This window comes from Nonomuraea sp. NPDC001636, assembly GCF_040298265.1.
Taxonomy (GTDB): domain Bacteria; phylum Actinomycetota; class Actinomycetes; order Streptosporangiales; family Streptosporangiaceae; genus Nonomuraea.
In genome coordinates, this window is the sequence record NZ_JBEOZT010000016.1 from 168227 (window position 1) to 224368 (window position 56142).

General features: G+C 72.2%; 56 protein-coding genes (2 of these 56 only partly in view). 22 read left to right on the top strand and 34 right to left on the bottom strand.

Annotated elements, in window-relative coordinates; translation table 11 throughout:
* Positions 1-156: the 3' portion of a glycoside hydrolase family 35 protein gene (locus ABT158_RS28170; protein ID WP_352358347.1), read on the top strand. 1572 nt of this gene lie to the left of the window's left edge; only the last 156 of its 1728 coding nucleotides appear in the window; its start codon lies beyond the left edge, outside the window; its stop codon occupies positions 154-156.
* Positions 157-235: 79 nt separating this feature from the next.
* Here the strand turns inward: ABT158_RS28170 and trpA are convergent, their stop codons facing one another.
* The 9 genes from trpA to ABT158_RS28215 form a co-directional block, all read right to left on the bottom strand.
* Positions 236-1030: a tryptophan synthase subunit alpha gene (gene trpA, locus ABT158_RS28175; RefSeq protein WP_352331346.1), complete on the bottom strand. Its 795-nt coding sequence runs from the start codon at positions 1028-1030 to the stop codon at positions 236-238.
* A gap of 85 nt (positions 1031-1115) precedes the next feature.
* Entirely contained in the window at positions 1116-2339 is a 1224-nt protein-coding gene (gene trpB, locus ABT158_RS28180) for a tryptophan synthase subunit beta (protein WP_502911575.1), read from the bottom strand.
* Between the two features lie 20 nt (positions 2340-2359).
* Entirely contained in the window at positions 2360-3199 is an 840-nt protein-coding gene (trpC, locus tag ABT158_RS28185; RefSeq protein WP_125630391.1) for an indole-3-glycerol phosphate synthase TrpC, read from the bottom strand.
* Positions 3200-3318: 119 nt separating this feature from the next.
* A complete protein-coding gene (locus tag ABT158_RS28190; protein ID WP_352358350.1) occupies positions 3319-3750 on the bottom strand; it encodes a DUF2752 domain-containing protein in 432 nt (143 codons plus the stop codon).
* 20 nt (positions 3751-3770) lie between these two features.
* Positions 3771-4343, bottom strand: coding sequence for a CD225/dispanin family protein (locus ABT158_RS28195; RefSeq protein WP_352358351.1), 573 nt, complete (start codon positions 4341-4343; stop codon positions 3771-3773).
* Between the two features lie 144 nt (positions 4344-4487).
* Positions 4488-5159, bottom strand: coding sequence for a DUF4190 domain-containing protein (locus tag ABT158_RS28200; protein ID WP_352358352.1), 672 nt, complete (start codon positions 5157-5159; stop codon positions 4488-4490).
* Between the two features lie 107 nt (positions 5160-5266).
* Positions 5267-5917: a Trp biosynthesis-associated membrane protein gene (locus ABT158_RS28205; RefSeq protein ID WP_352358353.1), complete on the bottom strand. Its 651-nt coding sequence runs from the start codon at positions 5915-5917 to the stop codon at positions 5267-5269.
* Positions 5918-5928: 11 nt separating this feature from the next.
* Positions 5929-6264 (bottom strand): phosphoribosyl-AMP cyclohydrolase, encoded by a 336-nt coding sequence (gene hisI / locus ABT158_RS28210; RefSeq protein WP_352358355.1) that lies wholly within the window; start codon positions 6262-6264, stop codon positions 5929-5931.
* Positions 6265-6272: 8 nt separating this feature from the next.
* Positions 6273-6656, bottom strand: coding sequence for an STAS domain-containing protein (locus ABT158_RS28215; RefSeq protein WP_352358357.1), 384 nt, complete (start codon positions 6654-6656; stop codon positions 6273-6275).
* Between the two features lie 133 nt (positions 6657-6789).
* Here ABT158_RS28215 and ABT158_RS28220 point away from each other — a divergent pair, with 133 nt between their 5' ends.
* Complete coding sequence (locus ABT158_RS28220) at positions 6790-7626, top strand: MEDS and STAS domain-containing protein (protein ID WP_352358359.1); 837 nt, start codon at positions 6790-6792, stop codon at positions 7624-7626.
* Positions 7619-8008 carry an ATP-binding protein gene (locus tag ABT158_RS28225; protein WP_352358361.1) on the top strand — a complete coding sequence of 130 codons (390 nt, stop codon included), beginning with the start codon at positions 7619-7621 and terminating at the stop codon, positions 8006-8008. Before ABT158_RS28220 ends, ABT158_RS28225 begins: the two co-directional genes overlap by 8 nt.
* A 10-nt stretch (positions 8009-8018) precedes the next feature.
* Here ABT158_RS28225 and ABT158_RS28230 read toward each other — a convergent pair whose 3' ends face one another.
* Entirely contained in the window at positions 8019-9797 is a 1779-nt protein-coding gene (locus ABT158_RS28230) for an ABC transporter ATP-binding protein (RefSeq protein WP_352358363.1), read from the bottom strand.
* A complete protein-coding gene (locus tag ABT158_RS28235) occupies positions 9794-11596 on the bottom strand; it encodes an ABC transporter ATP-binding protein (protein ID WP_352358459.1) in 1803 nt (600 codons plus the stop codon). The genes ABT158_RS28230 and ABT158_RS28235 overlap by 4 nt, the downstream gene beginning before the upstream one ends.
* A gap of 117 nt (positions 11597-11713) precedes the next feature.
* On the opposite strand from ABT158_RS28235, the gene ABT158_RS28240 reads away from it, so the two are divergent.
* The 3 genes from ABT158_RS28240 (at position 11714) to ABT158_RS28250 (ending at position 14119) form a co-directional block, all read left to right on the top strand.
* The gene (locus ABT158_RS28240) at positions 11714-12370 is read left to right on the top strand and encodes a TIGR03085 family metal-binding protein (protein WP_352358365.1); all 657 of its coding nucleotides are present in this window, start codon (positions 11714-11716) and stop codon (positions 12368-12370) included.
* A gap of 163 nt (positions 12371-12533) precedes the next feature.
* On the top strand, positions 12534-12695 hold the full coding sequence (locus ABT158_RS28245) for a hypothetical protein (RefSeq protein ID WP_185844438.1): 162 nt from the start codon (positions 12534-12536) through the stop codon (positions 12693-12695).
* A gap of 62 nt (positions 12696-12757) precedes the next feature.
* Positions 12758-14119: a glutamine synthetase family protein gene (locus ABT158_RS28250; protein WP_352358367.1), complete on the top strand. Its 1362-nt coding sequence runs from the start codon at positions 12758-12760 to the stop codon at positions 14117-14119.
* Positions 14120-14224: 105 nt separating this feature from the next.
* On the opposite strand, the gene hisF is transcribed toward ABT158_RS28250, so the two are convergent.
* The 9 genes from hisF to hisD are packed head-to-tail and all read right to left on the bottom strand — an operon-like array spanning position 14225 to position 20226.
* Complete coding sequence (hisF, locus tag ABT158_RS28255; protein ID WP_352358369.1) at positions 14225-14986, bottom strand: imidazole glycerol phosphate synthase subunit HisF; 762 nt, start codon at positions 14984-14986, stop codon at positions 14225-14227.
* A complete protein-coding gene (locus ABT158_RS28260) occupies positions 14983-15372 on the bottom strand; it encodes a Rid family hydrolase (RefSeq protein ID WP_352326354.1) in 390 nt (129 codons plus the stop codon). The genes hisF and ABT158_RS28260 overlap by 4 nt, the downstream gene beginning before the upstream one ends.
* A gap of 32 nt (positions 15373-15404) precedes the next feature.
* A complete protein-coding gene (priA, locus tag ABT158_RS28265; RefSeq protein WP_352358372.1) occupies positions 15405-16127 on the bottom strand; it encodes a bifunctional 1-(5-phosphoribosyl)-5-((5-phosphoribosylamino)methylideneamino)imidazole-4-carboxamide isomerase/phosphoribosylanthranilate isomerase PriA in 723 nt (240 codons plus the stop codon).
* Positions 16128-16457 carry a hypothetical protein gene (locus ABT158_RS28270; RefSeq protein ID WP_352358374.1) on the bottom strand — a complete coding sequence of 110 codons (330 nt, stop codon included), beginning with the start codon at positions 16455-16457 and terminating at the stop codon, positions 16128-16130. It lies immediately after the preceding gene.
* Positions 16454-17089 (bottom strand): imidazole glycerol phosphate synthase subunit HisH, encoded by a 636-nt coding sequence (gene hisH, locus ABT158_RS28275; RefSeq protein ID WP_352358376.1) that lies wholly within the window; start codon positions 17087-17089, stop codon positions 16454-16456. The genes ABT158_RS28270 and hisH overlap by 4 nt, the downstream gene beginning before the upstream one ends.
* A complete protein-coding gene (locus tag ABT158_RS28280; protein ID WP_352358378.1) occupies positions 17086-17241 on the bottom strand; it encodes a CG2302 family histidine operon protein in 156 nt (51 codons plus the stop codon). The genes hisH and ABT158_RS28280 overlap by 4 nt, the downstream gene beginning before the upstream one ends.
* A complete protein-coding gene (hisB, locus tag ABT158_RS28285; RefSeq protein ID WP_352358380.1) occupies positions 17238-17831 on the bottom strand; it encodes an imidazoleglycerol-phosphate dehydratase HisB in 594 nt (197 codons plus the stop codon). Before hisB ends, ABT158_RS28280 begins: the two co-directional genes overlap by 4 nt.
* Positions 17828-18913 (bottom strand): histidinol-phosphate transaminase, encoded by a 1086-nt coding sequence (locus tag ABT158_RS28290; protein ID WP_352358382.1) that lies wholly within the window; start codon positions 18911-18913, stop codon positions 17828-17830. The genes hisB and ABT158_RS28290 overlap by 4 nt, the downstream gene beginning before the upstream one ends.
* On the bottom strand, positions 18910-20226 hold the full coding sequence (hisD, locus tag ABT158_RS28295) for a histidinol dehydrogenase (protein ID WP_352358384.1): 1317 nt from the start codon (positions 20224-20226) through the stop codon (positions 18910-18912). Before hisD ends, ABT158_RS28290 begins: the two co-directional genes overlap by 4 nt.
* Before the next feature lie 368 nt (positions 20227-20594).
* On the opposite strand from hisD, the gene ABT158_RS28300 reads away from it, so the two are divergent.
* The 4 genes from ABT158_RS28300 to ybaK all read left to right on the top strand — a co-directional run bounded on the left by ABT158_RS28300 (position 20595) and on the right by ybaK (position 24259).
* Positions 20595-20789 carry a hypothetical protein gene (locus ABT158_RS28300; protein WP_352358385.1) on the top strand — a complete coding sequence of 65 codons (195 nt, stop codon included), beginning with the start codon at positions 20595-20597 and terminating at the stop codon, positions 20787-20789.
* A 48-nt stretch (positions 20790-20837) separates the two neighbouring features.
* Positions 20838-21839 carry a non-homologous end-joining DNA ligase gene (gene ligD, locus ABT158_RS28305; protein WP_352358387.1) on the top strand — a complete coding sequence of 334 codons (1002 nt, stop codon included), beginning with the start codon at positions 20838-20840 and terminating at the stop codon, positions 21837-21839.
* A gap of 114 nt (positions 21840-21953) precedes the next feature.
* Complete coding sequence (locus ABT158_RS28310) at positions 21954-23576, top strand: trypsin-like peptidase domain-containing protein (RefSeq protein ID WP_352358389.1); 1623 nt, start codon at positions 21954-21956, stop codon at positions 23574-23576.
* A 227-nt stretch (positions 23577-23803) separates the two neighbouring features.
* On the top strand, positions 23804-24259 hold the full coding sequence (gene ybaK, locus ABT158_RS28315; protein WP_352358461.1) for a Cys-tRNA(Pro) deacylase: 456 nt from the start codon (positions 23804-23806) through the stop codon (positions 24257-24259).
* 16 nt (positions 24260-24275) lie between these two features.
* On the opposite strand, the gene ABT158_RS28320 is transcribed toward ybaK, so the two are convergent.
* On the bottom strand, positions 24276-26528 hold the full coding sequence (locus ABT158_RS28320; RefSeq protein ID WP_352358391.1) for a transglycosylase domain-containing protein: 2253 nt from the start codon (positions 26526-26528) through the stop codon (positions 24276-24278).
* 25 nt (positions 26529-26553) lie between these two features.
* Positions 26554-27864, bottom strand: coding sequence for a UDP-N-acetylglucosamine 1-carboxyvinyltransferase (murA, locus tag ABT158_RS28325; protein ID WP_352358393.1), 1311 nt, complete (start codon positions 27862-27864; stop codon positions 26554-26556).
* Positions 27865-27927: 63 nt separating this feature from the next.
* On the opposite strand from murA, the gene ABT158_RS28330 reads away from it, so the two are divergent.
* Positions 27928-28440 (top strand): hypothetical protein, encoded by a 513-nt coding sequence (locus ABT158_RS28330; RefSeq protein ID WP_352358395.1) that lies wholly within the window; start codon positions 27928-27930, stop codon positions 28438-28440.
* On the opposite strand, the gene ABT158_RS28335 is transcribed toward ABT158_RS28330, so the two are convergent.
* The gene (locus ABT158_RS28335) at positions 28437-29807 is read right to left on the bottom strand and encodes an amidase (protein ID WP_352358397.1); all 1371 of its coding nucleotides are present in this window, start codon (positions 29805-29807) and stop codon (positions 28437-28439) included. The two genes, ABT158_RS28330 and ABT158_RS28335, sit on opposite strands and share 4 nt — an antisense overlap.
* A gap of 130 nt (positions 29808-29937) precedes the next feature.
* Entirely contained in the window at positions 29938-33465 is a 3528-nt protein-coding gene (gene dnaE, locus ABT158_RS28340; RefSeq protein ID WP_352358399.1) for a DNA polymerase III subunit alpha, read from the bottom strand.
* A 169-nt stretch (positions 33466-33634) separates the two neighbouring features.
* Between dnaE and ABT158_RS28345 the strand changes: the two genes are divergently transcribed.
* Together ABT158_RS28345 and ABT158_RS28350 are read left to right on the top strand one after the other, a co-directional pair.
* Entirely contained in the window at positions 33635-34999 is a 1365-nt protein-coding gene (locus ABT158_RS28345) for an amino acid permease (protein ID WP_352358401.1), read from the top strand.
* A 285-nt stretch (positions 35000-35284) separates the two neighbouring features.
* Positions 35285-36397: an SGNH/GDSL hydrolase family protein gene (locus ABT158_RS28350; RefSeq protein ID WP_352358403.1), complete on the top strand. Its 1113-nt coding sequence runs from the start codon at positions 35285-35287 to the stop codon at positions 36395-36397.
* Positions 36398-36441: 44 nt separating this feature from the next.
* Here ABT158_RS28350 and ABT158_RS28355 read toward each other — a convergent pair whose 3' ends face one another.
* Complete coding sequence (locus ABT158_RS28355) at positions 36442-37350, bottom strand: chorismate mutase (protein ID WP_352358405.1); 909 nt, start codon at positions 37348-37350, stop codon at positions 36442-36444.
* Between the two features lie 286 nt (positions 37351-37636).
* Between ABT158_RS28355 and ABT158_RS28360 the strand changes: the two genes are divergently transcribed.
* The 6 genes from ABT158_RS28360 to ABT158_RS28385 are packed head-to-tail and all read left to right on the top strand — an operon-like array spanning position 37637 to position 44401.
* Complete coding sequence (locus ABT158_RS28360; protein WP_352358408.1) at positions 37637-39469, top strand: serine/threonine-protein kinase; 1833 nt, start codon at positions 37637-37639, stop codon at positions 39467-39469.
* Between the two features lie 10 nt (positions 39470-39479).
* On the top strand, positions 39480-41246 hold the full coding sequence (locus ABT158_RS28365; protein ID WP_352358409.1) for a serine/threonine-protein kinase: 1767 nt from the start codon (positions 39480-39482) through the stop codon (positions 41244-41246).
* A complete protein-coding gene (locus ABT158_RS28370) occupies positions 41243-42106 on the top strand; it encodes an AraC family transcriptional regulator (RefSeq protein WP_352358411.1) in 864 nt (287 codons plus the stop codon). Before ABT158_RS28365 ends, ABT158_RS28370 begins: the two co-directional genes overlap by 4 nt.
* Before the next feature lie 10 nt (positions 42107-42116).
* A complete protein-coding gene (locus ABT158_RS28375) occupies positions 42117-42779 on the top strand; it encodes an AzlC family ABC transporter permease (protein WP_352358413.1) in 663 nt (220 codons plus the stop codon).
* Complete coding sequence (locus tag ABT158_RS28380; RefSeq protein WP_352358415.1) at positions 42776-43087, top strand: AzlD domain-containing protein; 312 nt, start codon at positions 42776-42778, stop codon at positions 43085-43087. The genes ABT158_RS28375 and ABT158_RS28380 overlap by 4 nt, the downstream gene beginning before the upstream one ends.
* A gap of 9 nt (positions 43088-43096) precedes the next feature.
* A complete protein-coding gene (locus ABT158_RS28385; RefSeq protein ID WP_352358417.1) occupies positions 43097-44401 on the top strand; it encodes a protein kinase domain-containing protein in 1305 nt (434 codons plus the stop codon).
* A 23-nt stretch (positions 44402-44424) separates the two neighbouring features.
* On the opposite strand, the gene ABT158_RS28390 is transcribed toward ABT158_RS28385, so the two are convergent.
* From ABT158_RS28390 to ABT158_RS28400, 3 genes are read right to left on the bottom strand one after another with little or no spacing between them, the layout of a single operon-like run.
* Positions 44425-45354, bottom strand: coding sequence for an RluA family pseudouridine synthase (locus ABT158_RS28390; RefSeq protein WP_352358419.1), 930 nt, complete (start codon positions 45352-45354; stop codon positions 44425-44427).
* Positions 45347-45991 carry a signal peptidase II gene (gene lspA, locus ABT158_RS28395; RefSeq protein WP_502911574.1) on the bottom strand — a complete coding sequence of 215 codons (645 nt, stop codon included), beginning with the start codon at positions 45989-45991 and terminating at the stop codon, positions 45347-45349. The genes ABT158_RS28390 and lspA overlap by 8 nt, the downstream gene beginning before the upstream one ends.
* Positions 45955-46344, bottom strand: coding sequence for a TraR/DksA family transcriptional regulator (locus ABT158_RS28400; protein WP_357705396.1), 390 nt, complete (start codon positions 46342-46344; stop codon positions 45955-45957). The genes lspA and ABT158_RS28400 overlap by 37 nt, the downstream gene beginning before the upstream one ends.
* 439 nt (positions 46345-46783) lie before the next feature.
* Here ABT158_RS28400 and ileS point away from each other — a divergent pair, with 439 nt between their 5' ends.
* From ileS to ABT158_RS28415, 3 genes are all read left to right on the top strand, one after another.
* The gene (gene ileS, locus ABT158_RS28405; protein WP_352358421.1) at positions 46784-49924 is read left to right on the top strand and encodes an isoleucine--tRNA ligase; all 3141 of its coding nucleotides are present in this window, start codon (positions 46784-46786) and stop codon (positions 49922-49924) included.
* A 97-nt stretch (positions 49925-50021) separates the two neighbouring features.
* Positions 50022-50528 (top strand): hypothetical protein, encoded by a 507-nt coding sequence (locus ABT158_RS28410; protein WP_352358423.1) that lies wholly within the window; start codon positions 50022-50024, stop codon positions 50526-50528.
* 73 nt (positions 50529-50601) lie between these two features.
* Positions 50602-51006 carry a hypothetical protein gene (locus ABT158_RS28415; protein WP_352358425.1) on the top strand — a complete coding sequence of 135 codons (405 nt, stop codon included), beginning with the start codon at positions 50602-50604 and terminating at the stop codon, positions 51004-51006.
* 69 nt (positions 51007-51075) lie between these two features.
* Here the strand turns inward: ABT158_RS28415 and ABT158_RS28420 are convergent, their stop codons facing one another.
* The 6 genes from ABT158_RS28420 to ftsZ all read right to left on the bottom strand — a co-directional run.
* Positions 51076-52848, bottom strand: coding sequence for a hypothetical protein (locus ABT158_RS28420; RefSeq protein WP_352358427.1), 1773 nt, complete (start codon positions 52846-52848; stop codon positions 51076-51078).
* Between the two features lie 41 nt (positions 52849-52889).
* Positions 52890-53765: a DivIVA domain-containing protein gene (locus ABT158_RS28425; RefSeq protein ID WP_352358428.1), complete on the bottom strand. Its 876-nt coding sequence runs from the start codon at positions 53763-53765 to the stop codon at positions 52890-52892.
* 108 nt (positions 53766-53873) lie between these two features.
* On the bottom strand, positions 53874-54167 hold the full coding sequence (locus ABT158_RS28430) for a YggT family protein (RefSeq protein WP_125630468.1): 294 nt from the start codon (positions 54165-54167) through the stop codon (positions 53874-53876).
* A gap of 80 nt (positions 54168-54247) precedes the next feature.
* Complete coding sequence (locus tag ABT158_RS28435) at positions 54248-54748, bottom strand: cell division protein SepF (RefSeq protein ID WP_125630470.1); 501 nt, start codon at positions 54746-54748, stop codon at positions 54248-54250.
* Between the two features lie 138 nt (positions 54749-54886).
* Positions 54887-55579: a YggS family pyridoxal phosphate-dependent enzyme gene (locus ABT158_RS28440; RefSeq protein ID WP_352358431.1), complete on the bottom strand. Its 693-nt coding sequence runs from the start codon at positions 55577-55579 to the stop codon at positions 54887-54889.
* A gap of 151 nt (positions 55580-55730) precedes the next feature.
* Positions 55731-56142, bottom strand: partial view of a cell division protein FtsZ gene (gene ftsZ, locus ABT158_RS28445; RefSeq protein ID WP_352358433.1) — the end only. Its footprint extends 1094 nt past the window's final position; only the last 412 of its 1506 coding nucleotides appear in the window; the start codon falls outside the window, past its right edge — the gene reads right to left on this strand; the stop codon is at positions 55731-55733.

The following is a 56142-nucleotide window of genomic DNA, read 5'->3' on the forward strand; positions in this document are numbered from 1 at the left end:
GGCTTCTGCCTGGGCCGCTACTGGGACCGCGGCCCGCAGCGCACCCTCTACGTCCCGGCCCCGCTGCTGCGCGCCGGGACGAACGAGATCGTCGTCCTGGAGCTCGACCAGGTGGGCCAGGCCCTGGAACTGCGCGCGGAACCCGACCTGGGCTGACCGCGGCGGCACGACATGACGAAGGCGCGCCCCAACCGGGGACGCGCCTTCGTGACGATCGAGACAGCCCGCAGAGGGCTCAGCGGCGCACGCCGCGGGCCATGTCGCCGGCCAGCGCCATGATCGACTCGCGCCCCGCAGCCTCGTCGGGCGCGTCGAGGATGCGGCGGATGAACGCCGACCCCACGATCACGCCGTCGGCGTAGCGGGCCACCTCGGCCGCCTGCGCGCCCGTGCCGACGCCCAGACCCACGCAGACGGGCAGGTCGGTGTGCGCGCGGGTGCGCTTGACCAGGCCCTCGGCCGCCGAGTTCACGCTCTCCCTGGCGCCTGTGACGCCCATCAGCGAGGCGGCGTAGACGAAGCCGGTGCAGCAGTCGACCACGGCCTTGATGCGCTCCTCCGTGGAGCTGGGCGCCACCAGGAACACCGTGTCGATGCCCGCCTCGGCAGAGGCGGTGCGCCACGGCTCGGACTCCTCCGGCGTCAGGTCGGGCGTGATCGTGCCCACGCCGCCCGCGTTGGCCAGGTCACGGGCGAACCGGTCGGCGCCGTAGCGGTCGATCGGGTTCCAGTACGTCATGACGAGCGTGGCGGCCCCCGTGGCGGCGACCCCCTCGACGGTGCGCATCACGTCGGCGATGCGGGTGCCGTTGACCAGCGAGCGGTGCACCGCGTCCTGGATCGTCGGCCCGTCCATGAGCGGGTCGGAGTAGGGCAGGCCGATCTCGATGACGTCGCAGCCCGCCTCGACCAGGGCCGCGGCGGCGGCGATCGCGCCGTCCTTGGACGGGAAGCCGGCAGGCAGGTAGCCGACGAGCGCGGCCCGGTTGTCCGCCTTCGCCTTGGCGAAGACCGTCTGAAGAGTCGTCATGTCTGTCCGTTTCGAAGGTCGAGTCCCACCATGATGCCCTGCCGCAGGCCGTCTTCCGGTCGCCCGCGCCGCGCTGCCGGGGGCGTCAGAGGTTGAAGTACTTCATGGCGGTGCCCATGTCCTTGTCGCCGCGCCCGGACAGGTTGACCAGGATCGTCGACTCGGGGCCGAGCTCGCGGCCCAGCTTCAGCGCGCCCGCCAGCGCGTGGGAGGACTCGATGGCCGGGATGATGCCCTCGGTCCTGGCCAGCAGCGAGAACGCCGCCATGGCCTCGTCGTCGGTGACGCCGTGGTAGGTGGCGCGGCCGGAGTCCTTCAGCCAGGCGTGCTCGGGGCCGACGCCCGGGTAGTCGAGCCCGGCGGAGATCGAGTGGGACTCGATCGTCTGGCCCTCGTCGTCCTGGAGCACGTACGTGCGCGAGCCGTGGAGCACGCCCACCGAGCCGGCGGTGAGGGTGAGCGCGTGCTCGCCGCTCTCCAGGCCGTGGCCGGCCGCCTCGTAGCCGTGCAGGGCCACGCCCTCGTCGCCGATGAAGGCGTGGAAGATGCCGATGGCGTTGCTGCCGCCGCCGACCGCCGCGCACACGGCGTCGGGCAGCCCGCCGGTCAGCTCCAGCATCTGGCGGCGGGCCTCGACGCCGATGATGCGGGCGAAGTCGCGCACGATCTCGGGGAACGGGTGGGGCCCGGCGACGGTGCCGAACAGGTAGTGGGTGGTGTCGACGTTGGTCACCCAGTCGCGGAACGCCTCGTTGATGGCGTCCTTCAGCGTCTTGGAGCCGTTGTGGACGGGCACCACGGTGGCGCCGAGCAGCTTCATCCGGGCCACGTTGAGCGCCTGGCGCTCGCAGTCGACCGCGCCCATGTAGATGACGCACTCCAGGCCGAGCAGGGCGGCCGCGGTGGCCGTGGCCACGCCGTGCTGGCCGGCGCCGGTCTCGGCGATCACCCGCTTCTTGCCCAGGCGCCTGGTCAGCAGCGCCTGGCCGAGCACGTTGTTGATCTTGTGGGCGCCGGTGTGGGTGAGGTCTTCCCGCTTGAGCACGATGCGCGCGCCGCCGGCCTCCTGGCTGAAGCGCTCGACGTCGGTCAGCGTGGTCGGCCGGCCGGCGTAGGTGCGCAGCAGGTGGTCGAACTCGCGCAGGAACTCGGGGTCGGTCTTGGCCTTGTCGTAGACGGCGGCCACCTCGTCGAGCGCGGGGATCAGCGCCTCGGGCACGTAGCGGCCGCCGAAGATGCCGAACTTGCCGTGCAGGTCGGGGTCGTTGCCGTACGCCGCGCCGCCGGCCAGGTCGGCGGCGCTGAGGATGGAGCCTTCGTTAGCCACTGCTATCCCTCTGCTGAGTGGTCGGGGCGCGTCGACGGGTGAGCGCCGGCGGTCACCAGCGCCTCCACGGCCTTGCGCGGATCCTTGCCGGTGACCAGGCTCTCCCCCACCAGGACGGCGTCGGCGCCACCCCTGGCGTAGGCGAGCAGGTCGTGCGGGCCGCGCACGCCCGACTCGGCGATCTTGATCACATTATCCGGGATCTTCGGCGCCAGCTTCGCGAAGACGTCGCGGTCGACCTCAAGAGTCTTCAAATTACGCGCGTTGACCCCGATGACCCGCGCCCCGGCGGCGACCGCCCGCTCCAGCTCCTCCTCGGTGTGCACCTCGACCAGCGGGGTGAGCCCGATGGACTCGGCCCGCTCGATCAGCGACACCAGCGCCTCCTGCTCCAGGCAGACGACCATCAGCAGCGCCAGGTCGGCGCCGTGGGCCCGGGCCTCCCAGAGCTGGTAGGAGGTGAGGATGAAATCTTTACGCAGGATGGGGATGTCGACGCGGGCGCGGACGGCCGCCAGGTCCTCCAGGCTGCCCCCGAACTTGCGCCGCTCGGTCAGCACGCTGATCACGTGGGCGCCGCCGGCCTCGTAGTCGGCCGCGAGCGCGGCGGGATCGGCGATGGCGGCGAGCGCGCCCTTGGACGGGCTCGACCGCTTGACCTCGGCGATCACCGAGATCCTGTCACCCCCGAGGGCGGCCATCGCGTCTCTGGGCCCCTGGGCCCGCTCGGCTCGCCGCTTGAGCTCGTCGATCGACACGGCCTGCTGACGTGCGGCGAGATCGGCGCGCACCCCTTCGAGGATGTCGTCGAGGACACTCGGTCCTTCCGTCCGCTCACTCACGCGCTTGGGGTCCCTCCGGTTGACAGTGGGGGTGGCAGAGAGTTCGCCTCGCGTCCGCTCTCGGCCTTGTCCTGCGATGGTATCGGCCCCACCGGGGTCACCTCGCCACAGGGCCCGTACTACGGCGCGAGGAACGCCCCGAAGGGGAGGTTTCGGACGACCCAGTAGACCATCACGACCGCCAGGAAGGCCCACAGCCACGCCGGATGGGCCAAAGTGGTGCGCCGCGGCCTGCCCTGCCACGCCCGTACGACCCACCGGCCCCACCAGAACAGCAGGAACGGGATCATGACGACGGCCAGCGGATTGAGCCCGAGGGCGGCCAGCGGGTCGAGGTGGGCCAGCGCGTGGATGGTGCGCAGCGTGCCGCAGCCCGGGCAGTAGAGGCCGGTGACCCACAGGAACGGGCAGGTCGGGTAGTGGCCGGGCTGGTTGGGGTCGACCACGCCCACCACGCCGAACACGGCCCCCGTCGCGGCCGCAACACCGAGCGGCGCGAGCAGGCCCTTCAGCCGCCCCGTCCCCCGCCGCCCGGTTGTTGCGATGTCCATGCCCTCAGTATCCCAGTCCGTCAGTACGAGCCGTAGCTGCTCGTCGAGGCGGCGAGCAGCACGAACACCACCACGTAGAAGATGATGAGCAGGACGATGGCGATGGCGCCGAAGATCAGGCTGCGCTTCCACCAGGTCTTGGCCTCCTCGGCGGCCTGAATGGCGCCCTGGACGTCGCCGACCTGCCACTTGGAGTTGACCTGCGACGACTTCACGATCGCCACGATGCCGAGGGGCAGGCAGCAGAACAGGGTGGTGAGGATCGCCGGGACCAGCTGGTTGTCCGGCGGGGTGCCGCCACCGCCGGGGCCGTAACCGCCACCGGGGTAGCCACCGGGCGGCTGCCCGTAACCGCCGCCAGGGGGCTGGCCGTAGCCGCCACCGCTCGGGGGCTGCTGGCCGTAGCCGCCACCGGGGGGCTGCTCACCATAGCCGCCGCCACTCGGGGGCTGCTGGCCGTAGCCGCCGCCGTAACCGCCGCCGCTGGGCGGCTGCTGCCCGTAACCGCCACCACCGCTCGGCGGCTGCTGCCCGTAACCGCCGCCGGGCGGCTGGGCGCCGTAACCGCCGTCGCCCTGGTTTCCGTAACTCATGCTCGTGACTCCTCATGTCGTCAGCGTGAAGCGAGTTGCGCGCGGCAGCCTAGCGATAAAGCATCCCCTACGTGGATTAACGCCCACGTTGCGGACAATTCGTAATCACACCGCAAGCGGGGCGTCACGCTGCGCCCCACTTGTTCACGAGTAGTCGCTGACGGAGGCCGCCGAGCCGAGGCCGATCAGGGTCAGCCAGAACCCGCCGAAGAAGATCCAGAAGAGCACGAACAGCACGACCATGATGTAGGAGGTCACCAGGCCGCCCATCGCCATGCCCTGGCCCTCCTCCCCCGTGCGCTTGATGCGGTTGAGCGCGATGTGGCCGAGGACGACGCCGACGATGCTGGTCGCGCCGCAGGTGACCAGGCCGACGATGCCCAGGATGAGCGAGGCCACCGCCATGCCGTTGGTGGAGCGGGGCTGCTGGGGGGTGCCGTACTGGCCGTAGCCGGGCTGGCCGTAGCCCTGCTGCCCGTAATTCTGCTGGCCGTAGCCCGGCTGGGCGTAGCCGCCGCTCGGCGGCTGGGGCTGCTGGCCGTAGCCCAAAGGCTCCTGGGGGTAGCTCGGCGGCTGCTGGTTGTAGCCGTAACCGCCGCCGCTGGGCGGCTGCTGGTGGTAACCGCCGCCGGTGGGCGGCTGCTGGCCGTAACCCCCGCCGTTGTGGGGCTGCTGGCCGTAGCCGCCGCTCTGGGGCTGCTGGCCGTAAGCCGGGCCCTGGCCGTAGCCGCCGCCGGTGGGCGGCTGCTGGCCGTAGCCGCCGCCGGGGGGCTGCGCGCCGTGGCCCCCGCTGCCGCCCTGGTCCCCGTAGCTCATGAGCTGGCTCCTCTTGTCTTTTGACGAGTTGCAACGGCAGCTTATTGAGAAAACGTTTGCCAAGCAGACAGAGGTTCAGAACCGTGGAGATTTCGTAACTACCGACCTCAGCGGGGTTCCGGGGACTCCGTCGGGTCGTCGCCGCGGTCGAGCGCGTCCCACAGCTCGCGGTCCTCGTGGCCCCTGCGGGCCGTGGCCGCGACCGCGCCCGGCCTGCCGCCGGCCGCGTCGCCGGCCCGCTCGCCCGCCGCGTCAGCCGCCCTGTCGTAACGCGACGACATGCCCGCCCACCTGCCGCCGCGCACCGCGGCCAGCACGCCGCCGGCCAGCAGCAGGAACGCGCCGAGCCCGGCCACGACCGGCCAGCCCGGCACCGGCTCCCAGGGCAGGCCGGCCACCGCGCGGACCGCGTTGTGCTCGCGCAGCCAGCCGGTCACGGTGGCCGAGGCCAGCCCCGCCCACGTGCCCGCCGCCGCGCCCGCGCCGCAGAGCGCCACCAGCACGCCGACGACCCGGCGCCCGGCGCCCTTGGTCGCCAGCACGGCCACCACGCCCGCCAGCCCCGCCAGCGCCAGCGGCGAGAGCACGGGGCTCAGATCGCCGCCGGTCGGCGCGGCCGCGTCGGCGGCCTGCGCGCCGAGCACCCGCACCCAGACCTGACCGGCCGCCAGCAGCACCAGGCAGCTGCCCAGGACGGTCAGCGCCAGCCACGCCCACAACTCGCGCCGCCCGTTCCCGGAGCCCTCACCAGACGTCATGCCACGAGCCGCTAACCGAGCAGACCGGCGTCGAAGCAGGTGCGGTCGCCGGTGTGGCACGCGACGCCGACCTGGTCGACCTTGAGCAGGATGGTGTCGCCGTCGCAGTCGAGGGCCACGCTCTTGACGTGCTGGACGTGCCCGGAGGTGTCGCCCTTGACCCACAGCTTGTCGCGGCTGCGCGACCAGTAGGTGGCCCGGCCGGTGGTGAGCGTGAGGTGCAGCGCCTCGTCGTTCATCCAGGCCATCATGAGCACTTCGCCGGTGTCGTGCTGCTGGGCGATGGCGGGCACGAGGCCGTCCGCGTTGCGCTTCAGCCGTACGGCGATCTCGGGGTCGAGGGACATGGTGCCATTCAACCAGCCCTCCCCCGTGCTCCCGCCTCCGGCTGGGCCAGCGCCTGCGACAAGGTGTCATGGATGGGGAACAGGGCCGCCAGGTTCGTCCTGCGCAGCCGCCGCAGCACCTGGCCGTCGGAGGCCACCAGCGCCATCGTGCCGTCCCTGTCGCGCAACGCGGCGAGCTGGCGCACCAGGACCCCGAGCCCCGTGGTGTCGATGAAGGTCAGCCCGGTCAGGTCGACCACCAGCCGCGTGCCGTCGGCCGCCATCGCCTCGTCGAGACACCTCCTGACCCGGGCGACGTTGTCAACGTCGACCTCGCCCGCGAGGGCGACCACCACGATGTCCCCGTGCCTGCTGTGCGTCGTCTCCAGTACGTCCACGCCCATGCCTTTCATGACCCTTCCTGGGCGGCCCCGCCGAAAACGTACACCGGCGGGCACGGGTGACGGTGTGTTTTGCCGAGAACGCGCTACGTGATCGCGGGCATCACGGTAATTTCTAGGCGACGCGTGCTAGGGAGGACACATCGTGGTGCACGTCGCGGGCTCGGTCCTCGACCCGGATCTGGGGGACCACGTCTGCCTGCCGTTCGAGGGCGAGCGGGAGCGCATGACGACGACCAGGCAGTTCACACTCAACGGGCTGCGCCGCCGGACCAAGGTGGTGATCATCACCCATGCGGAGACCCCTGAGCGCACCCGGGGCCGGCTGGCGCCGCTCGTCCCGGGGTTCGACGACGCCGAGGCGGCCGGGCAGGTGGAGATCCTGTCCTGCGCCGACACGCACTTCACCGACGGCCGCCTCGACCCCGACCGCCTGCTGCACGCCCTGGCCGACGCCCACCACCGGGCGCGCAGGCACGGCCAGCACGGCGTCTACGCCCTGATCGACGCCTCCTGGGGAGCGCGCGACGCGCAGGCCCAGGCGGCGTTCGAGGCCACCGCCAACGAGCTGTTCGGCGAGCGCTGGCTGGCCGCGGTGTGCCAGTACGACCGCGAGCTGTTCCCCCTCGACGCCATCGAGCGGGCCACCGCGGTGCACCCCATCGCGCCCGAGCAGGCGCTGCTGCGCTTCGCCAGCACCTCCTCGCCGCCGGGGCTGCGGGTGTGGGGCGACGTCGACCTGACCAACAGGCCGGCGTTCGGCTCGGTGTTGTCGCCGCTGCGGAAGGAGCCGGGGCAGGTCGTGATCGACGCCTCCCACCTCGACTTCATCGACGCCGGCTCGGCCCGGCTGCTGACCGTCACGGCCGCGGCCAGGCCCCACGGCTCGACCGTGGTCGTCTGCGCCGAGCGGGTGGCCCGGGTGCTGCGGCTGGTCAGGGCCGACACGCACGTCGTCGTCCGCCGGGTGGGCGATGGGTAGGCAGGTGCTGCGCGCGACCTTCGCGCGCGGGCGCATCACGTTCCTGCGCAGGGCCGTGGCCGAGCAGGCCGCCTACGAGGGGCTGAGCGGCCGGCGGCTGGAGGACTTCGTGCTGGCGGTCAACGAGATCACCACCAACGCGGTCCTGCACGGCGGCGGCCAGGGGCGACTGCGGTTGTGGTCGGGCGAGGGACGGCTGTGGTGCGAGGTCACCGACCAGGGCCCGGGGCTGCCGCCCGGCTGGATGGGCGAGGCGCGCCCGCCCGCGGGGCTGGAGTTCCGCGGGCGGGGGCTGTGGCTGACCCGGATGTTGTGCGACCACATCACGATCGTGTCCGGCCCGGCGGGCACGAGCGTGACGTTCGCCGCCGCCCTCGACTAGGAACGCGCGATCAGGAGTGCGCCGCCGAGACCCAGGAGGCGTGCAGATCGGCGTAGACGCCGGGCTGGGTGACCAGCTCGGCGTGCGGGCCGCGCTGCACCAGGCGGCCGGCGTCGAACACCAGCACCTCGTCGGCGTTCTCCGCCGTCGAGAGCCGGTGGGCGATCGAGACGGCCGTGCGGCCCCTGGTGACGCCCTCCAGCGCGCGGGCCAGGCGCACCTCGGTGGCCGGGTCGACGGCCGAGGTGGCCTCGTCCAGCAGCAGCAGGTCGGGGTCGGCGAGGTAGGCGCGGGCCAGGGCGACGAGCTGACGCTCGCCCGCCGACAGCGACTCCCCGCGCTGGCCGACGGGCGTGTCCAGGCCCGCGGGCAGGCCCTCGACCCAGTCGGCCAGGCCCAGTTCGGTCATCGCGAGCTGGATCTCCGCGCGGGTCGCCGGCGGCCTGCCGTACCGGACGTTGTCCTCCAGGGTGCCGTCGAACAGGAAGCCGTCCTGGGGGACCATGACGATGCGTTCGCGCAGGGAGGAGAAGCGCACGTCGCGCAGGTCGTGGCCGTCCACCGTGACGCGGCCGCCGACCGGGTCCATGAGCCGGGTCAGCAGCTTGGCGAACGTGGTCTTGCCCGACCCGGTCTCGCCGACGACGGCGACGCGCGAGCGCGGCGGGATCTCCAGCGAGACCTCGCGCAGCACCGGCGGGCCGCCCGGGTAGGAGAAGTGCACGTTCTCGAAGGCGACCGAGATCGGCCCCCTGGGCAGCCGCACGCCCTTCTCGCCGGGGTCGGCGACGTCCGGCGGGGTGTCCAGGACGCCCAGGATGCGGCGGTACCCGGCCACCGCGTTCTGGGCCTCGTTCAGCACCTCGGTGGCGGTCTGCAGCGGCGAGACGAACAGCGTGACCAGGAAGAGGAAGGCCACCAGCTTGCCCGCGGTGATGTCGCCGGACACGCCGAGCCGCACCCCGAGCAGCACGATCCCGGCGATGGCCAGCGCGGCGACGATCTCGGTCAGCGGGAAGACGAAGCCGACGATGGTCTGCGCCTTGATCTGCGCGGTCCTGTTGGCGTCCACGGCCTTGTCGATGCGGTCCGCGGTACGCCGCTCGGAGGCGTAGGCCCTGATGACGGCGGCGCCGACGACGGACTCGCTGACCGCGGCGAGCATGTCGCCGGTCCGCTCGCGCACGGTCGTGTACGCCCGCGACAACAGCCGCTGGAACCGCGGCAGCGCGATCATCAGCGGCACGAAGCACACCCACACCAGCAGCGTGAGCTGCCAGGAGTAGACCAGCATGAGCACGCTGGCCACGAAGAGCTGGCCGAACGCCACGATGATCATCAGCCCGCCCCACTGCATGAACGTGCTGATCTGGTCGATGTCGTTGGTGACCCGCGAGACCAGCGCGCCGCGCCGCTCGCTGTTCTGGGTGAGCACCGACAGGTCGTGCACGTGCCGGAACCCGCGCACGCGCAGGCTGGCCAGCGAGGACTCGGTGGCCTTGTACAGGCGCACGTTCATGATGTAACCGGCCAGCGCGGTCAGCAGCACGGCCGCGGCGCACACCAGGACGGCCCGGGTGATGTACGGCAGGTCCGGCGTGCCGCTCTTGATGCCGGTGTCGATCGTCTGCTGCACCGCGATCGGCACGATGATCTTGCCGATGGTCGCCACGACGGCCAGCCCGAGCGTGCCGGCCAGTCCCTTGCGGAACTCGGGGGTGAGCGACAGGCCGTGCCAGATGGTGGCCAGCGCCGACCGCTCGACGTTGCCCTGGAGCGCCTCGCTCATGCGCTGACCTCTTCCTCTTCCTCTTCGGCGTCCGGGGCCGGCGACAGGTCGATGGCGGCCCGTTCGGCCTCCTCGCGCTCGTAGGCGGTCACCAGGTTGCGGTATCCGGGGCAGCGCACGAGCAGCTCCTCGTGGGTCCCGCGGTCCTCGACCCGGCCGTGGTCGAGGTAGACCACCTCGTCGGCCAGGGCGATGGTGGCCATCCGGTAGGCGACGACCACGACGGTGGAGGCCTCCGCGCTGTCCCGCAGCCCGTGCAGGATCTTGGCCTCGACCTGGGGGTCCACGCTGGAGGTGGCGTCGTCCAGGATGAGCAGGCGCGGGCGGCGGACCACCGCGCGGGCCAGCGCGATGCGCTGGCGCTGGCCGCCGGACAACGACGCGCCGCGCTCGCCGACGCGGGTGTCGAGCCCGTCGCCCAGGCGGCCGACGAAGCCGTCGGCCTGGGCCAGGCGCAGCGCCGCCCACACGTCCTCGTCGCCGGTGTCCAGGCCGAGCGCGACGTTGCCGCGTACGGTGTCGTCGAACAGGAACGTCTGCTGCGGCACCAGCGCGGCCGAGCCGGCGATGGCGCCGTAGGGCAGGTCGCGCACGTCGACGCCGTCGAGCAGCACCTGCCCGGAGCCGGGGTCGACGAGCCGGACCAGGAGCTGGACCAGCGTCGACTTGCCCGACCCGGTCGGCCCCACCAGGGCCACGGTACGGCCGGGCGGCACGTCGAAGGTGACGTCGTGCAGCACCTCGGCCTGGTCGTAGGCGTAGGACACGCCGGCCACCTTCAGCTCGGCGGGCCCGGACGAGGCCACGGACGTGTCGCCGTAGTCCATGGAGCCCTCGGCGTCGAGCACGGCCTGCACCCGCTGCCAGCCGACGACGCTGCGCGGCAGCTCGGCCAGCACCCAGCCCAGCGCCCTGATCGGGAAGGCCAGCAGCGTGAACAGGTAGGCGACCTGCACCAGGTCGCCGGAGTCGATCGCGCCGGTGGACAGGCGCAGCGCGCCGACCGCCAGCACGGCGAGCACGCCGATCGTGGGCAGCGCCTCCAGCATGGGGTCGAACAGCCCGCGCACCCGGCCGACGGCGATGTTGGCGTCGCGCAGCTCGTGGGCGCGGCGGCGGAACCGGTCGGTCTCCAGCTCCTCGCGGCCGAGGGTCTTGATGACCAGCGCGCCGTCGAAGCTCTCGTGCGCGATCTCGCTCACCTCGGCGCGCAGCTGCTGGGCGCGCGTGGCCAGGGGGCTGAGCCGACGCTGGTAGACCAGGTTCAGCACGGCGATGGCCGGGAAGATCAGGAAGCCCACCAGCGCGAGCACGAGGTCGGTGAACAGCATGGCGACGGCCGCGGTGAACAGCATGACCAGCACGCCGACGGCCATCGGCAGCGGCGCGAGCGGCGCCCAGGCGGCCTCGGCGTCGGCGCTGGCGTTGGACAGCAGTTGCCCGGTCGGGTGCCGGTGGTGCCAGGACAGCGGCAGCCGCAGGTACTGCTTGGTCACGTCCCTGCGTGACCTGGCCTGCATGCGGTACTGCACGACGCCGGCCAGGATGCGCCGCCCCGCCACGCCGATCGCCTTGAGCAGCGCGGTGCCGATGATCAGCAGTGCGCCGGTCCACATGGCGCCGGCGGAGGTCCGGCCCTGGTCGAAGGCGGGCAGCACCACGTTCTGTGTCGCCCAGCCCAGTGCCCAGGCCGAGGCGACGGTCATGCCGCCGTAGACCGCGCTGGCCAGCGCGGCCATCGCGAACACGGCTCTCTCCGTGCGAATGGCCACCCCAAGGACCCGCAGTCCTTGACGCATGACGGCCGAGGTGACCTTGCTCGCCACTCGGTATTTTTCCCTTCAAACGTCGATATTTCTATCTATGTCCCTATCACGGCCGGTCGTCTCCTTATTCCCACAGGTAGGCTTGATCAGGTGACTCACGCTCGTGGCGAACGCACCGCGCTCTGCGACCTGTTCGACCGGCTCGGCCCCGACGCGCCCACGTTGTGCGAGGGGTGGACCACCTACGACCTGGCCGCCCACCTCGTGCTGCGCGAGCGCCGGCCGGACGCCATGGGCGGCATCGGGATCAGCGCGCTGGCGGGCTACACCGCCTCGGTCCAGAATGGCCTGAAGGCCAGACACCCCTACCCCGAGCTGGTGGGCATCGTCCGGCGGCCGGGCGGCGTCTACGGGCTGCTGCCCTTCCTGGACAAGGCGGTCAACACGCTGGAGTTCTTCGTCCACCACGAGGACGTGCGCCGCGCCCAGCCCGGATGGGAGCCGCGCGAGCTGCCGGCCGACCTCGACGAGCTCATCTGGAAGCGGGTGTCGGCGGGCGCCCGGATCATGCTGCGCCGCTCGCCGGTGCGCCTGGTGCTGCGCCGCACCGGCGGCGGGGCGGCAGGCGGCGGGGCGGCAGGCGGGGTGGCGCTCGGCGGGGCTCGGGAGGGCGCCAAGGTCCAGGTCACCGGCACGGCCCAGGAGCTGCTGCTGTTCTGCTTCGGCCGGCAGGAGCACGCCAGGGTGGAGCTGACCGGCGACGACGCGGCGGTGAGCCGGGCAACCGAAGCCCGGCTCGGATTCTGACCGAAACCCTCGGCCCAGAAACCCCTCGTCTTAAACCTCCAGCCCGTACGATGGCACAGGAAAGAAGCCCCCCGGTTAGGATCTTGGACATCTTCACAGAAGATGACCGTGATCGCCCAGATCCGGGTATATACGGCTGGGAATGGACTGCAGGAGGCCCCCCATGCAGGTCAAGAAGGTGGCTACGTACGTTCTGGTGGCGTTCGTGGTCTTCTACCTGTTCACCCGGCCGGCCCAGGCGGCGGCCGCGGTCAACGGCGTGTTTGACGGAATTGTCCAAGGAGCCAACCAATTGGCGGTCTTCTTTACGAATGTTCTGACCTGATGTTCGCGTTCTGTCCGCGCTAGGTGCTTCCACGCGCTGACAGATCGTGTTACGCAGGCAGGATGAGAGATCGCCCCAGCGGCAACAAGATCAATCAGCTCGATCCGCAGGCCCGGCGCGTCCTCGAACGGGCAGAGCTTGAGGGCATCGAGCTGATCCGTTTCCTGTACGCCGACCACGGTGGCGTGGTCCGTGGCAAGGCGGCGTCCCGGTCCCGGTTGGCCGAACGGCTCCACTCGGGCATCGGGCACACGGTGGCCATGATGGCGATGAACATGCTCGACCAGCTTCAGGAGGTCGAGCACCTGGGTCCGGTGGGCGAGGTTCGCATTGTCCCCGACCCGGCCACGTTCGTCCCGTTGCCCCATGCACCGGGCGCCGCCGCGATGCTGTCGGACCTGCGGCGGCCCGACGGCTCACCGTGGGAAGCCTGCGCCCGCACGTTCCTCAAGGACGCCGTGGCGGAGCTGGCCGCCGACGGCTACCGGATCGAGGCGGCCTTCGAGCCCGAGTTCACGCTCGGCCGCCGCCTGCCCGACCCCAATGGCGGCCCCGACCGGCTGGTGCCGCTCGACGACTCTCTCTGCTACGCCGGCACCGGCTTCGACACCGCGCACGACTACACGATCAAGCTCATGCGCGCGCTGGAGACCCAGGGCCTGCGCGTCGAGCACTACCATCCCGAGCTCGGCCCCGGCCAGCAGGAGCTGTCGGTGCACCACGCGCCCCCGCTGCGCGCCGCCGACAACCACGTGCTCTACCGGGAGACCGTGCGCGGCGTGGCGATGCGCATGTCGATGTGGGCCTCGCTGGCCCCCAAGCCCCTGGCCGACCAGGCCGGCAACGGCGCCCACCTGCACCTGTCACTGTGGCGCGACAACCGGAACCTGTTCGCCGAGGACGGCGCGGAACGCGCGCACTTCATCGGCGGCCTGATCGCCCACCTGCCCGCCCTGACCGCCCTGACCTGCGGCAGCGTCAACAGCTTCCGCCGCCTGTCACCCCGCATGTGGTCCAGCGCGTACGCGGTCTACGGCCCCGACAACCGGGAGGCGGCCGTGCGCGTGTGCTCGCCGCTGGGCGAGAGCGGCGAGCCGAACCTGGAGCTGAAGCCGTCGGACTCCTCGGCCAACCCGTACCTGTCGCTCGGCGCGGTCATCCACGCCGGGCTCGACGGCATCCGCCGCAAGCTCGACCCGGGCGAGGCCGTGGACGTCGATCCCGACACCGTGCCCGACCGCTATCCCCGCCTGCCCGGCTCCCTGGAGGAGGCGCTCGACGCGCTGGAGGCCGACGAGGTGCTCATGGAGGCGCTCGGGCCGTTGCGGCGCAGCGCGTACCTGGCGGTCAAGCGTTCGGAGGCGGCCGCGTTCGCCGCCAAGGACGCCTCCTACGAGCTCTTCCACCACCTGCGGGTGTTCTGACCGCCCCCGGGGCCCGCGCCGCCGGTCCCATGCCGCCGGCCCCGCGTGGGCGGGGCCGGCAGGCGGGCCTCTCCGGACCGGATGGACACAACGGACCGGGTGGCCTCAGCGGACCGGGTGGCCCGCCATCCGCAGTGTCTCCTTGACGTCGCCGATCTTGAGCGTGCCGAAGTGGAACACGCTGGCGGCCAGCACGGCGTCGGCCCCGGCCTCGATGGCCGGCGGGAAGTCCTCCAGCCGGCCGGCCCCGCCGCTGGCGATCACCGGCACCCGCACCGCCGCGCGCACCGCGTGCAGCAGCTCCAGGTCGTAGCCGTCGAGGGTGCCGTCGCCGTCCATGGAGTTGAGCAGGATCTCGCCGACGCCCAGCTCCTCGCCGCGCGCCGACCACTCCACCGCGTCGATGCCGGTGCCGCGCCGGCCGCCGTGGGTGGTCACCTCGAACCCGCTGGGCATGCCCGGCGCCCGGCGGGCGTCGACCGACAGCACCACGCACTGCGCGCCGAACCGCCGCGACGCCTCGGTCAGCAGCTCGGGCCTGGCGATGGCCGCGGTGTTCAGGGACACCTTGTCGGCCCCGGCCCGCAGCAGCCGGTTGACGTCGTCGACCGCGCGCACGCCGCCGCCCACGGTGAGCGGGATGAACACCTGCTCGGCGGTCCTGCGCACCACGTCGAGCATGGTCTCCCGCTCGCCCGACGAGGCGGTGATGTCGAGGAAGGTCAGCTCGTCGGCGCCCTCCTCGTCGTAGCGCCTGGCCAGCTCGACCGGATCTCCCGCGTCGCGCATGTTCTCGAAGTTGACGCCCTTGACGACCCGCCCGGCGTCGACGTCGAGACAGGGGATCACTCTTACCGCTACGGTCATGCTCGCAGTGCCTCGATTTCGATCTCGACCAGCATTCGAGGGTCGACCAGCCCGGCGACCCTCACTCCTGTGCAGGCGGGCCGCACGTGCCCGAAGACTTCGTAGATGGCCCGGCCGACGAGGTCGAAGTGGCGCTGCTCCACCACGTAGTAGCGGACCATGACGACGTCCTCGCGGGTCAGGCCGCCGACCTCGACGGCGTCGAGCGCGATGTCGATGGCGGTCAGGCTCTGCCGGTAGGCGTCGCCGACGTGGCGTACCTCGCCGTCGATCGTGGCCGTGCACCCGGAGACGATCACACGCTCGCCCACGACCACGGCGCGGGCGTAGCCGTACTTCTCCTCCCAGATGCCGCCCGAGAACACCCTCGGACCGGTGCTTTCCATGCTGACGCTCATTCCGCCCCCTCCCGGCGAAGCTAAACGCGTACCGCGGCCAGCGCGTCCTCCAGAGTGAACGCGTGAGCGTACAGGGCCCTGCCCACGATGGCTCCCTCCACTCCGTCCGGGACGAGAGAAGCCAGTGCCACCAGGTCGTCAAGACTGGACACGCCGCCACTGGCGATCACGGGCTTGTCGGTGTGTGCGCAGATCCGCCGGTAGAGGTCGAGATTGGGGCCCTGCAGCATGCCGTCCTTGGTCACGTCGGTGACGACGTAGCGGGGGCAGCCGTCGCCCTCCAGGCGGTCGAGCACCTCCCACAGGTCGCCGCCGTCCTTCGTCCAGCCGCGGGCGGCCAGCGTGGTGCCGCGCACGTCGAGGCCCACCGCGATCCGGTCGCCGTGCTCGGCGATGATCTTCCGGCACCACTCGGGGTTCTCCAGGGCGGCGGTGCCGATGTTGACCCGGCGGCAGCCGGTGGCCAGGGCGGCGGCCAGCGACTCGTCGTCGCGGATGCCGCCGGACAGCTCCACCTTGACGTCGAGCTTGCCGATCACCTCGCTGATCAGCTCCTTGTTGGAGCCCCTGCCGAACGCGGCGTCGAGGTCGACCAGATGGATCCACTCGGCGCCCGCCTCCTGCCAGGCCAGCGCCGCGGCGAGCGGCTCGCCGAAGCCGGTCTCGGTCCCGGCCTCACCCTGGACGAGGCGCACGGCCTGGCCATCGGCGACGTCCACGGCGGGAAGCAATACGAGCGACATTCAGGTCCTCCGGTCGAAAGCGAGGGTCACCACAACAGGTGCGAGCAGCAGGGAGAAGACGAACACGGCGAGGCTCACCGCGGGCGAGCCCCAGACCAGCCACACGATCGCCTGCACGATCAGGAAGCCGAGCGCCACCGCGACGTTCTGGGCGCGATGGCGGCGGGCGATCAGGCCGCCCTGCCGGGCGAACCGGACCGGGCGCGGGATCAGGCGGGCGGTCAGGGCGCGGCGCCGGGCGCGGCGCGCCTGCCGCTCCTCGTTGCGCCGGATCGCGCGCGCCCGCTCGGCCTCCCGCTCGGCCCGCCGGCGCGCCCGCTCCTTGCTCATACCGTCTCTAGCCAGTTCCTCAGCAGGGCGGCTCCGGCGTCGCCGGACTTCTCCGGATGGAACTGGGTGGCCATGAGCGGGCCGTTCTCGGCGGCGGCCACGAACGGCACGCCGTGCTCGGCCCAGGTCACCACGGGCGCGGCGAAACCGGGGTCGGCCGGCCGCAGCTCCCACTCGCGCACGCCGTAGGAGTGCACGAAGTAGAAGCGGGTGTCGGCGTCGAGCCCGGCGAACAGCACGCTGTCAGCGGGCGCCTTGACCGTGTTCCACCCCATGTGCGGCAGCACGGGCGCCTCCAGCCGCTCGACCGTGCCCGGCCACTCGCCGCAGCCCTCGGTCTCGACGCCGTGCTCGACGCCCCGCGCGAACAGGATCTGCATGCCGACGCAGATGCCCAGCACCGGACGCCCGCCGGCCAGGCGGCGGCCGATGACCCGGTCGCCGTGGACGCCCTTGAGCCCGGCCATGCAGGCCGCGAACGCGCCGACGCCCGGCACGACCAGCCCGTCGGCGTCGAGCGCCGCGTCGAAATCGGCGGTCACGGTGACGTCCGCGCCCACCCGGGCCAGGGCCCGCTCGGCCGAGCGCAGGTTGCCCGAGCCGTAGTCGAGCACCACGATGTTCTTGCTCACCACCACAACACCCCCGCCGTGATCGCCATCGCCGCGCCGAGCGCGCAGACCGTGGCGCCCACCTTGAGACCCTGCTTGGCCAGCGAGAACACGCCGCCGACGAGGAACAGCCCGAGGAACACCATGACGCCCGCGATGAGGTTGTCGGTCACAGCACACCCTTGGTGCTCGGCACGCCCGAGGCGCGCGGGTCGAGCTCGGACGCCTCGCGCATCGCCCTGGCCAGCGCCTTGAACTGGGCCTCGACGATGTGATGGGCGTTGCGCCCGTACGGCACGTGCACGTGCAGGCAGATGGCCGCCTGGGCGACCAGCGACTCCAGGATGTGCCGGGTCATCGTCGTGTCGTAGTCGGGGCCGATCATCGGGGCCATGCCCGCGGGCTCGGTGTGCACGAGGTACGGCCGCCCGGACAGGTCGACCGTGACCTGGGCCAGCGACTCGTCCAGCGGGCACGACGCGCTGCCGAACCGCCGGATGCCGGACTTGTCGCCCAGCGCCTGGCGGAAGGCCGCGCCCAGCGCCAGCGCGGTGTCCTCGATCGTGTGATGGGCGTCGATGTGCAGGTCGCCCTCGGTCTTGACGGTCAGGTCGAACAGACCGTGCTTGCCGAGCTGGGCCAGCATGTGGTCGAAGAAGCCCACCCCGGTCGAGACGTCGACCAGGCCGGTGCCGTCGAGGCCCACCTCGACCAGGACCGAGGTCTCCTTCGTTGCCCGCTCCACGCGCCCTACGCGACTCACAGAACCTCCTCCATCGCGGCGCGGAAGGCCGCCATCTCCTCGCCGGTGCCGATCGACACACGCAGCCATTCTGGCGGGCCCACCTCGCGGATGAGCACACCGCGGGCCAGCAGCCCCTCCCACACCTCGCGCCGGTCGGGGAACCGCCCGAACAGCACGAAGTTGGCGTCGGAGTCGGCCACCGACAGCCCCTTGCCGCGCAGCCAGGCGACCGTGGCGTCGCGCTCGGCGCGCAGCGCGTCGACCGTGCCGAGCAGTTCGGCGCGGTGGCGCAGCGCGACCCGCGCGGCCGTCTGGGTGAGCGTGGACAGGTGGTACGGCAGCCGCACCAGCAGCAGCGCCTGCACCACGGCCGGGTGCGCGGCCAGGTAGCCGAGGCGGGTGCCGGCCATGGCGAACGCCTTGGACATCGTGCGGGTGACGATCAGCCTCGGGTGCCGCGGCAGCAGCGTGAGCGCCGACGGAGTGCCCTGGCGGGCGAACTCGGCGTAGGCCTCGTCGATCACCACCACGCCCGGCGCGGCGGCCAGCACGGCCTCGATCGTCGACAGCGGCTGCGCGGTGCCGGTCGGGTTGTTGGGCGAGGCCAGGAAGACGATGTCGGGCCGGTGCTCCTCGATCGCCGCGACGGCCTTGCCGGGGTCGAGGGAGAAGTCGTCCTCACGGGCGGCGCCGATCCACTCGGTGCTGGTGCCGGTGGTGAGGATCGGGTGCATCGAGTACGACGGCTCGAACCCGATGGCGGTGCGCCCGTGGCCGCCGAAGGCCTGCAGGATCTGCTGGAGCACCTCGTTGGAGCCGTTGGCCGCCCACACCTGCTCGGGGCTCAGCCCGTGGCCCAGGTAGGCGGCCAGGTCGGCGCGCAGCCCGGTGGCGTCGCGGTCGGGGTAGCGGTTGAGCTCGCCCGCGCTCGCGGCGACGGCCTGCGCCAGGTCGGCGACCAGCGCGGGCGAGGGCGGATAGGGGTTCTCGTTGGTGTTGAGCCGGACCGGCACGTCGATCTGCGGCGCGCCGTAGGGCGAGCGGCCCTTCAGGTCGTCGCGGATCGGCAGGTCGTCGAGGGTCACGTCGGCGGGGTTCACTCTGACTCCGTGGGGACTCGCCAGTCGAAGCGGGCGCGGATCGCGGCGCCGTGCGCCGGCAGGTCTTCGGCGTCGGCCAGCACCGACACGTGGGCCGCCGCCTGGGCCAGGGCGTCGCGGGTGTAGTCGACGACGTGGATGCCGCGCAGGAACGACTGCACCGACAGGCCGCTGGAGTGGCAGGCGCAGCCGCCGGTGGGCAGCACGTGGTTGGACCCGGCGAGGTAGTCGCCGAGCGAGACCGGCGCGTAGGGGCCGACGAAGATCGCCCCGGCGTTGCGGATCCGGGCCGCGACCTCGGCCGCGCCGGCGGTGTGGATCTCCAGGTGCTCGGCCGCGTACGCGTCGACGACCTTGATGCCGTCGTCGATCGAGGAGACCAGCACGATGCCCGACTGCCGGCCGCCCAGCGCCTCGGTGATGCGCTCGGAGTGGCGGGTGGCCGAGACCTGGCCCGGCAGCTCCTTCTCGACCGCCTCGGCCAGCTCAAGGCTGGTGGTGACCAGGACGGCGGCGGCGATCGTGTCGTGCTCGGCCTGGCTGATCAGGTCGGCGGCGACGTGAACCGGGTCGGCGGTCTCGTCGGCCAGGATGGCGATCTCGGTGGGGCCGGCCTCGGAGTCGATGCCGATGCGGCCCTTGAGCAGGCGCTTGGCGGCGGCGACCCAGATGTTGCCGGGGCCGGTCACCATGGTCGCGGGCGGGCACTCCTCGGTGCCGTAGGCGAACATGGCCACGGCCTGCGCCCCGCCCACGGAGTAGACCTCGTCGACGCCGAGCAGCGCGCACGCGGCCAGGATGGTGGGGTGGGGCAGCCCGCCGAACTCCTTCTGGGCCGGGCTGGTGACGGCCAGCGAGGCGACGCCCGCCTCCTGGGCCGGGACGACGTTCATGACCACGCTGGAGGGATAGACGGCACGGCCGCCGGGCACGTAGAGGCCCACGCGGTCGACCGGCACCCAGCGCTCGGTCACCGTGCCGCCGGGCACGACCTGCGTGGTGACGTCGGAGCGGCGCTGGTCGCGGTGGACCAGCCGGGCCCGCCTGATCGACTCCTCCAGCGCGGCCCTGACCCGGGGGTCGAGCTCGTCGAGCGCCCGCCGGACGACGTCGGCGGGGACGCGGGCGGAGGCGATCTCGACACCGTCGAACCTGGCGGTCAGCTCCCGTACGGCTGCCGCCCCGCGATGGCGCACGTCGTCGCAGATGGGCCGCACCTTCTCCAGGGCGGCCTCGACGTCGAGCTCGGCGCGGGGCAGCACGTCGCGCAGGTCCGCAGGAAGGGAACCGCGCATGTCAATACGGGAAATCACCCTGACAGTCTACGGAGTCCGGACCCCGGATCCGCTTCTGTCCAGAATGCGGGACGCAGGCTGGACGCGTTACGGGGGCCGCGAGCGCGGCGTTCGCCGACACCGCGCTCGCGGCCGCCGGAGCCCCGGACCGGGCCAAGCCGGGGCCGAGTGGCCGTGGCCGCCACGGGGGCGCGGTCACGGCCGGGGGGAATGGCCTGGCCCCCTTCTGCCCGGCCCGCCAGGCGTCTAACACCCTGCGGCTGAGAAAACTCTCGGTGAGTTAAAAATAACCTTGCGGCTGTTTGCCCCGCTCGGCGCGGCGTAGGCAGTTCGTAACGCCTTTCGCATTACATGTCCATTATGTCCACTCGCCTACTCTGGGCGGCATGGGACAGTGGCGAGCCCCCGGCGGCATCCTGGTGGAGGCGATCATCCTCGATGATCGTCCACTGCTGCGCGTCTCCCACCGCGTCAACGGCCGGACGTACCTGCGCGGCTACTGCAAGACGGTCTCCGAACTGGACGAACACGGCGTGGACCTCGGCGAACTGGTGGAAGACACCCCGCTTGACCATTTGTAGACCCCGGCCCGCCACTGTCGATCAACCCCCCGGGGTACGGCATGATCCATGGTGGGGCTGCCGGCCTACGCGCCGATGATGGCCCAGCTGGGCACCCTGACCTCCGTCCAGGGCGAAGGCTGGGCCGTGGAGATGAAGTGGGACGGCGTACGCGCCCTCGCCTACGTCGAAGGCGGCTCGGTCCGCCTGATGTCCCGTAACAACAAGGACATCACCCCCGCCTACCCCGAGCTGCAGCTCATGGCCGGCTCCACCGGCCGGCACGCGGCCGTGATCGACGGCGAGATCGTCGCCTTCGACGAGACCGGACGCCCCAGCTTCGCCGCCCTCCAGCCCCGCATGCACCAGCGCAACCCCGCCACCGTCGCCGAGCTCACCCGGGCGGTGCCGGTGACGTTCATGGCCTTCGACATCCTGCACCTCGACGCCGACAGCGTGATCGGCCGCCCCTACCGCGAGCGCCGTGAGCTGCTGGAGGACACCCTGCGCCCCGGCTTCCGCTGGGAGGTGCCCGTGTGGTTCGCCGACCACGCCGACCGCGCCTTCGACTCCTCCCGCCAGCTCGGGCTCGAAGGCATCGTCTGCAAGCGGCTCGGCTCCCCCTACCGGCCCGGCCGGCGCAGCGGCGAATGGACCAAGGTCAAGAACGTCAGCGCCGCCGAGGTCGTCATCGGCGGCTGGCACCCCGGCGGCGGACGGCGGTCCGGCATGATCGGCTCGCTGCTGCTCGGCGCCTACGACCCGCGCGGCCGCCTGCTCTACGTCGGGCACGTCGGCACCGGCTTCACCCAGCAGATGCTGCGCGACCTCCAGGACCTCCTCACGCCCCTGGAACGCCCCGGCCCGCCCTTCGACGAGCCCGTCCCGCGCGAGCACGCCCGCCACGCGCACTGGGTCGAGCCGCGGGTCGTCGGCGAGGTCCAGTACGCCGAGGTCACCGGCGACGGCCGCCTGCGCCACCCCTCCTGGCGCGGCCTGCGCCCCGACCGCGAACCCGGCGAGGCGAGCACCGCCGAGTTCCTCGCCCCCGGGGACGCCGCGGCGGGCTGACCGGGGGATGGAAGGGCGCAGGACATGGCGCGACACGTCCCGTTTGGCCACGGTAAGCGATGAAGTCATGACTTACAGTGATCGGAATCGCTTCGGACCGCCCAAGGGGACATCGTGTCGAAGACTCTGGTCACCACGCTGGCCGCGCTCGCCGGCGTCTCACTCGCCACCGCACTCACCACCGCGCCCGCCACCGCTCTCGTCACCGCGCCCGCCACCGCCGAACCGCCGCCGCTCAAGGCCCCCACCGCGCAGAGCCCCGCACAGAGCCCTGTGCAGAGCCCTGTGCAGCGCCCTGTTCAGAGCCCTGTGCAGCGCCCCGCCCAGCGCCGGGACCGCAGTCCGGGCGCCGCGTCGTCGCCGCTCATGCGCCCGGGACGCGCCGCCCGCTACTGGACGCCCGGCAAGCAGGCCAAGGCCAAGGCCGCCGCCCTCCCCCTCAGCACGACCGGTCTCGACACGGCCGCCCAGAGCGCCGCCGACCACAGCGCGGCCGACCACAGCGCGGCCGAGCGGCTCAGCGTGCCCGGCGCCAAACGGCTCACCCCCGGCGGCGACGCCAACGGCTACGCCCCCGTACGCCGGCCGTACACCGCCGACGGCAACAGCCGCGCCACCGGACGCCTGTTCTTCGTCAACGCCACCGGCCGCGACGACTCCTGCAGCGCCTCCGTCGTCCGCTCGGCCAGCAGGCTGCTGGTCATCACCGCCGCCCACTGCGTCTACAGCAGCCCCGACGGCTCCGCGTCCGGCACCTGGCACACCAACTTCGCCTTCGTCCCCGCCTACGACGGCCGCGCCGCCACGGCCGCCCAGCGCGAGCCGTACGGCAGATGGGGCGGACGGCGCGCCTGGAAGCCCGACGCCTACACCGGACGCACCGGCGGCGACTGGAACTCCGTCTACGACGTCGCGCTCGTCGAGGTCGGCGGCCGCAACCGCACCCTGCAGGACACCGTCGGCGCCTTCACCCCCCTGCGCAACGAGGGCGGCCGCTTCACCATCGCCACCTCCGGCTACCCCGGCGTGCTCGGCCGCCGGCCCTACGACGGCCGCGACCAGCTCTGGTGCCTCGGCCGCACCCAGCAGGCCCGCGGCGAGAACACCACCGGCGACATGCTCGCCGCCCGGCTCGCCGGCACCGGCGACCCGGCCGGACGGATGGAGACCTACAACTGCCACCTGGCCAAGGGCCACAGCGGCGGGCCGTGGGTCGTCCGCGGCAGCGACGACCTGGTCGGCGTGCTGTCGGCGGGCAAGGAGGACGGCGAGCCCGACGGCAACTCCGTCGCCACCGCCCTCAACGCGGAGGGCTACGGCGCGATCGTCCGCCAGGCCGACCCCAAGGGCGTCTACGACTCCCTCTCCCTCGACGCCGCCGGCCCCGGCGCGCCCGTCCGCCGCGGCGGCACCGCCACCGTCACCGCGACCGTCACCATGCGCGGGCTCATGGCCGCCGCCCAGGTGCCCGTCACCCTCACGCTCCCGACCGGCGCCACCCTGACCTCCGTCGACGGCGCCACCTGCCGCCACGGCGACCACCGCGCCGAATGCGTGATCGACGTCATCCACCCCGGCCGGCCCGTCCGCATCTCCGCCAAGGTCGCCGTCGGCCGCGACGCGGACGCCGCCCTGCCGGCCGCCCTGCCGGTCACCATGCACGTCACCTCCACCCGCCTCGACCCCGCCCAGCGCGACAACTCCGCCGTCCTGCGGCTGCGCACCGCCACCGGCTAAGCAGCGTCCTGCGCCGGCTCCCGCAGCGTCCGCGCCAGCAGCCAGGCCAGCATCGGGAAGGCGATCAGGCAGGTCAGCGCCGTCCTGAGCGAGGCGGCCTCGGCCACCGCGCCCGGACGACATCAGCCGGGCGGACGCCGGCGGGGCCGCGCCTTTACATTGTAGATTCGCTACACTTGTCAGACGTGAGCAAAACGAAAGGCAAGGGCGGCGGCACCCCGGCCACCATGGCGCTGACCAAGGCCAAGGCCGACTTCACGCTCCACCCCTACGACCACGACCCGAACGCCCAGGCCTACGGCGAAGAGGCCGCCGACGCGCTCGGCGTGCCCTACGACCGCATCTTCAAGACGCTGGTCGCCGAGACCGAGAGCGGCCTGGTGGTGGCGGTCGTGCCGGTGTCGGGCAAGCTCGACCTCAAGGCCCTGGCCTCGGCGCTGGGCGGCAAGCGGGCCGCCATGGCCGACGCGGCCAAGGTCGAGCGGGTGACCGGCTACGTGGTGGGCGGCATCAGCCCGCTCGGCCAGCGCAAGCAGCTGCCCACCGTGGTCGACTCCTCGGCGCTCGACCACGAGACGATCTACTTCTCGGCCGGCCGGCGGGGGCTCCAGATCGAGACCGCCCCCGACAAGCTGATCACCCTCACCCGCGCGGCCACCGCCCCCATCGGCAAGGCGGGCTGAGCCTCCCGCCGGACGGCTACCGGGAGCGGTGGCGCGGCCGGCGGAACGACGGGTCGGGCGGGCCCTGCCCGAGCAGCCACTCGAACAGCCGCCGGTGGTGCCGGAAGAACGCGCGCTCGCCCTGCCGCTTGTTCTTCTTCTTGTCCTCCTCCAGCGCCTCGGCCTCCTTCAGGCCGGGCGTGAACCCGCCGCCGAACCGGCCCATGTCCGGCCCGGGGAAGCCCCTCGGCTCGGTGTGGTCCAGGGCCTGCTGCATCGACTCGACCCAGATCGGGCCGGGCAGCGACGCCCCCTGCACGGCGCCGTAGTACTGGTCGCCGATCTGCACGCCCTGCAGCGGGTAGCGGTAGGAGCCCCGGATGTCGCCGAGGCTCACCGCCGCCGCCAGGTCCGGCGTGTACCCGGCGAACCAGGCCGAGGTGTAGCCGTTGTTGGTGCCGGTCTTGCCGGCGGCCGGGCGGCCGATGCTCTGCCCCTGCATGGTGCCCTTGTCGAACACCCCGGACAGCACGTGATTGACGGCGTCGGCGACCGGCCGTTCCATGACCTGCTCGCAGGACGGCGGCACGTGCGCGCGCCGGCCGCTCCGGTCGGTGATCTCCACGATCGCCAGCGGCCGGCAGTGCAAGCCGCGCGCCGCGAACGTGGCGAAGGCCCCCGCGACCGTCACCGGGTCCATCTCGTTGACGCCCAGCGTGAACGTCGGCACCTCGCGCAGCGGCCGGCCGTCGGCCCGCACCGCCCCGAGGGCCCTGGCCGTCTTGACCACGTTGCAGAGCCCGACCTTGCGCTCCAGCATCATGTAGAAGATGTTCACCGACTTCCAGGTGCCGGTCTCGATGCTGTGCGGGCCGCCCGAGCCCTCGCCGCTGGCGTTGAGTATGCGCGTGCCGGGGTCGTTGACCGGCCGGCCGGCGCAGTTGCGGTAGCCCTGCGCGGGCACCAGCTCCCCCGGCGTCTGGAAGCCGTCGCCGAACCGCCAGCCCTGCTGCAACGCCGTGGCCAGGGTGAAGACCTTGAACGTCGAGCCCGCCTGGAAGCCCTGGCCGCCGCCGTGCGCCACGTCGGCGGGCAGGTTGAAGGTGGTCCTCGGGCCGTTCTTCTTGTTGCCGCGGTTGCGGCCGAACTCCTTGCTGGCCGCCATCGCCCTGATCCGGCCGGTGCCGGGCTCGACCATGGCCTCCGCGGCGACCTCGGTGTCCTCCGGCGCGACGTGCCGCCGGATCGCGCGCTCGGCCGCGCGCTGCGCGACCGGGTCGAGGCCGGTCCTGATCACCAGGCCGCCCCTCGCCATCCTGGCCCGCCGCTCGGCCGGGGTGTTGCCGAACGCCGGGTTCGACAACATCTCGTTCTGGACGTACAGGCAGTAGTAGGGGTACGCGCTCTGCCCGCAGCCGCCCGGCTCGGGCTTCAGCCGCAACGCCAGCGGCGTGCTCTTGGCGGCGCTCGCCTGGGCCTGCGTGATCAGCTTGAGCCCGGCCATCCGGTCCAGCACGAGGTCGCGCCGCTCCTTCAGCCGCGCCTCGTGCGCGCGGCCGAGCGAGGGGTCGGTCGAGTACGGCATCCGCACCGCCCCCGCCAGCGTGGCCGCCTGGGTCAGCGTCAGCTTGGAGGCGGTGGTGGAGAAGAAGCGCCGGGCCGCCGCCTCCACGCCGTGGGCGCCGGCGCCGAAGTAGGCGATGTTGAGGTAGCGCTCAAGGATCTCGTCCTTGCGGTACTTGTGTTCCAGGGCCATCGCGTACCGCAGTTCGGTGATCTTGCGGGCCAGGTTGGGGGCGCGCGCCTTGTCCCGTTCCGCATCGGTGCGAGCGCTCTCGACCAGGATGTTCTTGACGAGCTGCTGCGTCAGCGACGAGCCGCCCTGCCGGATGCCGCCCGCCTGCGTGTTGGTGAGCAGCGCCCGCAACGTGCCCCGGACGTCGAGGCCGCCGTGCTCGTAGAAGCGGGCGTCCTCGATGGCCACGATGGCCTTGCGCATCAGGGGCGCCACGGCCCCGAGCGGCACGGCCGTCCTGTTGGCCTCGTAGAACTGGGCGAACTGCCTGCCGTCCTTGTCCAGCAGCCTGGTCACCTGCGCCAGGGGCTCCTCGCGGGGCGCGGGCGGCAGGTCGACGAAGGTGTCGGCGACGTTCTTGGCGGCCAGGCCGCCGCCGCTCACCACGGGAACGGCCAGTGCCGCCGCCAGCACCCCGCCGAGCGCCCCCGCCATGGCGAGGCCACCGATGGATCTGAGTACGGTCACGCAGATGATCTGCAACCAGCAGATCATCGGCAAACGCCCACTTCCTCGGTCTTTACCGTTCTCTTCGGATGTTCAGACCAAGCGAGGCGAACTGCTCGTACGGCCGGTGGTAGCCCCGCTCGATGTGGTGCACGCCGCGCAGCGTGGACGTCCCGTCGGCCACCGCCGCGGCCAGCACGGCCGAGAACCCGGCCCTGATGTCGGGCAGCGTCACGTCGGCGCCCCTGAGCTTGGAGACGCCGCGCACCACGGCCGAGTGCCGGGCGTTGGTGTCGTGGTAGCGGCAGGCCGGCCCGCCCAGGCACTGGTCGAACACCTCGATCTCGCAGCCCATCCGCTGCAGCGCGGGCACGTAGACCAGGCGGTTCTCGAAGACCGTCTCGTGCAGCACCGACATACCCTGGCTCTGCGTGAACAGCACCATGAGCGGCGTCTGCCAGTCGGTCATGAAGCCGGGGTGGGTGTCGGTCTGCACGGCCGCCGAGCGCAGCCCCTCGGGCGGGGCGGTGGCGCACAGGTACTCGTCGTTGATGTCGAACCGGGCGCCCATCCTGGCCAGCGTGGTGATCGCGGTGACCAGGCGGTCCTGGGGGCAGCCGTGCACGCGCACCTCTCCCCCGGTGATCAGCCCGGCCGCCAGGTAGGAGAACGCCTCGATGCGGTCGCCGGCCAGCCAGGTGGAGGCGCCGCGCAGGTGGTCGACGCCCTCGATGACGATCCGGCGGTCCGGCGACAGCTCGATCCGGGCGCCCATGCGCTGCAGGAACAGCGCCAGCTCCACCACCTCGGGCTCCATGGCGGCGTTCTTCAGCACGGTCTTGCCCTCGGCCAGCACCGCCGACATGAGGATCGTCTCCGTCGCCCCCACGCTGGGGTACGGCAGTTCGAGCCGGGCCCCGTTGAGCCGTTTGGCCTTGGCCGAGATGCCGGTGTCGCCCACCTCCACCTCGGCCCCCATCGAGCGCAACGCCTCCACGTGGAAGTTCACCGGCCGCCGCCCGATCGGGTCGCCGCCGACCAGCGGCACGAACGCCTCCCCCGCCAGGTGCAGCAACGGCCCGAGCATGAGGATGGGGATGCGGTTGAGCCCGGTGAACGCGTCGGGCACCCGCGGCCTGATCTCCGCCCCGCGCTCGATGCGGATCTCGGGACCGGCGATCTCGACGTGGATGCCGAGCGCCTCCAGCATCGCCGCGGTGATGCCCACCTCGCCCACGTCGGGGGCGTTGTGGATGCTGCTCTCGCCGTTGCCCATCATGGCGGCGACCATGTGCTTGGACACACCGTTCTTGGAGCCCCGTACGACGACGTCCCCGCGGAGGGGGCCGGAGGGCTCGATCAACCAGACCTCTTCTGCAATCACGAAGCGAGCCTAACCGGGAGATACCATCGAGCTGGTTCGGATGCAGTTGTGAGGGGGAATGGCGTGACGAGGGAAGTACGCGCTTTTGCGGTAACTGTCCTCATACTCGCCACTCTCGGGGTCGCCGCCGGGCTGAGCTGGTCCGCGATCTCGCCGCGGGCTCCCTACCAGGTGACCGAGCACGGCCTGGTGCTGGCCGACCTCACCACGCAGGCGCTGATCGCGGCCGACGGCTGGTTCGCGGTGATCACGGGCGCGCTGGGGCTGCTCTGCGGCGGTCTGGCGTGGTTCGCCGGGCGGCGCTGGATGCTGGCGGTGCTGCTCGGGCTGTGCGCGGGCGGGGTGGCGGGCAGCTTCCTCACGTTGTGGGCCGGGTCCACGTTCACGATCGGCGCGGTGGTGGTGGAGGCCGCGGCCGAGCCCGGGGTGCGGATCGTCCCCGGGGCGCTGAAGCTGACCGCCGAGGGGGTGCTGGTGGCCTGGCCGCTGCTCGCGGTCGGCCTGTTCGGCCTCCTGGAAGGCATGCACGGCTACCGCGAGTCGCCGTTGCGGCACCCGTACGGCATCGAGCCCTAGACCGGCGGGCGGCGCAGGCCGTGGCCGGTGGCCTGCTCGAACGCGCGGGCCACGCGCAGCACCCTGGCGTCGGCGAACGGCCGCCCGACGATCTGCACCCCGACCGGCAGCCCCTCGGGCGTGAACCCGGCCGGCACCGAGGCCGCCGGCGCGTGCAGCACGCTGATCCAGTACGCCGAGCGCATCCAGGCCAGGTAGTCGGGCAGCTGCTCGCCGTTGATCTCGCTCACGTGCGGCTGCTCCACCGGGAACGGCGGCACCTGGCTGACCGGCGCGAGCAGCACGTCGTAGGTGTCGAAGAAGCCGGCCATGCGCTGGTAGAGGCCGCTGCGCAGCCGTTCGGCGCGGGCCAGGTCGGCGCCGGTGACCGTGCGGCCGCGCTCGACGTTCCAGCTGGTGTTGGGGCCGAGGCCGGTCAGGTCGCCGAAGGACAGGGCGTAGTACCAGGCGCGGTAGATCCGGAAGGCGTCCTCGGCGTCGGACAGGTCGAGCGCGACCTGCTCCACGTGCGCCCCCAGCTCCTCGAACACGGCCGGCGCCGTCGCGGTCACCGCGGCCGTGCGCGGGTCGACCGGCAGCCCGCCCAGGTCGGGGCTCCACGCCACCCGCAGCCCGCGCACGCCCTGCTCGGGCTCGGGCGCGAACTCCTCCTTGATCGCGAACGGCGAGCGGGCGTCGAACCCGGCGACGGCCCCGAGCATCAGCGTGAGATCGTCGACCGTGCGCGCCATCGGCCCCGGCACCGCCAGCGTGTACCAGGCGGCCGTGTCGGAGGGGTCGGGGACGCGCCCCGGCGTGGGGCGCAGGCCCACGACGTTGCAGAACGACGCCGGGTTGCGCAGCGAGCCGCCCATGTCGGAGCCGTCGGCCAGCGGGACCATGCCGGTGGCCAGGGCCGCCGCGGCCCCGCCGCTGCTGCCGCCGGCCGACCTGGCCAGGTCGTAGGGGTTCCTGGTGGCGCCGAAGACCTCGTTGACGGTGTGCGAGCCGGTGCCGAACTCCGGCGTGTTGGTCTTGCCGATCGTGATCGCCCCCGCGGCCCGCAGGCGGCGCACGATCAGGTCGTCCTTGTCGGGGACGTTCCGCGCGAACAGCGGCGAACCGTACGTGGTGCGGATGCCCGCGGTGTCCACCAGGTCCTTGTGGGCGACCGGGACGCCGTGCAGCGGCCCCTCGGGCTCGGCCGCGTCGGCCGCCCTGGCCGCCTCCAGCGCCCGCTCGGCCACCAACGTCACGATGGCGTTGACCTGGGGGTTGACCTGCTCGATGCGGTCGAGGTGGGCCTGGAGCAGCTCGACGGCGCTCACCTGCCCGGCCCTGATCAGGCGGGCCATCTCGGTCGCGGTCAGGTAGTGCAGTTCGCTCACCCTGCGATCCTGCCCCACCCGCGCGCCGGGACACGACGGCGACCTTTGCCCACCTCCCCCGCCCGCCTTGGCACCCGCCCACAAGCCGGGCCGGCGCCGAGGCGGGCCGAACCGGGGAGCCCCGGCGCGGTCAGGCGCCCAGGCAGGCCGGGCCGAGGAGTTGCTTGAGGTCGCCCATCAGCGCCGGTGACGGCGACACCCGCAGGCGGTCGTCGACCCGCATGACGGTCGTCTTCGGCCCGTTGTGCACCTGGAGATGCACCTCCGAGGTGCCCGGATGCGTGGTGAGGATCTCCTTCAGCCGCCCGACCACCGGCGGCGTGCACCGGGTCAGCGGCAGGCTCACCAGCAGCGGCCCGCCCGCCTCCTGGGTCAGGTCGGGCGCGGTCACCTCCATGGCGATGACCTTCGCGACGTCCTCCCGCTTGTCGATGCGCCCCTTGACGAAGACGATCGCGTCCTCGGCCAGGATCGTCGAGCACAGCTGGTACGCCGACGGGAAGATCATCACCTCGATCGCGCCTTCAAGGTCCTCGAGCTGGGTGAGCACCCACGTGTCACCCTTCTTGGTGACCTTGCGCTGCACCCCGCTCAGGATGCCGCCCAGCGTCACGACCTGCCCGTCGGCCCGGCTCTCGTCCTGGACGGCGGCGATCGAGCAGTCGGCCCCCGCGGCCAGGATGTGCTCCACGCCGAACAGCGGGTGGTCGGAGACGTAGAGGCCGAGCATCTCCCGCTCGAACTGCAGCAGCGTGTTCTTGTCCCACTCCCCGGGCGGGATCTGCACGTCGAAGGTCTGGTCCTCGCCGCCGTCGATCGCGCCGAACAGGGAGTCCTGGCCGATGGCCTCGTTCTTCTTGATGTCGATGATCGCGTCGACGGCCTGCTCGTGCACCATGACCAGGCCCTTGCGCACGTGGCCGAGCGAGTCGAAGGCGCCGGCCTTGACCAGCGACTCGATCACGCGCTTGTTGCACACGATCGCGGGCACCTTGCGCAGGAAGTCCTTGAAGTCGGCGAAGCGGCCCTTGGACTTGCGCGCCGAGATGATGCCGTCGACGACGTTGCCGCCGACGTTGCGCACCGCCGACAGGCCGAAGCGGATGTCGGTGCCGCGCGGGGTGAAGTCGAAGTCGGAGTCGTTGACGTCGGGCGGGAACACCTTGATGCCCATGCGGCGGCACTCGTTGAGGTAGAGGGCCGACTTGTCCTTGTCGTCCTTGACGCTCGACAGCAGCGCCGCCATGTAGGCGGCCGGGTGGTTGGCCTTGAGGAAGGCCGTCCAGTAGGAGACCAGGCCGTAGGCCGCCGAGTGGGCCTTGTTGAAGGCGTAGTCGGAGAAGGGCAGCAGGATGTCCCAGAGCGTCTTGACGGCCTCGGCGGAGTAGCCGTTCTCCTTCATGCCGCTTTCGAAGGACTCGAACTGTTTGTCCAGCTCGGCTTTCTTCTTCTTGCCCATCGCCCGGCGCAGCAGGTCGGCTTTGCCGAGCGAGAACCCGGCGACCTTCTGCGCGATGGCCATGACCTGCTCCTGATAGACGATCAGGCCGTAGGTCGTGTCGAGGATCTCGCCCAGCGACTCCTTGAACTCGGGATGGATCGGGGTGATCTCCTGCTGGCCGTTCTTGCGCAGGGCGTAGTTGGTGTGGGAGTTGGCGCCCATCGGGCCGGGACGGTAGAGGGCGCCGACGGCCGAGATGTCCTCGAAGTTGTCGGGCTTCATCAGCCGCAGCAGCGAGCGCATGCCGCCGCCATCGAGCTGGAACACGCCCAGCGTGTCGCCCCTGCCCAGCAGCTCGTACGTCTTGCGGTCGTCGAGCGGCAGCTTCAGCAGGTCGATCTGCTCGCCGGTGGTGGACTCGATCATCTTCAGGCAGTCGTCGATGATCGTGAGGTTGCGCAGGCCCAGGAAGTCCATCTTCAGCAGGCCGAGCGTCTCGCAGGTCGGGTAGTCGAACTGCGTGATGATCGCGCCGTCGGAGTCGCGGCGCATGATCGGGATGTGGTCGGTGATCACCTCGCGGGACATGATCACGCCGGCGGCGTGCACGCCCGTCTGCCTGATCAGGCCCTCCAGGCCCTTGCCGAGGTCCATCGTCGCCTTGACGTCGACGTCTTCCTCGTAGAGCCGGCGCAGCTCGCCGGCCTCGTTGTAGCGCGGGTGGTCCTTGTCGAAGATGCCCGCCAGCGGGATGTCCTTGCCCATCACGGCCGGCGGGAACGCCTTGGACACCTTGTCGCCCAGCGCGTAGGGATAGCCCAGGACGCGACCGGCGTCCTTGATGGCGGCCTTCGCCTTGATGGTGCCGAACGTGGCGATCATGGCGACCTTGTCGGCGCCCCACTTCTCGGTCACGTAGCGGATCACGTCGCCGCGCCTGCGCTCGTCGAAGTCGATGTCGACGTCGGGCATGGAGACGCGGTCGGGGTTGAGGAAGCGCTCGAAGATCAGGCCGTGCGGGAGCGGGTCGAGGTCGGTGATGCCCATCGCGTACGCCACCAGCGAGCCGGCCGCCGAGCCACGCCCCGGGCCGACCGGGATGCCGTTCTGCTTGGCCCACATGATGAAGTCGGCGACCACGAGGAAGTAGCTCGGGAAGCCCATCTGCTCGATGATGCCGATCTCGTACTCGGCCTGCCGCTTGTGCTCGTCGTCGTAGCCCTCGGGCCAGCGGCGGTCCATGCCCTCCCAGACGGTCTTGCGGAAGAACTCGCTCTCCGTCATGCCGTCGGGGATCGGGTAGGTGGGCATGAGGTTCTTGAACTCGAAGAACCCGGACGGATCGACCTTCTCGGCCACCAGGAGCGTGTTGCGGCAGCCCTCGGCCCACAGGTCGGAGGAGTCGACGGCGCGCATCTCGTCGGCGGTCTTGATGTAGTAGCCGGAGCCGTCGAAGCGGAAGCGGTCGGGGTCGGACAGCTGCTTGCCGGTCTGGATGCACAGGAGGGCGTCGTGGGAGGCGGCGTCGGACTCGTAGGTGTAGTGGGAGTCGTTGGTCACCAGCGGCGGGATGGCGAGCTCTTTGCTGATGCGGGTCAGGCCGTCGCGGACCCGGCGCTCGATGTCGAGGCCGTGGTCCATGATCTCCAGGAAGAAGTTGTCCTTGCCGAAGATTTCCTGATATTTCGCGGCGGCCTTGAGCGCCTCGTCGTACTGACCGAGCCGCAGCCTTGTCTGCACCTCGCCCGACGGGCAGCCGGTGGTGGCCATCAGGCCGTCGGCGTGCTCGGCCAGGATCTCGGCGTCCATGCGGGCCCACTTGCGCACGAAGCCCTCGGTGTAGGCGCGCGAGCTGAGCTTCATCAGGTTGTGCAGGCCGGTCTTGTTGCGCGCCCAGATCGTCATGTGGGTGTAGTAGCCACCCGCCGAGACGTCGTCCTTCTTCTGGTGCGGCTCGCCCCACAGCACGGGCTTCTTGTTGTGCCGCAGCTCCGGCGCGACGTAGGCCTCGATGCCGATGATCGGCTTGATGCCGGCGCCCGTGGCCTGCCGGTAGAAGTCGTACGCGCCGTGCATGTTGCCGTGGTCGGTGATCGCGATGGCGGGCATGCCCAGGTCGCCGACCTGTTTGAACATCTGCTTGAGCCGGGCGGCCCCGTCGAGCATGGAGTATTCGGTGTGCACATGCAGATGGACGAACGAGTCGCTGGACGACATGGAGCGGCGCCTCCCCGGGTCTGGATGCGATGGTGCGCTCCGACTCTAGTGGGCCGGACCGACATCCCGGAGCCGCCTCGCGCGCCCCACGGGACCGGCGCGCCGGAAGCGTCGCGGCCACCGGCCTCGATATCGTCTCCCTCACGCAAAGTAATGAAGGAGACACCGGGTGCGCACGCAGTCCGACGAGGGGTACAGCCACGCGCTGGGCAACCGCCAGATCCAGATGATCGCGATCGGCGGCGCGATCGGGGTCGGCCTCTTCCTCGGCGCGGGCGGCCGCCTGGCCGCCACCGGCCCCGCGCTCGTGCTCTCCTACGCCACCGCCGGGCTGGCCGCCTTCTTCGTCATGCGAGCGCTCGGCGAGCTGGTGCTCTACCGCCCGGCCTCGGGCTCCTTCGTCGAGTACGCCGGCGAGTTCATCGGCCCGTGGGCGGCCTTCGCCAGCGGCTGGATGTACTGGGTCAACTGGGCCTTCACCGGCATCGCCGAACTGACCGCCATCGCCGCGTACGTCCACTACTGGGCCGGCGGCTTCCCCCAGTGGCTGACCGCGCTGCTCGCGCTGGGGTTCGTGCTGGTGGTCAACCTGCTGTCGGTCCGCCTGTTCGGCGAGCTGGAGTTCTGGTTCGCGATGCTGAAGGTGCTGGCCATCGTGATCTTCCTGGTGGTCGCGCTGGTGCTGGTGGTCTTCGCCGTCGGCGAGGCCGGGCCGCGCAACCTGGTCGCGCACGGCGGCTTCTTCCCCACCGGCTTCCCGCTGGTGCTGATGAGCCTGCAGTCGGTGGTGTTCGCCTACGCCTCGATCGAGCTGGTCGGCATCACCGCCGGCGAGACCGCCCGGCCGCACGAGGTCATGCCGCGGGCGATCAACGGCGTGATCTGGCGCATCGCGATCTTCTACGTGGGCTCGGTGCTGCTGCTGGCGATGGTCCTGCCCTGGACGTCCTACAGCGCCGGCACCTCGCCGTTCGTCACGTTCTTCGCCGGGCTCGGGGTGCCCTGGGCGGCCGACGCGATGAACCTCGTGGTGATCACGGCCGCGCTCTCGTCCTGCAACTCGGGCCTGTACGCCACCGGGCGCATCCTGCGGTCGATGGCCACCAAGGCGGAGGCCCCCGCCTTCGCCGCCACGCTCAGCTCCCGGCACGTGCCGATCGGCGGGATCGTGTTCACCGCGGCCATGTTCCTCGGCGGCGTGGCGCTGTTCTACTACCTGCCCGAGCGCGCCTTCAACATCGCCACGGCGGTCGCCTCGCTGGGGGTGATCACCACGTGGGGGGTGCTGGTCTACTGCCAGACCCGGCTGCGCGCCACCGGGCACCGGTCGGCGTTCCCGATGCCGGGCTCGCCGTACACCAATTGGCTGACGCTCGGCTTCCTGGCGCTGGTGATCCTGCTGATGCCGTTCGCCGACCGCGATCAGCGGGTGGCCTTCTTCCTCATCCCGGCCCTGGTCGCGGGCATCGCGCTCGGCTGGCTGATGGTACGCCGCCGCCGCCGGACGCGGGAGGCCGCGCGGGAGGCGGGTTAGTCTCGTCGGGGCAGGAGTCGCCGCTCGGGGGAGGCCACACTGGACAAGCTGGACGACACACTCGATCCCGCGCTCGGCCGGGCGGCGACCGCCGCCCCCGCCACCGAGCCACCGGACACCACCGGGCCCGAGCCCGCCACCGTGCCCCTCACCGTGTCCGCCCCCGGGCCCGCTACCGGGCCCACCGCTGTGTCCGCCCGCGGGCCCGCCACCGGGTCTGCCCCCGGGCCCGCCGCTGAGCCCGTCACAGGGCCCACCGCTGTGTCTGCCCCCGGGCTCACCGCCGTGTCTGCCACCGGGCCGTCCAGCGTGCCCGCCGTCGAGCCCTCGGCATGGGTCGGGGTCGGGGCGAAGCGGCTGTGGCGGCGGGTGTGGCGGGTCGCGGCGGCGGCCGCGGCGGTGGGTGCCGCGCTCGCGCTGATCGGCGTGCCGCTGGGCGTCTACCCGAAGCTCGCCTGCGCCGTGCTCTCCCCAGGCTGCCCGTCGGGGCCGCTGCAGGAGCCGCGCGGCCACCTGCCGCGGCTGACCCGGCTGACGCCCGTCCAGGCCGCGCTGAGCGGCACGTACGTCGCGCTCGGCGACTCCTACTCCTCCGGCGAGGGCGTCTACGAGCAGGACGCCGGCCCGGTCAACGACGGCGCCGACCGCTGCCATCGCGCCCACGGCTCGTACGTCCCGCTGGTGGCGAAGGCCCACCCGTTCACCGGGGGCAGCGCCTTCTACGCCTGCAGCGGCGCCACCACCCGCCAGCTCCTGTCCGGCCAGTACGGCCAGCAACCCCAGATCGCCCGGGTCGGCCCGTCGGCCAGCCTGGTGACGCTGAGCATCGGCGGCAACGACGCCGGGTTCACCGACGTCCTGACCGGGTGCATCGTCAAGCTGCCCTGGTCGTCGGCCTGCGTCAACCAGGACGCCGCCGTCGCCCGGCGCATCGCCGAGCTGCGGCCCAGCCTGACCAGGGTGCTCGGCGAGCTGCGCGCCCGCGCGCCGGGGGCCCGGGTCATCGTCCTCGGCTATCCCAGGCCGTTCCCCGCCTCGCCCGTCCGCACGGTCGACAACCTGAGCGTGGCCGACCAGCGGTGGCTCAACTCCGTCACGCGCAAGCTCAACGACACGGTGGGCGCCGTCACGGCCGAGCACGACCGCGGCCTGGCCGGCCTCGGCGCCCCCGGCAGCGTCGAGTACGTCGACGCCTACGAGGCGTTCACGGGCCACGAGGCCGGCACGCCGCAGCCGTACCTCAACAGCCTGGCCGTGGACATGGACCCGCTGACCGTCAACGCCCGCAGCTTCCACCCCACCGGCGACGGCTACCGCCGCTTCGCCGAGCTGATCAACCAGCAGATCGCCACCGGCCCCGGCCGCCCGCTGCACAACTACCGCCTCACCACCCCCTGAGCGCCGCGAGCGGGCGGGTGGCCTGCCCACGGCTCAGGCGTGGCTCAGCGGCGGGCGCGTTCCTCGGCCAGGTGGAGGCCCGCCTCGATGACGGCGTTCATCACCGCCGCCAGCCGCTCCTCGCCCAGCTGGGGCGCCCGCGTCGCCATCCGCGCCACCAGCGCCCGCTCCCGCGCCAGGTCGCGCCCCGCGAACCCGCCCACCGGCTTGAGCCGCTGCACGACGCCCGCCAGGGCGGCGCGCCGCTCCAGGAGGGTGGCCAGCGCCGCGTCGACCCGGTCGATCGCCTCCCGGCACTCGGCCAGCGTGGCCGGCGACTCGGGCCGCAACAACGCGCCGACCAGCGTCACGGCCTCCTCGGCCGCCCGCACGTCCGCAGCCTCGTCCGCCCGCCCGGACGCGCCCGAGCCACCGGAGCCGCCAGTGCCGCCAGTGCCACCGGGACCGGCGACCACGAGGCCGTCGGCGCCCGCCGCCACGGCCGCCGCCGCCAGCCCCGGGTCGCGCGAGACGTCGGCCAGCACCGGACGCCCCGACGCGGCCCGCGCCGCCCGCAGCACCCCGAGGTCGAGCCGGCCCCCCTCGCACAGGACCACCTGGTCGTTCCCCTCGGCCGCGCAGTAGCCGGCCAGGCCCACCCATTCCTCCACCGACGCCGACGGCCGCCGCTCGACCACCACCGGCAGCCCGAGCCCGGCCGCGGCCCGCACCAGCGGGATGTCGCGCGTCCACGTGGCCCCCACCACCACGGCGTCGGCCAGCGCCGCGATCGCCGGCAGGTCGGCCGCCGAGTACGGCTCCACCAGCGTGGCCCGCTCCCCCAGCGCCTCACGTGCGTCGACCTGCCCCCGATGCGGGCGCAGGCTCACCCGCCCGCCGATCACCACGGCCGGGCCGTGCCCCACGCGCAGCCCGCCGATCGTCACCATGTGCCGCTCCAAGGTCGATGTCATCTCGACTCCCCACTCGGGCCGGCCCAGCGAAGCCGGCAGGAAAACCAAAAAGGCAGAGACGGGGCGTCTCTGCCTTGTGCCGACTCCAGGTGGTCGCTAGCTGACGACCGGCCCTCCCGGAGCCGGCTCGGTAAAGGTGTAGCGACAAGTCATGTCTGAAACCTTACACCCGCCTCCACCTGCTGGACGTTCCTTCTCATATGGCGGACTGACCTTCCGGCGAGTCGCCGATGATCCCTCGCTATGGGAGTATTTCTTGGCCGAGAGGGAGGGTTTGAGGCCGTTGATGTCGGATCGCAAGCAGGACGGACGCCGCATCGCCGGCCGGTACGAGCTGCTGGAGCCCATCGGCAAGGGCGGCATGGGCATCGTCTGGCGCGCCCACGACGAGCTCCTCGACCGCACCGTCGCCATCAAGGAAGTCCGCTACGCCGCTGCTCTGGGCGACGAGGTGCAGCTGCTCAACCGGCGCACGATGCGCGAGGCGCGGGCCGCGGCCAGGTTCGAGCACCCCAACGTGATCGTCGTCCACGACGTGATCGAGGAGGACGGCCGGCCCTGGATCGTCATGCAGCTGGTCCAGTCGCGCTCCCTGGGGGCGGTGATCAAGCAGGAGGGGCCGCTGCCGCCCGAGCGGGTGGCCGAGATCGGCGTCGCCGTGCTCGACGCGCTGCACCGGGCGCACGAGGCCGGGGTGCTCCACCGCGACGTCAAGCCCGAGAACGTGCTGCTGGCCGACGACGGCAGGGTCGTGCTGACCGACTTCGGCATCGCCACGCTGGAGACCGAGACGCAGCTCACCGTGACGGGCCTGGCGGGCACCCCCGCGTTCATCGCGCCCGAGCGGCTCAAGGGGCTGCCCGCGCGCCGTGAGTCCGACCTGTGGTCGCTGGGCGCGACGCTCTACACGGCCGTGGAGGGCCGCTCGCCGCACGAGCGCGGCATGGCGCTGGCCACGATGCACGCCGTCCTGACCGACGAGCCCGACCCCGCGCCGCACGCCGGGCCGCTGGCCGACGTGATCAGCGGGCTGCTGGTCAAGGAGCCGGTGCAGCGCCTGACGTACGAGGAGGCCGCGCGGATGCTGCGCGAGGCCGCCACCGCGTCGAGCCCGGCGGAGACCAGGCGGTTCCCCAGCCGGAAGCTGCGCGCCGCCGTCCCAGCCCCGGACCCCGTCGAGGACGAGGACGACACCCCGACCGACCCCGACCTGCCCGTCCCCCCGCCCAGGCCCGCGCCCCGGACCACGCCCAGGCCCGCGCCCACGCCGAGGAGCCGGGCCGCCGGCACGCCGCCGCCCGTCGGGACCGGCGGGACCGGCGGGCGAATCCCGCCCTCGACCAGGGACTCCGCGCTCCCCGGCGCGCCCACCGGCGAGCCCACGGTGAGCAGCCGCCAGCAGGGCCGCAAGGTCGGGCCGATCGCGCTGGCCGCCGCGGCGGTCGTGCTGGTCGCCGGGGTCGGCGGCTATCTCGGCCTGAGGTCGGCCCCCGACGAGCATTCGTCCAGGCCGCCGCAGGTCAGGCAGTCGGCCAAGGCCCACACCTCGTCCTCCGCGCCCACCGCGTCCACGTCGGGCACCGAGTCGAAACCGCCGGCCACGAGCACGCCCTCGTCCTCGCCGTCCTCCTCCCCTTCGGCCACGCCGGACAAGACCGAGGACTCCGACCCGCTGCCCAGCGGCTGGAAGATGTACAAGGACAAGGAGCTCGGCTTCTCCATCGGGCTGCCCAAGGGCTGGGACGTCTGGGACCGCGGCGGCCGGCAGGTCAAGTTCAAGGGCCCCGGCGCGGCCTCCAACGCCTACCTGATGATCGAGGAGGCGGCCAAGCCCGGCAAGGACCCGTACAAGGACTGGAAGAAGCAGGAGCCGTCGCTCAAGCACAACTTCGGCGGCTACAAGAAGATCGGCATCAAGAAGGTCGACTACATGAAGGCCGCCGCCGACTGGGACTTCACCTGGAACACCAACACGGGCAAGACCCGGGTGCGCGACCGCGGCTTCATCACCGAGAACGGGAAGGCGTACGCCATCTACTGGCACACCCTCAACAGCCACTGGAAGAAGGACTACCACTTCTTCGAGGGCTTCAGCGCGACCTTCAAACCCGCGAAGTAGGCTTCCCTGCGTGGAAAGGCAGGTCAGCAACCGGTATCGCCTCATCGAGCCCCTCGGGGAGGGCGGCATGGGGGTGGTCTGGCGTGCCTACGACGAGCTGCTCGACCGTACGGTGGCGATCAAGGAGGTCCGCTACACGGGCGTGGGCGACGCCAAGCGGGCCGACCTCAACCGCAGGACCATCAGGGAGGCCAGGGCGGCCGGCCGCCTCGACCACCCGTCGGTGATCGTCATCCACGACGTCGTCGAGGAGGACGGGCGGCCTTGGATCGTCATGCAGCTCGTCCGGTCGCGTTCGCTGGCCGAGGTGATCGGCGAGCGCGGGCCGCTGCCGACCGCGCTGGTGGCGATGGTCGGCGGCCGGGTGCTCGACGCGCTGCGGGCCGCCCACGCCACCGGGGTGCTCCATCGTGACGTGAAGCCCGAGAACGTGCTGCTGGCCGACGACGGCAGGGTCGTGCTGACCGACTTCGGCATCGCCGCGCTGGAGGCCGAGTCGGGGCTGACGGCGACCGGCGGGCTGGTGGGCACCCCGGCGTACATGCCGCCGGAGCGGCTCAACGGCGAGGCCGCCCGTCCGGAGTCCGACCTGTGGTCGCTGGGGGCCACCCTGTACGCGGCGGTGGAGGGACGGCCGCCGTTCAAGCGTGACTCGTGGGCCGCCACGGTGGCGGCGGTGCTGCGCGACGAGCCCGAGCCGCCCGTGCGGGCGGGGGCGTTGCAGCCGGTCATCATGGGGTTGCTGCGGCGCGACCCGGCGTCCAGGATGCCGGCCGGCGAGGCCGCGCGCCTGCTCCACCAGGTGGCCACCGGGCAGCCGCTGCTGGCCGACCAGACCCCCATGTGGTCGGTCCCCTTCCCGGCCCCGGGGCCCGCCGCCTCCGGTCCGTACCCCCAAGGCCCGTACCCCCAAGGCACGGCCCCGAGCGGCCCGCACCCCACCCCGCACGGCCCGCACCCCACCCCCAGCAGCCCTCACCCTGCGCCGCAGGGATCGCAGCCCGTCACCGGCGACGCGCGGCCGCCGCACCGGACGGTCCCGGGAGAGCCGCGGCGGCGCGGCCGGACGATGTGGATCGCGGTGCCCGCCACGGCGGCCGTCCTGGCGCTCCTGGGCGGCGGCGGCGTGCTGCTCTACGACCAGCTGTCAGGGTCCGCCACGCCCACCCCCACGGCCGGCGCCCAGCCGCCCGCCACCGGCGACCCCACCCCCGACCCCTCGACGCCGCCATCGAAGTCCCCGACGCCCGAGCCGAGCCCCCAGCCGACCAAGGAACCCACCGGCGACCCCACCGGCGAGCCGACCCCCACCGCCCCGGCGGTGCCCGCCGGCTGGCGCCCCCTCACCAGCGCCACCGGCCACTTCTCCATGGCCGTCCCCAAGACCTGGACGGCCGCCAAGAACCCGACCAGGGACAGCATCCGCCTGTCCGGCCCCGGCACCCCCGGCGCGATGATCGTCGAGTGGACCGTCCCCGACATCCCGTGGAAGGACCCGCAACAGCACTGGCTCGGCCTGGAGAAGGAGATCAAGGCCAAGGGCGAGTTCGACCACTACACCCGGATCGGCATCACCCCCACCGAATACCTCGGCCTGCGCGCCTCCGACTGGGAGTTCACCCAGATGCGCAAGGGGCAGCTCATCCACGTGATCAACCGCGGCTTCCACACCGCGGCCGGCCGCCCGTACGCCCTGTACTGGGAGACCCTCGACTCCCGCTGGGCCGCCGACCGGCACTGGTTCGACACCTTCGTCAAGACCTTCCGCCCGGAATGACGCCGGAGCACGACGGCGCGCGCGAACGGGCCAGGTTCTGGCGGCATCCGGCGGTCCCCGAGACCGACCTGCTCAAGGCCCGCTACGTCACCCACCGCTTCTCCCGGCACGTCCACGACGGGTACGCCATCGGGCTGATCGTGGCGGGCGTGGAGGAGTTCGACTACCGCGGCACCCTGCACCGGGCGGGCGCGGGCGAGCTGGTGCTGGTCAACCCGGACTCGGTGCACACCGGCCAGGCGGGCACGCCGGACGGGTGGGCGTACCGGATGCTGTATCCGTCGGTCGAGGCGCTGGCCGGGATCGCGGCCGAGCTCGACGCGCCCCTGGCCACGCCGTACTTCCCCCACCAGGTGGTGCGCGACCCGGAGGTGGCGGCACTGCTCGGGCGGGCGCACCAGGCGGCCGAGCGCGGCGACGCGCTGGCCGCCTCCACGCTGTCGCGCACGCTGTTCGCCAAGCTGCTGAGCAGGCACGCCGCGCCCAGGCCGGACGCGAGCCCGCCGGGCGCGGGCCGGCAGGCGGTGCGCGAGGCGATGGCGCTGCTGCACGAGAGCCTGCTCGACCCGCCGACGCTGGAGGCGCTGGCGGCGGCGGTGGGGGTGCGGCCGTTCCCGCTGCTGCGCGCGTTCAAGGCCGTGACGGGCCTGCCGCCGCACGCCTACCTCACCTCGCTGCGCGTGCGGCAGGCCCGCCGGCTGCTCCTTGAGGGGGTACGCCCGGCGCAGGTCGCGGCGGACGTGGGCTTCACCGATCAGGCCCACCTGAACCGGCACTTCAAGCGCGTCGTGGGCGTGCCGCCCGCCGCCTACCAAAGGGCCGCAGGAACGTACAAGACCGGATATTTGCCCAGTTCATAAGCTGTTTCCCATGGAACAGACAACTCGCCGTTCCGCCGCGGTGCGTGACGGCCTCGGTGTGGGTCTGGCCGTGGGGTTGTCCGGTCTCGCGTTCGGCGCGGCGGCGATCACCGCCGGGCTCAGCGTGCCCCAGGCGTGCGTGCTGAGCCTGCTGGCCTTCACCGGCGCCTCGCAGTTCGCGCTGACCGGGGCGATCGGCGCGGGCGGCGACCTGACGGCCGCGGCCGCGGGCGCGCTGCTGCTCGGCGGCCGCAACACCCTCTACGGCCTGCGCCTGGCCGACCTGCTGAACGTCCGCGGCCCGCGCCGGCTGCTGGCCGCCCACGGCGTGATCGACGAGACCACGGCCGTCACACTGGCCCAGCCGGACGAGCCGTCGGCGCGCACCGGCTTCCTCACCACCTTCGCCAGCCTGTACGTCGCCTGGAACCTCACCACCCTGGCCGGCGCGGTCGGCACGTCCTTCCTGGGCGACCCGCGGGTGCTCGGGCTCGACGCCGTGGGCCCGGCCACGTTCCTGGCCATCCTGTGGCCGCGGCTGACCGCCGGCGGGCGGCTGCGGGTGCTGGCGGTGGCCGGGGCGGCGGTCGCGCTGGCGGCCAGCCCGTTCTTCCCGCCGGGCGTGCCGGTGTTGCTGTCGGCGGTCGCGGTGCTGGTGGTGATGGTGCGATGACGGTGTGGTGGGCGATCGTCGCGGTCTGCCTCGGCTGCTACGCGCTCAAGCTGGCCGGGCTGGCCGCGCCGCGCCGGGTGCTGGACCATCCGGCGGTGCGCAGGTTCGCCGAACTGGTGCCCGTGGCGTTGCTGTCGGCGCTGATCGCGGTGCAGATGTTCACCGAGGAGGGCCGGCCCGCGTTCGACCCGGCGCGGACGGCGGGGCTGTTGGCGGCCGTGGTCGCCCTGGTGCTGCGGGCGCCGTTCCTGGTGATCCTGGCGGCGGCGGCCGTCGTCACCGCGCTTGCCCGGATGTTTCTTGGGTAGTCGCCGTGCATGTCCGATTCTGCGGGGATGGTCGGTGGCCGCTACCGGCTGCTCAGGACGATCGGCCAGGGCGGTATGGGGACCGTGTGGCAGGCGCACGACGAGGTGCTCGGCCGGGACGTGGCCGTCAAGGAGGTGCTGCCGCCGCCGGACCTGAGCGGCCCTGAGCGCGAGGTGTTCGCGGTGCGCACGTTCCGCGAGGCGCGGGCGGCCGGCCGGGTGGCGCATCCGGGGGTCGCGGCCGTCTACGACGTGCTGGAGGAGGGCGGCCATCCGTGGATCGTCATGCAGCTCGTGCACTCCCGTACCTTGGGCGAGACCATCCGCGCCGACGGCCCGCTGCCGCCGGCCAAGGTCGCCGCCATCGGGCTGCAACTGCTGGAGGCGCTGCGCGCCGCGCACGCGGCGGGCGTGCTCCACCGTGACGTCAAGCCCGACAACGTGCTGCTGACCGAGGACGGCCGGGCGGTGCTGACCGACTTCGGCATCGCCACCACCGAGGATGAAGCCCCCGTCACCAGGACCGGCATCCTCATCGGCACCCCCGCCTTCATGGCCCCGGAACGGGCGGCCGGCGGCCAGGCCAGGCCCGCCTCCGACCTGTGGTCGCTGGGCGTGACGCTGTACATGGCGGTCGAGGGCCACTCCCCCTTCCACCGGGACAACGCCCTGGCCACGCTCGGCGCGGTCATGCACGCCGAGCCGGAGCCGCTGGCCCGCGCGGGCGTGCTCGCCCCCGTGCTGCTCGGGCTGCTGCGCAAGAACCCCGCCCAGCGCATGTCGCTGGAGGAGGCCGAACAGCGGCTGAGACTGGTCCTGACCGGCGGCCCGCTGGAGCAGACCGGCCCGGTGCCGGTGCCGCCGATGGCCGTACGCCGCCCGCGCAGGATGCCGATCCTGGCCATCGCGGCGGGCGCGCTGCTCGTGGGCCTGGTCACCGGCGGCGCGGCCTGGTGGACGAAGCAGTCGGACCAGCCGGTGCAGGGCCGCGCCCCGACGATCCCGGCGGTCGTCACCCCGCCCGGCAGCGACGCCCCGACGGACGCGCCGAAGACCGCCGTCACCGACTCCGAGCCGCCCCCCGCGACCTCACAACCCGCGCGTCCCTCGCAGTCCGCCGCGCCCCGGCGCAGCGCCCCCTCGCCCACCGGCGGCGAACGGACCAGCACCCCCGCGAAGTCCCCGGCCAAGAAGCCGACGCCGACCAAGTCGGCGGCCCCGCGGGACGAGCAGGAGAAGCAGGAGAAGAAGAAGGACGACGCCCCCTCCAGAACCCCCGGCCAGATCGACCCCTCGCAGGACGGCGAGGAGTAGCGACCGGCTCAGGTGTCGGCGGCTCAGGTGTCGGCGGCGACGGCGTCGAGCGCCTTCTGCAGGTCCTCGGGGTAGTCGGTGCTGAAGGACATCCACTCGCCGGTGGCCGGGTGCTCGAAGCCGAGCGAGACCGCGTGCAGCCACTGCCGGGTGACGCCCAGCCGGGCCGCGAGCGTGGGGTCGGCGCCGTAGAGCATGTCGCCGACGCAGGGGTGGCGCAGGGCCGACATGTGCACGCGGATCTGGTGCGTACGCCCGGTCTCCAGCTTGATGTCCAGCAGCGAGGCCGCCCGGAACGCCTCGATCGTGTCGTAGTGGGTGACCGACGGCTTGCCGCCCGCGACCACGGCGAACTTGCCCTCGCCCGAGGGGTGGCGGTCGATGGGCGCGTCGACGGTGCCCCTGAACGGGTCGGGGTGGCCCTGGACCAGCGCGTGGTAGCGCTTGTCGACCGTGCGCTCCTTGAAGGCCCGCTTCAGCACCGAGTACGCGTGCTCGCTCTTGGCCACGACCATCGCGCCCGTGGTGTTGGCGTCGAGGCGGTGGACGATGCCCTGTCGCTCGGCCGCGCCGCTGGTGGCGATCGTGTGCCCGGCGCCGAGCAGGCCGCCGATCACGGTCGGGCCGGTCCAGCCGACGGTGGGATGGGCGGCCACCCCGATCGGCTTGTTGACCACGATGATGTCGTCGTCCTCGTAGACGATCGTCATGCCGGGCACCGGCTCGGCCACCGGCATCGGCGTGCTGACCGGGGGCGGCAGCGTCACCTCCAGCCAGGCGCCGGCGTGCACGCGGTCGGACTTGGCCGGCTGCCCGCCGTCGACCTGGACCTCGCCGGCGGCGATCAGCTCGGCCGCGCGGGTGCGCGAGAAGCCGAACAGCCGCGAGATCGCCGCGTCGACCCGCTCGCCCTCCAGCCCGTCGGGGACGGGCAGGCTCCGCCGCTCAGCCATCCTTGGGCTCCTTCCCGGTCTCCGCGGTGGTCCCCGCAGTGGTCCCCGCGGTGGTCGCCTCGGTGTGCTCGGTCTCCCTGGTGCCGTCGATCTGCACGTTGCGCCAGGCCAGCAGCACCGCCAGGATGCCGCCGCAGACGATCGCCGAGTCGGCGACGTTGAACACCGGGAAGTAGTCGATCACCGGGAAGTGCCCGGGCAGCACCTCGATGAAGTCCACGACGTGCCCCTGGAGCTGCGTGGACCGGCCGAACCCCGACGGGTAGCGCAGCAGCCTGTCGGTCAGGTTGCCGAGCGCCCCGCCGAGGAGCAGCCCGAGGGTGATCGCCCATGGCAGGCTGTGGAGCTTGCGCGCGGTGCGCACGATCGCCACCACCACGCCCGCCGCGATGAACGTGAACACGAACGTCATCCCCGTGCCGATGCTGAACGCCGCACCCGAGTTGAAGATCACCCGGAACTGCAGGACGTCCTGGAGGACGACGAGCGGCGCCTTGCCTTCGAGCGTTCGCAGCACGATCGTCTTGCTGATCAGGTCAGCCGCGTAGACGACGACCGCCAGCGAGGAGAGGATCGCGAGGAGACGTCCGCGCGGCCTGCCTAGCGGCGTTCCTCCTTCTGCTTGCAGGCCACGCACAGCGTCGCCCTCGGGAACGCCTGAAGACGTTCCTTGCCGATCGGCTTGTGGCACGATTCGCACACTCCATAGGTCCCTGCGTCGATCCTGGCGATCGCACGTTCGTTCTGCGCGACCAGATCGCGCGCATTCAGGGTAAGGGCGATCTCGCGTTCGCGCTCGTACGTCTTGGCGCCGGCGTCCGCCTGGTCGTCGCCCGCGCCCTGGGTGACGTCACCAGAGGCTATCTCCGACTCGTGGCGGAGGATGTCGGCCTCGAGCTCGTCGATCTCGGTCCGCAGCCTGCCGCGTACCTCGGCCAGCTCCTCTTCCGACCACATCGACGGTGTAGCGGTCTGCGTGACTGCCGCCATGGCTGCCTCCATGCTGATCAAGGCCGTGAATGGTGCGGGCAGCTTAGGATCCTCATAACGGAACGGCAAACGACCCGCCGGATGGTTTACCTCACCCGTACTATCCCGCCTCGCCCGTTCAACTCCTCCCCGGGGAGGTCCATTCCCACAAATTTCCTCCTTGCGTACCAACGCCGCCGCCTGCGGGAGGAAACCTGGAAGTCTTCGGCTCCACTCTGCGTTATGGTTTGAGACTGCAAGGCGTTGATGGGGCCCCGCTGTGAGGGATATCACCCCGGAGCCGCCGGAAGAACGGCTCGGCAGAGCTCACTAGACCCGGCAGCAAGCGAATGAAGAGGGCCTCCCCGGAGGCCAAGAAGGGTGGTACCGCGGAGCCGCGAGGCTTCGTCCCTTCGCGCACGCCACAACCGGCCGACGACGCGTGGAGGTCCCGCCCGACATGTCTTCCCCATCATTCCGCTCTCTTCCCGCGCAGGTCGACCTGCCCGCGCTCGAGCGCGAGGTCCTCGACCGCTGGCGGGACGGGAAGATCTTCGAGCGGTCCGTCGAGCAGAACGCCGGCAACCCCGCCTGGGTGTTCTACGAGGGCCCGCCCACCGCCAACGGCCTGCCCGGCGTGCACCACGTCGAGGCCCGGGTGTTCAAGGACCTGTTCCCGCGCTACAAGTCGATGCGCGGCTTCAGCGTCCCGCGCAAGGCCGGCTGGGACTGCCACGGCCTGCCCGTCGAGGTCGGCATCGAGCGTGAGCTGGGCCTGACCGGCAAGAAGGACATCGAGGACTACGGCATCGCCGAGTTCAACGCCAAGTGCCGCGAGTCGGTGCTGCGGCACGTCGACGCGTTCGAGCAGATGACCGAGCGCATGGGCTACTGGATCGACCTGTCCCAGGCGTACCGGACGATGGACCCGTCCTACATCGAGTCGGTCTGGTGGTCGCTGAAGGTCGTCTTCGACAAGGGGCTGCTGTTCCGCGACTTCCGCATCACGCCGTACTGCCCGCGCTGCGGCACCGGCCTGTCCGACCACGAGCTGGGCCAGCCGGGCGGCTACGAGAACGTCTCCAGCCCGTCGGTCTACGTGCGCATGCCGGTGACGTCCGGGCCGCTGGCGGAGCTGGGCGCGGCGCTGCTGATCTGGACCACCACCCCCTGGACGCTGGTGTCCAACACGGCCGTCGCCGTGCACCCCGACGTCACCTACGTCGCGGCCAGGACCGCCGACGGCGAGGTGCTGGTGGTGGCCGAGCCGCTGCTGTCCGTCCTCGGCGAGGACGTCACCGAGGTGGCCCGCTGCACCGGCCGCGAGCTGGAGCGCACCCGCTACAGCCGCCCCTTCGACCTGGTCGACATCCCCGGCGCCCACTACGTCGTGCTCGGCGACTACGTCACCGTCGAGGACGGCACCGGCCTGGTCCACCAGGCCCCCGCCTTCGGCGCCGACGACATGGCCGTCATCAAGCGGTACGACATGCCGATCGTCAACCCGATCGGCCCCGACGGCCGGTTCCTCGACGACGTGCCCATGGTCGGCGGCCGCTTCTTCAAGGACGCCGACGAGGAGCTCACCGAGGACCTGCGCCGGCGCGGCCTGCTGTACCGGGGCACCCACTTCGAGCACGCCTACCCCCACTGCTGGCGCTGCCACACCGCGCTGCTGTACTACGCGCTCCCGTCCTGGTACATCCGCACCACCGCGGTCAAGGACCAGATGTTGTCGGAGAACGCCAACACCAACTGGTTCCCCGAGACCATCAAGTGGGGCCGGTTCGGCGAGTGGCTGCGCAACAACGTCGACTGGTCGCTGTCGCGCTCGCGCTACTGGGGCACGCCGCTGCCGCTGTGGGTGTGCTCGGCCGACGAGAGCCACGTCACCTGCGTCGGCTCGCTGGCCGAGCTGAGCACGCTGGCCGGCCAGGACGTCTCCGCGCTCGACCCGCACCGCCCGTACGTCGACGACGTGACCTTCGACTGCCCCTCCTGCGGCGCGCTCGCCACCCGCGTGCCCGACGTCATCGACGCCTGGTACGACTCCGGCTCGATGCCGTTCGCGCAGTGGGGCGAGCACGGCAAGCCGGAGGGCGTCTACCCCGCGCAGTTCATCTGCGAGGCCACCGACCAGACCCGCGGCTGGTTCTACTCGCTGATGGCGGTCGGCACGCTGGTCTTCGGCCAGTCCTCCTACGAGAACGTGCTCTGCCTCGGCCTCATCCTGGCCGAGGACGGCCGCAAGATGAGCAAGCACCTGGGCAACATCCTGGAGCCGATCCCGCTGATGGACCAGCACGGCGCCGACGCGCTGCGCTGGTTCATGGCCTGCTCCGGATCGCCGTGGGCGGCCCGCCGGGTGGGGCACAACGCCCTGGAGGAGATCGTCCGCAAGGTCCTGCTGACCCTGTGGAACACCTCCTCCTTCTTCACCCTGTACGCCAACGCCGAGTCCTGGAGCCCGTCCGAGCCCGCTCCGCCGGCCGCCGAGCGTCCGCTGCTGGACCGCTGGGTGCTGGCCGAGCTGCACCGGACGGTCGCCGAGGTCACCGCGTCCCTCGACGAGTACGACACCCAGCGTGCCGGCCGCCGCCTGGCCGACTTCCTCGACGACCTGTCCAACTGGTACGTCCGCCGCTCCCGCCGCCGCTTCTGGCAGGGTTCGCGCGAGGCGTTCGCCACCCTGTACGAGTGCCTGGAGACGGTCACCCGGCTGATGGCGCCGATCACGCCGTTCGTCACCGACTACCTCTGGGACGTGCTGCGCGCGCCCGGCGCGCCCTCCTCGGTCCACCTGACCAGCTGGCCGCAGGTGCGCGAGGACCTGCTCGACCCGGCGCTGTCGGACCAGATGGCCCTGGTCCGCCGGCTGGTCGAGCTGGGCCGCTCGGCGCGGGCCTCCTCCGGCGTGAAGACGCGGCAGCCGCTGCGCCGGGCGCTGGTGGGCGCGCACGGCTGGCCGTCGCTGCCCGCCGAGCTGCGGGGGCTGGTGGCGGACGAGCTGAACGTCCAGACCCTTGAGGACATGTCCGGATTCGACGCCGATCTCGTGTCGTACACGGTGAAGCCGAACTTCCGGGCGCTCGGGAAGCGGTTCGGGTCGCGTACCAAGCTGGTGGCCGCCGCGGTGACCGCCGCCGACGCCACCCGCGTGGCCCGCACGCTGCGCGGCGGCACCCCCGTCATGATCGAGGCGGACGAGCTGGGCGAGATCATGCTCGGCCCCGACGAGGTGATCGTCACCGAGCAGCCGCGCGCGGGCTGGGCCGTGGAGACCGGCGCCATCGGCACCGGCACCGGCGAGACCGTCGCCCTCGACCTTGAGCTGTCCGACGAGCTGCGCCGCGCCGGCCTGCTGCGCGAGGTGATCCGGCTGGTCCAGGACGCCCGCAAGTCCTCCGGCCTGTCGATCACCGACCGCATCGACCTGTGGTGGACGGCCTCCGCGCCCGACCTGGCCGCCGCGCTGCGCTCCGGCGGCGGCACGGTCGCCGAGGAGGTCCTGGCCGCGTCCCTCACCGAGGGCGCCCAGGACGACCTCCCGGCCCACCGCGACGAGGACCTGGGCCTGACGTTCCAGCTCCGCCGCGCCTGACCCCGGCCGCGATCCGTCCACGCGGGGGCGTCACCGATCACCTCGGTGGCGCCCGGCGTGCGTTCGCCTCCTCTCGCCTCCGAAAGGATCCAGTCCCGTGCCGGCTCTGATCCGCCGCGCTTCCGCTGAGGTGTTCGTGGACGCGTCCACCGTCGACCTGACCGGCGCGGACCTCGTGACGGAGTTCGCGTGGGACATGACCGCGACGGGCCTGGTCCAGGCCGATCCCGACGGCGACGGCGCGCGCATCGTGTGCGGCCAGGAGATCGGCGACATCGGCGTCACCGCCGAACTGTGGGACACCGCCCCGCCGTTGACCACCGACGGCTGGCAGGACGTCGCCGAGGTGTCCGTCGCCTGGCGATCGGCGTTCATGGACTTCGCGACGTCGGGCGGCGGCGAGAACCCGGCCGCCCAGCTGGAACTGTCCGGCCCGGGCGACTACCGGCTGCGCGTCCACGGGCGCAACCGCGACGACGGCGACCCGCGGGACGACGACGCGCCCGTCGAGGAGTACCTGATCCAGGTGTGGCCCGCCCCGCAGGCCGGTCCCGTCACGGCCAAGTCCACCAGCAGGACGGCGGCCGCGTGGAGAGCGCGCTGAGCTCTGCCCGGCGGGGGCGTTCCGGGTTTCGCCGCGGTGCCGCGTCCGGAGAAGGGCGGACACCGGCTGGGACGTGCACGCCGCGATCAGACCCGGCACCCTGCGCCCCTGGCCCGTGGACGAGGTGCTGCCCGCCTCGGCGCACGACATCTGGGTACGCGACCACCCCGGCGCCCCCTGGCGCTTCCAGCTCATGCTCGACGAGTCCGCCGAGGACGAGTGGATCTACCGCCGCGACCCGCGGATCCGCCGTCCCCTGACAGCCCTGACAATCATGCGGGACGGCTTGCGGCACCTCGCACCGGAGGTGCAGCTCCTCTACAAGGCCAAGGCTCCCCGCCCGAAGGACGAGCTCGACTTCGAGACCGTCCTGCCCCTGCTGGACGACGGCCGCCGCCACTGGCTGGCCGCGGCCCTGCGCACCGAGCACACCACCCACCCCTGGCTCACCCGCCTGCACCCCGGCCCCCAGCGCTGACCAGGCGGACGCCGGACAAACCGCGAAGACCCGCCGGCGGATGCGCGGCGGGCCTGGGACGGGCGGGGGTTACTCGGCCGTCTCGCGGTCGTGCTGGCACACCGGGCAGCTGGTCAGACCGGCGTCCTCGGCCTCGGGGATCGTCATGGTCTCCACGCCCGTCTCCCCCGCGCCCCTGATCAGCGGGCAGGTGGCGCTGTGGTAGCGACGGGTGCCGGTGATGACCTTGACCGTCTTCGGGCGCCCGGCCGGACCGGACGTGCCGCCGGTCCCGCCCTTCGAGCCCTCACCCGTCTGGCCGGGCTTGGCGCCGGACGCCTCGCCCTTCGCCGCGCCCTCCTTGCCGGTCGTGCCGGACTTGGTGTCCTTGCTCTCGGTCTTCGGCGCCGGGGCGGCCGCCCCCGCCGGACGGGCGGAAGGGGCCGGCGCAGCCCCAGAAGGCCGCTCGGACGCCCCGGAAGCCCCACCAGGGGGTTCCGGCTGGACCGGCAGCCCGGAGGACGTCACACGAGGCTGCGGCGCCGTGTCCGGGTCGGACGCGTCGTCACCGTCATCAGCGGACTGTTCGGCGGGCCGTGCGGGCCGGTCGGCAGGCCGTGCGGGCCGATCAGCGGGCCGATCAGCGGGCCGGACAGTGGGCCGGTCGGCGGGCGACGGCCGGGCGGCCGAGGACGGCTTGCCCTGCGCGCTCTCGCCCGACCTGCCGGAACCGGCCGCGCTCTCGCCCGACTTGCCGGAGCCGGCCGCGTCATCGCCCGGCTGGCCCGAAGCCGCCGCACCCGCGCCAGCCTTGGCCGCAGCCGCGCCCTTGGACGACTTGGCCGCAGCCGCGCCCTCAGCCTCCCCGGCAACCGACGGGCTCTTGGACGCCCCAGAAGCCGGCGCCCCCTTGGCGGCGGCAGCAGGGCTCGAAGGGGCGGCCGACGGGCCCTTGGCGTCGTCCGGCGAAGAGGGACGCGCGGGCCGCTCGCGCTCCGACGGCGGCCGGAAGTAGGAAGTCTCGATCTCCCCCTGCTCGTCGCCCGGACCGGCCTCGGAGTCAGGCGCGGCGGCGGAGGAGGGGGATTTGGCCGGGTCGCTCGCCTGCGCGGCGGCAGCGGGACGGCCGAACCATCCGGTCGCGCCCTCCTCGCGGGAGGCGGCGGGCTCCGGGGTGGGGGTGGAAGCCTTCGTGTCGGGCTTCGGCGGTACGACCGGCGGGCGCAGGTCCCGGGTCTCCGCGGAGGTCTCGGCCCGGTTCTCCGCCACGGCGGAGGGGGTGGCACCGGGGCCGGGGGCGACGACGGGCTCGGGGTCGGCGGCAGGCGGCAACTGCCGTCCGCCGAGCGCGGCGTCCGGAAGGCACGTGGTGCAGGGCGTGAAGCCCTCCTCGCGTGCCTCCTCGTGGGTGAGCTCCTCGTGATCCCGTCCGGCCAGCTGGCGGCAGCCCGGCACGTGGTATCTCCTGCGGCCCGGGATCACCAGCACGATCGCGTCCGGCGAGATGCCGCTCGCCGCGGGGCGGCGAGGCGCGGAGGCCGGGACGGCGGTCCGCTGAAGCGTCTGCGGGTGCGGATGCGGGTGGGGTTGCGGCCGCGGCTGCGGCTGGGGCCCGGCAGGACCGGTCTGGTTGTACGGCAGGCCGGGCGGCGGGAGCGGGGCCGGAGGGGTGGCCGGCGCAGCGGCCCGCCCACCACCGGGAAACAGCTCGTGACGCCGCAGCAACGCCCCGATCACCAGGAACAGCGCGGACAGCACGCTGACCACGATGGACCACATGATCAGGAACGGCTTCGCCAGTACGAAGCCCGCGATCAGCAGCACGACCGCCGCGAGCACCAAACCAGCACTGATAAGGATCACAGGGGGCTCTTTCGAGTGACAGGTCCTAGTGACCCGTTACTTTACCGGCGGTCGTTGTGCGGACCGTCGCCGCCGGGGAAGGCGCCCTGCGGAGCCTCGCCGCCGAACGGGTTGGGACCACCGGGAAGAGGCTGCTGGCCACCCTGGGGAACCGCGTGCGACATGGCGGGAGCCTGACCCTGCGGACCGGACATGACCGGGAACCCGCCGCTGCCCTCCGCGGAGACGTTGAGCTCGGCGAGCTGGTTCTCCAGGTAGAGCTTGAGGCGGCTGCGGTACTCGCGCTCGAAGCTGCGCAGCTCCTCGACCTTGCGCTCGAGCTCGTCGCGGGTCTGCACCAGCGAGCCCATCGCCTGGCGGTGGCGCTCCTGAGCGTCGCGCTCAAGCGTCTCGGCGCGGGCACGGGCGTCGCCGATGACCTGCTCGGCCTGGCGGCGGGCCTTGGTGAGGATCTCGTCGGCCTCGCGGCGGGCGCGGGTCACCGTCTCGTCCGCCTCCCGGCGGGCGTCGGAGATCGCCTGGTCGGCGGTCTGCTGGGCGAGGGCCAGCACGCGGGCCGCGGTGTCCATGTTGTCCTCGGCGGGAGGCATGCTCATGGCCACGGGCTGCGGCTCGGGGGCCCGCATCGGCTGCGGCTCGGGGGCCCGCATGGGCTCCGGCTGCGGCGGCGCCATCATCTCCGGCTTCGGCTGCTCCTGGACGGGCGCGGAGGCCATGGGCATGCCCATGCCGCCCGGCACCTTCCCGCGCAGGCACTCGGCCAGTTTGGCGCGTAGCTCCTCGTTCTCTTGGATCAGGCGGTCGAGCTCAGCCTCCACCTCGTCGAGGAAGGCATCGACCTCCTCCTCGTCGTAGCCCGGCCGCAGCCGGGTGGTACTGAACTGCTTGTTCCGCACATCAGCGGGCGTCAGCGGCATTTTTTGGTCTCCTTGGCGCGCTTGGAGTCTGTCCGGAGGGACGGTGAACCCGAATCACTTCAGCGCGGACACGAGTTGGATCACGACCGGCCACCCCACCAGCCCGCCTCACCGGCCGCCCAGTGACCCAGCGATCTGGATCAAGATCAGAACGACGATGAACAGGACAGTGAAGCTTAGGTCAAAGGCCACCGTACCCAACCGGAGCGGGGGAATGAAACGGCGGAGGAACTTGAGAGGTGGGTCTGTCGCGGTGTACGTGGCCTCCGCCAGCACCAGCACGACCCCGGAAGGCCGCCACTGCCGGGCGAACGCCTGCACCGTCTCAAAGATCATCCTGCCGATGAGCAGTACCAAATACAGAGACAGGACTACGACCAAGATCCCACTCACGATCTCCACGGCCCGGCCGCGCCTCCACTTCTGGTGTGCCCTCCCGGCCGCGCGTGGACCCGGTTGGGTGCGATGGACATACAGAGACTCTAACTCTGGTTGAAGAACCCGCGTTCCGCGATTCGGGCCTTGTCCTCGGCGGTCACCTCGACATTGGCAGGGGACAACAGGAACACCTTGTTGGTAACACGTTCAATGCTTCCATGTAGGCCGAAGACCAGACCTGCCGCGAAATCCACGAGCCGCTTCGCGTCGCTGTCAACCATTTCGGTCAGATTCATGATGACCGGGGTGCCGTCGCGGAAGTGCTCTCCGATGGTTCGGGCCTCGTTGTAGGTCCGGGGATGGAGGGTCGTGATGCGCGCCAGGTCGGTCGTGCGGCGCTCCAGGATCGTCGTGGCGGGCCTGGGCGCGGGGACCCCGGAGTCGGCTTCCTCGTCGCGGTCCTGGACCGCCACGGGCCGTTCCTCGCCGGTCCGCTGGACATCGTCGTCGTAGGCGTACTCGTCGGTGTAGGTCTCGTACCTCTCGTAGCGGTCGTCCTCCACGAGACCGAGGTAGACCGCCATCTTGCGCATCGCGCCGGCCATCGCTACGTCGTCCTCCTGCTCATGGTCGCACTGGCTCGGACCCGTCGCCGGGGCCGAGGCGGCAGCCGTACCCCCTTGGAGCTCACCGCGGATCGACCTCTACTTGATCATGGGCCTGAAGACCCACTTGAGGGGACATTACCTGACGAAGGGCCTGCGACGACCGAGCAACGCCGTACCGATCCGCACGTGTGTCGCACCGTACGCGACCGCCTCGTCGAGGTCCTGGCTCATGCCCGCGGAGACCATCGTGGCCCGCGGATGCTGCTCCTGGACGCGGGTCGCGACCTCGCGCAGCACGGCGAAGGCGCGGGCGGGCTCCACCCCCAGCGGAGCGACCGCCATGACGCCGCCCAGCCACACTCCGTCGGCCAGCGCCACCTCGTCGGCCAGCGCGAGCACGTCGGCGGGCCGGGCGCCGCCCCTGGAGGGGTCGTCGTCGAGCGCCACCTGGATCAGGCAGCCGACCTTGCGGCCCTGCCGCACGGCCTCCTTGCTGATCGCCTCCAGCAGCCGGAGGCGGTCGAGCGAGTGGATCACGTCGGCGTACCCGACGACGGACCGCACCTTGTTGGTCTGCAGCTGGCCGACGAAGTGCCAGGTCAGCGGCAGGCCGGCCAGCTCGTGCGCCTTCGGCGCGGCCTCCTGGTCGCGGTTCTCGCCGACGTCGCGCACACCCAGCTCGCACAGGATGCGCACGTCGTCGGCCGGTCTGGTCTTGGTGACCGCGATCAGGGTGACCTCGCCGCGGTCGCGGCCCACCGCGTGGCAGGCCGCGCCGATGCGGTCCTCGATCTCGGTGAGACCGGCCGCGATCTCGTCCCTCCGCACGTCTGTCTCCCTCTCCCTGCCTCCATCGCCTCGCAGTTCGGCCTGTACGCCGTACGCCACGATGGCCCCCTTTCCGTGCCGCGGGTCGGATCCCGGCACACACGACGGCGCCGCTCCCGTACGCCTGCGGGGAGCGGCGGTGGGTGGTGAGCTACTTGAGGAAGTCGGGGACGTCGAGCTCCTCCTCCTGCTCCTCGAAGATCACCCGAGGACGTTTGGGAGGCTCCGACATGCGGGAGGTGATGGGCGTGGGCGGGTTGGCCGGTTCGGGCGTGGGCCTCGGGATGGAGACCGGGGCCTGCGGCTCGTCGTCGCCGAGGGCGGCGACGGGCTCGGCGGCCTGGACCGACTCCACCGGGCGCACCGGCTCGGGACGCGGCTCCGGGCGGGGCTCAGGACGCGGCTCCGGCCTGAACTCGCGCGGCTCCGGGCGAGGCTCGGGGCGCGACTCGGGCCTGAACTCCTGCCGGGGCTCGGGCCTGAACTCCTGGCGCGGTTCCGGCCTGAACTCCTGGCGCGGCTCCGACCGCAGCTCGGCACGCGGCTCAGGACGCGGCTCCGGC

Coding starts and splice junctions, on each gene's coding strand:
- trpA (WP_352331346.1), bottom strand. CDS start 1,030: ATGACGACTCTTCAGACGGTCTTCGCCAAGGCGAAGGCGGACAACCGG.
- ABT158_RS28190 (WP_352358350.1), bottom strand. CDS start 3,750: ATGGACATCGCAACAACCGGGCGGCGGGGGACGGGGCGGCTGAAGGGC.
- ABT158_RS28195 (WP_352358351.1), bottom strand. CDS start 4,343: ATGAGTTACGGAAACCAGGGCGACGGCGGTTACGGCGCCCAGCCGCCC.
- ABT158_RS28200 (WP_352358352.1), bottom strand. CDS start 5,159: ATGAGCTACGGGGACCAGGGCGGCAGCGGGGGCCACGGCGCGCAGCCC.
- ABT158_RS28205 (WP_352358353.1), bottom strand. CDS start 5,917: ATGACGTCTGGTGAGGGCTCCGGGAACGGGCGGCGCGAGTTGTGGGCG.
- hisI (WP_352358355.1), bottom strand. CDS start 6,264: ATGTCCCTCGACCCCGAGATCGCCGTACGGCTGAAGCGCAACGCGGAC.
- ABT158_RS28215 (WP_352358357.1), bottom strand. CDS start 6,656: ATGAAAGGCATGGGCGTGGACGTACTGGAGACGACGCACAGCAGGCAC.
- ABT158_RS28225 (WP_352358361.1), top strand. CDS start 7,619: ATGGGTAGGCAGGTGCTGCGCGCGACCTTCGCGCGCGGGCGCATCACG.
- ABT158_RS28230 (WP_352358363.1), bottom strand. CDS start 9,797: ATGAGCGAGGCGCTCCAGGGCAACGTCGAGCGGTCGGCGCTGGCCACC.
- ABT158_RS28235 (WP_352358459.1), bottom strand. CDS start 11,596: ATGCGTCAAGGACTGCGGGTCCTTGGGGTGGCCATTCGCACGGAGAGA.
- ABT158_RS28245 (WP_185844438.1), top strand. CDS start 12,534: ATGCAGGTCAAGAAGGTGGCTACGTACGTTCTGGTGGCGTTCGTGGTC.
- ABT158_RS28250 (WP_352358367.1), top strand. CDS start 12,758: ATGAGAGATCGCCCCAGCGGCAACAAGATCAATCAGCTCGATCCGCAG.
- hisF (WP_352358369.1), bottom strand. CDS start 14,986: ATGACCGTAGCGGTAAGAGTGATCCCCTGTCTCGACGTCGACGCCGGG.
- ABT158_RS28260 (WP_352326354.1), bottom strand. CDS start 15,372: ATGGAAAGCACCGGTCCGAGGGTGTTCTCGGGCGGCATCTGGGAGGAG.
- priA (WP_352358372.1), bottom strand. CDS start 16,127: ATGTCGCTCGTATTGCTTCCCGCCGTGGACGTCGCCGATGGCCAGGCC.
- ABT158_RS28270 (WP_352358374.1), bottom strand. CDS start 16,457: ATGAGCAAGGAGCGGGCGCGCCGGCGGGCCGAGCGGGAGGCCGAGCGG.
- ABT158_RS28300 (WP_352358385.1), top strand. CDS start 20,595: ATGGGACAGTGGCGAGCCCCCGGCGGCATCCTGGTGGAGGCGATCATC.
- ligD (WP_352358387.1), top strand. CDS start 20,838: ATGGTGGGGCTGCCGGCCTACGCGCCGATGATGGCCCAGCTGGGCACC.
- ybaK (WP_352358461.1), top strand. CDS start 23,804: ATGGCGCTGACCAAGGCCAAGGCCGACTTCACGCTCCACCCCTACGAC.
- ABT158_RS28320 (WP_352358391.1), bottom strand. CDS start 26,528: ATGATCTGCTGGTTGCAGATCATCTGCGTGACCGTACTCAGATCCATC.
- dnaE (WP_352358399.1), bottom strand. CDS start 33,465: ATGTCGTCCAGCGACTCGTTCGTCCATCTGCATGTGCACACCGAATAC.
- ABT158_RS28355 (WP_352358405.1), bottom strand. CDS start 37,350: ATGACATCGACCTTGGAGCGGCACATGGTGACGATCGGCGGGCTGCGC.
- ABT158_RS28360 (WP_352358408.1), top strand. CDS start 37,637: ATGTCGGATCGCAAGCAGGACGGACGCCGCATCGCCGGCCGGTACGAG.
- ABT158_RS28370 (WP_352358411.1), top strand. CDS start 41,243: ATGACGCCGGAGCACGACGGCGCGCGCGAACGGGCCAGGTTCTGGCGG.
- ABT158_RS28375 (WP_352358413.1), top strand. CDS start 42,117: ATGGAACAGACAACTCGCCGTTCCGCCGCGGTGCGTGACGGCCTCGGT.
- ABT158_RS28380 (WP_352358415.1), top strand. CDS start 42,776: ATGACGGTGTGGTGGGCGATCGTCGCGGTCTGCCTCGGCTGCTACGCG.
- ABT158_RS28385 (WP_352358417.1), top strand. CDS start 43,097: ATGTCCGATTCTGCGGGGATGGTCGGTGGCCGCTACCGGCTGCTCAGG.
- ABT158_RS28390 (WP_352358419.1), bottom strand. CDS start 45,354: ATGGCTGAGCGGCGGAGCCTGCCCGTCCCCGACGGGCTGGAGGGCGAG.
- ABT158_RS28400 (WP_357705396.1), bottom strand. CDS start 46,344: ATGGCGGCAGTCACGCAGACCGCTACACCGTCGATGTGGTCGGAAGAG.
- ileS (WP_352358421.1), top strand. CDS start 46,784: ATGTCTTCCCCATCATTCCGCTCTCTTCCCGCGCAGGTCGACCTGCCC.
- ABT158_RS28425 (WP_352358428.1), bottom strand. CDS start 53,765: ATGCCGCTGACGCCCGCTGATGTGCGGAACAAGCAGTTCAGTACCACC.
- ABT158_RS28435 (WP_125630470.1), bottom strand. CDS start 54,748: ATGGCCGGCGCGATGCGCAAGATGGCGGTCTACCTCGGTCTCGTGGAG.